Here is a 43,266-nt window from a genome sequence, read left to right as displayed (position 1 = left end):
GGGGGGCGCCGCCCGGCGCCCCACCACGGTGTTTCGCGATACCGCCCGATACGCAAGGAGGCAAGCCATGAAAACCTTCCTTCCCGTCGCGCTGGCGCTGCTGGCAGGCTGCGGCCTCGACAACAGGTCGCCGGCCGCGCCTCGGGAACCGCTGGAGAGCGCGATGATCGTCGGCAGCGCGCAATCCCCGGACCCGGTGCTGGACAGGGTCAGGGAACTGGAAAAAAGCGGCGTGGTGAAGGACGTCGTGGTGCAGGAGTCCTTCCCCGTGCAGATCCGACTGCGCGCGCCCAGGAAAGTGATCGACGAGCTCAACGCCATGCCCCGGACCGGCGGCGTGCGCTAGCTTCCGGACCGGCAAACCGCCGCGCTCTCGTCCCGGTGACGCGCCTCAGGGCTTGGCCCGGGCGAAGCTGCCCTTGAAGTCCGGGGCGGCGATACGGCCGCGGTCCGGCCCGTCGAAGGTCAGCACGAGGTCGTGCGAGGTGATGAAGAACCGCCCCGGCGCTTGCGCGTACATCGGCTCGACGACGCCTTTCCACAGCTCCAGGGCCAGGCCGCCATCGCGCCGGTGGATTTCGAAGCCGCCGACGCCTTCGATCTCGAACGAACCCGCGTAGCGCGCCAGCTGATCCGCAGCGAGGTCGACGGCGGCACGCTTGACCGGATGCAGGTCCGGCCAGCCGTAGACCACCGCGACGGCGCGGGCGATCTTCTGGCCGAGCTCGTAGCCCTGATCGCCGTTGGTCAGCACCACGACGCCGTCCCCGCTCGCCGGATAGCCCAGCAGCGTGGCCTTGTAGCCCGCGTTGGAGCCGTCGTGATAGAAGTACGGCGCCTTCGCCGAGCCGAGAATGCTGACGCCCAGGCCGTAGTCGCCCTTCACCCGCGTCGTCATCAGGCGCCCCATGTCGGCTGTCAGCACGCGCCCTTGCCGCCCGCTCGCCGCGCGCTGCAGCTCGATGGCGAATCGCGCCAGGTCCTCGGCGGTCGTCCACAGCCCCGCCGCAGCCATCTCCGGATAGGTATGCGGGCCTCCGGGGATCGGAGCGCCGGCGCCATCGTGCGGCCAGGCCGCGTGCGCCAGGCGCGAGGCCTGCAACGGCTGCTGCTCGGTACTGCGCGACATGCCCAGCGGCGCCAGCACGGTCTTGCGCACCAGCTCCGCGAACGGCGCACCGGTGGCATCCACCATCAGCTGCTGCGCGATGCTGTATCCGCCGCCCGAATACGCATACTCGTGCCCCACGGGCCGATCCACCACGACGGGCTTGGAGTTGGCGGGAGCGACGCCGCCGAGCACTTGCGGCAGCGTCGGCACCGCCTCGCCGGCCGCGTATCCGGCGAAGCCATGGACCGTCGTTCCCGCCGTATGCGAGAGCAGCGCGCGCAGCGTCACCGGCGTGCGCCCGGTGTAAGGGTTCGACGGAATTTTCCAGGTCTTCAGGATCGCATCGGCGTCGCCGTCCAGCGACAGGCGCCCTTCCTGCACCAGGCGCAAGGCCGTCATCGCCGCGATCGGCTTGCTCACCGAACCGGCCTGGAACAGCGTCCGGGCGGTCACCGGTTCTCCTCCCTCCCGCGTGAGGCCGAATCCCTTCGCCCAATCGACCTTGCCTTGGCGAATCACGGCGATCGCCACGCCGGGCACGTGCAGGGCCTGCATGGTCTCGACCAGGCCGCTGCGCGCGACCGGGCGGCCTTCGATCTCCACCGCCGGCCCCAGACCGTCGATGACCGCCTGCATGCGCGACTGCGGCGTCTGTCCGGAAGCGTCGGCCGATGCCGCCGGTGCGACGGACGCTGCGCTCAGCGCGACCGCGAGCAGGAATACGCGGGGCAGACGGAACATGCGGCACCATCCATTGGGCGTTCGGAAGAACGCCATGATCCGCGCGCAGGTCCGCTCGAGGATGTGCCGAAAGTGCTCCTGGCGACCGGCGCGCGATGCAGGCGTCGCCGTCGCGCGATTCGGGCGGAAATCGAATTCCATAACCCGAATCGCGATCCGGAAACCGACCCCGACCCCGACTCCGCTCCGCATGCGGGTCGTTTCCATTCGGCATGCGAATGCGCACATGCAGCATGCGTTCTGCACATGCACATGCGATTGGACTTCTTCCAGCCACGCGCTCCGGCCAGGTAGGGGGTTTCTTCACCGGACCGTTACAGCAGTGGGTCGCTCGAAAGCGACTCTCCAATGCACACATCCACAAGACAGGGGAATACCCAATGACGAGATTGAACGCCCTCACCAGACAGCTCCTGCTCGCTTCCGCCCTCTGCGCCACCACCTCGCTTGCCGGGGCGGCGACGTCGCAGCCCGGAACCGCCGCGCCGTCTGCGGAGCTCGCCTCGCTGCGGCGTAGCGAAAGCCTTCTGAACGCGCTGCCGACAGACTGGGAAAGCCGCGTGAAAGGCACCTCCGCGCGCCTGGGGATTCCGGAATCGCCATGGTCGAACATCGCCCGCAAGGCGATCGATCCCGACGACTACAGCTGCCAGGACACCGATCTCTCCTTGTGGGTGGACGGCCTGGACATCAGCGACCTGCGCTCGGCTTTGCTCGGCATCGCAGGGGAACTGGGCGGCAACTTTGCCAATGCCGTGCTGGATTTCCCGCAGTACGACGCCCTGCTCTTCGGCGAGGAATCGCGCGACAACCGCTTCGGCCGCAACGGCGAGTACACCCAGGTGCTCAATGCGGAAATGCGCGATCTGAAGCGCTTCTGGAACATCGATTCGGCCGGCATCCAGCTGCTGCCCTTCCACGGCGCCGACGTGTTCGGCAGCGTCGACCGCCTGCAGCGGCTGATCGAGGCGCTGTACGGAGTCGACGCATCGGTGGCGCGGCCGGCCGCGGAGATCGTCTACGAGCAGATCCATGCCTATCCCTCGCTCCAGGGCGGCGACCATCCGCTGTTCACCTTCAACGCTTTCGCCTTCACCCCTCCGACGGGGCTGGAAGCGCTGGGGGACCGCATCATCATGGGCGACGGCATCCTGCAGGGCATGGAGGCGGTCGGACTCGGCGCGGTGGCGCCGCGCGCGATCCTCGGCCACGAGTTCGGCCATCACGTGCAGTACGACAACGACCTGTTCGAGTCGGACCTGGCCGGCGCGGAAGCCACCCGCCGCACCGAACTGATGGCCGACGCCTTCAGCACCTACTTCCTCACCCACAAGCGCGGCGCCACCTTGAACGCCAAGCGCCTGCTGCCCTCGCTGCAGTCCTTCTACCAGATCGGCGACTGCAACTTCAGTTCCTCCGGCCACCACGGCACGCCGAATCAGCGCCTGAATTCCTCGGTGTGGGGATCGGACCTGGCCGCGAGCGCGCAGAAGAAGGGACACATCCTGCCGTCCCTGACCGTCGCCGAACTGTTCGAGCGTGAGCTGCCGATCCTGGTGCGGCCGGACGCCGATTGAACGACGGCCGAAACGTCGCCTCTCTCATTGGGTTCCCGGCATCGGGAACCCTTTTTTACGGCGAAACCGCGCCGCCACAACGGCGGCGCCGGGCCGGCCGCCGGCCGTCGCCGTACTGCAGGCGCGCGGCCAGTCGCTCTTCGCAGATCGCCGGCGCTTCGCGCGAGGGCATCGCGCGCGGCCGGATCAGAATCCGATGCCCGGCGTGAGTTTCAGCAGTCGCGCATTGCCGCCGTCCTCCAGCAGCCAGAGCGCGCCGTCCGGCCCCTGCTCCACTTCGCGGATGCGCTGCCCCATCGGGTAGCGCGTGGCCTCGCGCGCCCACGGCGCGCCGCCGGCGACGCCGAGCTTGACGCGCACCAGCGACTGCGCGGCCAGGCCGCCGATGAAACCGTCGCCGTGGAAGAACGGAAACATCCGCCCGGTGTAGATGACGAAGCCCGCCGGCGCGATCACCGGCGTCCACCAGGCTTCGGGCGCGTTGAATTCCGGACGGGTGGGATGGTCGGGAATCGGAGTGCCGTCGTAATGGTCGCCATTGGAGACGATCGGCCAGCCGTAGTTGGCGCCGCGCTCGATCAGGTTCACCTCGTCCCCGCCCATCGGGCCCATCTCGTGCGCCCACAGGCGTCCCTGCGGATCGAAGGCGAGCCCGAGCACGTTGCGATGGCCGAGCGACCAGACCTGCGCGGCCACCCCGCCCTGGGCGACGAAGGGATTGTCGGCGGGGATCGAGCCGTCGGCGTTCAGGCGCAGGATCTTGCCGAGGTTGGACTGCAGGTCCTGGGCCGGATCGAACTTCTGCCGCTCGCCGGAACTGATCCACAGCTTGCCGTCGCGGCCGAAGGCGATGCGGTGGCTGTAGTGGTTCTCGCCGGTGACCTTCAATTGCCGCCAGACCACCTGCACGCCGGACAGGCTGCCGCCGCCGGCCGGGTTCAGGTGCAGCACCGCGCGCGCCACCGCGGCGCCGCGGGTGCCGTTCTCGCCCTGTTCGGCGTAGCTGAAATACACCAGCCCGTTGCCGGCGAACTGCGGATGCAGCACCACATCGCCGAACCCGCCCTGCCCGCCGTAGGCCACGGCCGGCACGCCGGTGATCTCGCTGGTCTGCTTGCGGGCGACGTCGAACAGCTTCAATCGGCCCTGTTTCTCGGTCACCAGCAGGCGCCCGTCGGGCAGGAAGGTCATGGCCCAGGGTTCGTCGAAGCGCGCGTACTCGGTGCGCACGAACAGCCGCAGCGGCGGCAGGTTGCCGCCGGTGTATCGCTGCGTCGTAGCCAGGGGCCGGGCGGCTGGCGCGCTGGCAGGCGGCTTCGGGGCGCCATCGCCCCACTTCACCACCAGGCCGCTCTTCTCGGTCAGGCTGGCGCTGTCACACGCGGCCAGGCAGGCACAGGCGACGATCGCGATCGACAGGAAGGCGCGCATCACGAAACTCCCGCGGGGGCGAAAGCCCGTTGTACCCCAAGCCGGTGAAGGAAGCTGTGATCGCCTGCCGCGATACGCGCGCGGCTACATCGACTTCGCCGCGCGCATCGCCATCACGCGGTCGGGCGCGGCGAAGCTGTCGCTGCGCGCCACCGACCAGAACTCCTTGAACACGGCATGCTCGGGAATGCCCTTGAGCAGCTCGCCCGGCTCCAGGAACCGGTACAGCGAGCCCAGCGAGCGCACCTCGGTCGGCGAGACCCGGCGCAGGATGTGCTCCGGGCCGAGCTCGCCCGGGTGCGCGAGGCCGGCCGCGCACAGCAGGTCGCGCAGCGCGCGCAGCGTGTTGTCGTGGAACTGGTGCACGCGCGCGGTCTTGTCGCCGGTATCGAGCTTGCGCCAGCGCGTCGGGTTCTGCGTGGCGATGCCGGTGGGACAGCGGTCGGTGTGGCAGCTCAGCGACTGGATGCAGCCGAGCGCGAACATGAAGCCGCGCGCGGCATTGCACCAGTCCGCGCCCATCGCCAGCGTGCGCGCGATGTCGAAGGCGCTGGTGATCTTGCCGGCGGCGCCGATGCGGATCCTGTCGCGCAGGTCGAGCCCCACGAGGGTGTTGTGCACCAGCATCAGCGCCTCGTGCATCGGCACGCCGATGTGGTCGACGAATTCGGCCGGCGCCGCGCCGGTCCCGCCCTCGGCGCCGTCGACGACGATGAAATCGGGCAGCACGCCGGTCTCGCGCATGGCCTTGGCCACGCCGAACCACTCCCAGGGATGGCCGATGGCGAGCTTGAAGCCGGTCGGCTTGCCGCCGGAGAGCTCGCGCAGCCGCGCCACGAACGCCAGCAGCTCGGTCGGCGTGGAGAACGCCGTGTGCCGCGCCGGCGAAACGCAATCCTGGCCGATCGGCACGCCGCGCGTGGCCGCGATCTCCGGGCTGACCTTGGCCGCCGGCAGCACGCCGCCGTGGCCGGGCTTGGCGCCCTGGGACAGCTTGATCTCGACCATCTTTACCTGCGGGTCGCGGGCGTTGGCGACGAAGCGCTCCTCGTCGAAGCGGCCGGCCTCGTCGCGGCAACCGAAGTAGCCCGAGCCGATCTCCCAGACGATGTCGCCGCCGTTCTCGCGGTGGTAGGGCGAAATCGAGCCCTCGCCGGTGTCGTGATAGAAGCCGCCGCGCTTGGCGCCGGCGTTGAGCGCGCGGATGGCGTTGGCCGACAGCGAGCCGAAGCTCATCGCCGAGATATTGAAGACGCTGGCCTCGTAGGCCTGCGCGGCGCTTTCGCCGATGCGCACGCGGAAGTCGTGCGAGGCGATCTCGGTGGGCGCCAGCGAATGGTTGATCCATTCGTAGTCCATGCCGTACACGTCCTGCTCGGTGCCGAAGGGCACCACGTCGGAGACGTGCTTGGCTCGCTGGTACACCAGCGAGCGCTGCTGACGCGAGAACGGCGCCTCCTGGGTGTCGCTCTGCACGAAATACTGGCGCATCTCCGGGCCGATCGATTCCAGGAAATAGCGGAAGTGCGCCAGCAGCGGATAGTTGCGGCGCAGGGTGCTGCGCGTCTGCAGCAGGTCCCAGCTGCCGAGCAGCGACAGCGCCGCGAACGCGCCGGCGCCCCACCACCAGCCCGGGTGCCGCAGGGCCAGCACGGTGCAGAGGGCGGCCAGCAGCAGGCACAGGACATAAGCCAGATAACGCGACATGCTGTCTCCTCAACCGCCCTCGGGCGCACCCGCGCCTTCGCCGGGCGGCGGAAAGCGGAAACCCGGCGGATAGGCATGATACCCGTCGAAATCGGGCTTCCCCACCGGCAGCCCGAGCGCGCGCAGGACGGCGTAGGCCATCGACAGGTGGAAAAAGAAATTGGGCATCGCGTAACGCAGTGCGTACTCCGCCGCCGGCAACGCCAGCGACGCGGTTCCCGCTTCGTCGCGTACCACACCGTCGGCCCCTTCGATCGCCTGTCGCGGCAGCGCCCGCAAGGCCTGCGCCGTCTCCTGCGCCAGCACGCGCAGGCCGGCGAGGGTGGGCGGCGGCTCGCCGAGCGCCGGCAGCTCGCGCCCGGCGAGAGGATGGACGGCACGCAGCGCGAAGCCGCAGGCGCTGCGCACCTGTTCGGCGAAGGAGAACATGTCCTCGGCAAGCCGCGCCCGGAGCAGGCGCTCCTGCGGCACGCGCGCCTGGCCGCCCTGCCCCACATGTCGCTCGGCCAGCGCCAGCAGCCCGTCCAACCGCGACAGGTAATGCAGCAGCACCGGCACGGTGGCCTCGGACAACGACATGCTCATGCGGGACGTGGCGGCGGCTCGGTCGCGTCGTTCAATCGTGGCTGGAGCGGAGAATGCTTGGTGCCCGGAGTCGGGATCGAACCGACATGGCCTTGCGGCCGAGGGATTTTAAGTCCCTTGCGTCTACCAGTTTCGCCATCCGGGCATGGCGATAGTTTGCCGGACCGGGGGAATGAAATCAAAGACTTAGAGCGGACCATGCCTTGCCAAGGCAAATTTCACCGTAGCGCGATCATGCGTCCCCGGCCAACCGTGCCGGTGCCCTGCGGACATCGTCTGCCACGTTACATCTCGCGCATGTCCAAAGGCCTGTGTGCCGGGCAGTAGCGGCATTGCGCGCAGTGGACCGGGCCGCACCACTTAACCCGTCTTTCACACCACGGTGGTTAGCCTCCAGCCAGCCATTCAGGGACGACCCCATGAGGATCAGATCGTGCGCCCCGCTCTTTCTTATGTTGCTCGCATTGACAGCCTGCAACGAAGGCAATGGCGCGCCACAGCCGCCCTCCTCGCCGGAGAAGCCCGCCGACGCGCCGGCCAAGGCGGAGCCTGAGGCCGCCCCGGCGGCGCCCGCGACCGTTTCAGGCGGATTCGAAAGCGCGAAAGCAGACTTCGATGCAAACGGGCAACTGCAGGCCGCCGTCGGCGATGTTGGGATAAGAATCACTGCGAGCGAATGCGAGCCGCTGATGCCGACGCTCGTCACCTGCGAAAACGGAGCGGAAGTCCACATCGACGGGCCGGCGGGAAAACCCGAACAGACGTTTCGCCTCCCCTCGCTCTACCTCAACCCGCAAGCCACCGTCTATCGCGGCAAGGCCGATGGCGGCTACAAAAAGGACGGCTATTCCATCATCGTCTCGGATCTCAACGGCGATGGGCGGGAAGACCTTGCCTTCTGGACTGGACGGCAGGGGGCTTATGGCGGTCCATCGTTCGACATCTACCTCGACGCCCCGGATGGCAAGGCCTTCGCACCCAACCGAGCGCTTTCCGACCTGACGGTCGGGCACAACGGGATGTTCACCGTTGCCGACGGAAAGATCGTCGCCACGACCAAGAGCGGATGCTGCGAGCACACCTCCGAAACCTATGAAATCGATCACGACAAGCCGAAACTCGTCGAGACCGTCACCGAACGCTCGGCCAGCGACGGCGCGCCACCGACCCGTACGATCGAGAGGCTGATCGACGGAAAAATGCAGAAGGTCCAGCAATAAGGCCTCGCCGCCGGCAAGGCGCGAACAGACATCCACTACACCAAGGAAAGGCACATGAGCGCATATGGACTGACCAGGGAGCAAAGCACGGAACTCATCGTCAAGACCGCGCTTGAATACGGGATCACGGACAAACGGCAGATTGCCTACATGCTCGCGTCCGCCCAGCACGAAACCGACAACTTCAACACATCCCGCGAATACGGAACCACCAAGACGGCCATCAACAACGGCTATAGCGGTGGCGCCGAGTACTACGGGCGCGGATATGTCCAGACCACGCATGATTACAACTACGCGAAGATGGATCGCGAGCTTGGCCTGAACGGAAAGCTGGTCGCCAATCCCGACCTCGCCGCAACGGATCCGCAACTCGGCGCGCAACTGCTGGTCGTCGGAATGGCGCGCGGACTCTATACTGGCGTCGGCATCGAAAAGTACGTCGGTGGCGACAAGGCCGATTACACCAATGCCCGCAGGACGGTGAATGGCGTCGACAAGGCCGACCTGATCGCCGGATATGCCGCCGATTGGGAAACCAAGGTCCCAGGGATCATGGAAAAGGTGAATGCCGCCGGCATCACTTCCCGCCCGTTGCCCGGGGGACCGTTGGAAGACGGCGACCTCAAGCCGAAGGAAAAGGGAATCGAGGTCCAGAACCTCCAGGTGGCGCTGGACAAGCTCGGCTACAAGGGGCCCGACAACAATCCGATCGGAACCGACGGAAAATACGGGACGCGTACCGAACATGCCGTCTCCAGTTTCCAATCCGACCATGGCATTGTCCCGACCGGCATAGCGGACGCGGCCACGCTGAAAGCGATCGATACGGCTGCGAACCCGCGCATAGACCCCTCGCTGTCCAATTCCTTCGGCGCCCCGTTCCAGACGAATCCCGTTACGCCCTCGACCAATGGCGCGGGAGGCTCTCCGGAGCCTCCGCGGACCGGCGCGACCTCGACACCTGGAGCGAACGCCACCGCTCCCGACAATCCCGCGGCTTCCCAGAATGGCGGAAGCGGACCACCCGCTGCATCGCAAGGCAGTCCGGCGAGCGCGCAGCCAAGCCCCGCCGCAACGCCCCCCGGGACGCCCGCGGCTACGCGCTCCGTCACTCCCATGGACGCCGGCGATCCACGCAATCCCGCCAGTCCGGACCATGAAATGTACAAACAGGTCCGTTCGGGAGTGGAAAAGCTGGACACGCAGAACGGCAAACCCTTCGATGCGGCCAGCGAACGCACCACGATGAGCCTGCTGGCGCTGGCAAAGGAAAAAGGATTCACCCAGGTGGACGAGGTCGTCCCCAGCGCCAGGAACGGGAACACGGAAGCCGGCGAACGACTGTTTATCGTGCAAGGCAACCGGTCTGACCCTGCGATGGTCCGGGCGGACATCACGGCTGCGGAGGCGACGAAGACGCCGGTGGAACAGTCGCAGCAGAAACTCGAGACCCTCAATCAGCAGACGGCGCAGCAACAGGCGCCCGCACAGCAGGAAGCGGTCGCGCGCGGCTCCGAGGATCCATCCAGGAGCATGCCGATGCGGTAAGCATCCAAGGCCGGGAGTCCGGCGCGGCATCATTGACGGCCAAACCGGCATCTTCCGGCTAGCTAGATGGAGACATGCCCATGAATATCCGGCTGCGCGGTCTCTGCGCCGCGCTTCTCGCACTCGCCTGCCCACCGCTCGCAGCGGCCGCGCCGGCGGCGAAGCCGGAGCTGCGCCTGTGGCGCCTGGACTGCGGCGAGCTGTGGACCTACAACCTGGACGAGATGTCCGATACGCGCGCCTATGTCGGCCGCAGCAAGTACTTCGTCGGCAGCTGCTACCTGATCCGGCACGGCGAGCAGTACCTGCTCTGGGACACCGGCCTGTCGCGCGAGTACCTGCACAAGCCGTTCGCGCGCGGCAAGGAGGATGCGAACACGCTGGCGACCACCGTGGTCGATCAGCTGGCGAAGATCGGCGTCGCGCCGGCGCAGGTCTCGCTGGTCGGCATCAGCCATTACCATTTCGACCATATCGGCCAGGCGGCGGACTTTCCGCAGGCCAGACTGCTGATCGGCCGCAAGGATGTCGAGACGCTGGGCCGGCCGGGCCAGGAATGGCGCGCGAAGCTGCTCGCCCCGTGGCTGGGCAAGCAGGCGAAGATCGAGAAGATCGACGGCGACCACGACGTGTTCGGCGACGGCAGCGTGGTCATGCTCGACCTGCCCGGGCACACGCCCGGCCACCACGGCCTGCTGGTGCAGTTGCCCGGGCGCGGCCCGGTGCTGCTGTCGGGCGACGTGGTGCATTTCCGCGAGAACATGGAATCGCAGGGCGTGCCCTCGTTCAACACCGACCGCGCGCAGTCGCTGGCCTCGATGGACCGCTTCGCCAGGCTCGCGCGCAATCTGAACGCGACATTGATCATCCAGCACGAGGAACTGGACGTGCCCAAGCTGCCGGCGTTTCCGCAAGCGGCCGAATGAGCCGCTGCACGGCGGGAGCCGTGCCGCTGCGACGAGCAGGGAGGGAGTCCGAATTGCGCGCGGCGCACGACGCGGCGCCGGAATTCGCTGTTTATATGGAGGCCTGGGTCGGAATCGAACCGGCGTACGCGGATTTGCAGTCCGCTGCATGACCACTCTGCCACCAGGCCGGTGACGACGCGCCGAGGCTGGCGCATCCGGGCGGCGTTTTCAAGCGCCCGACAAAGCAAAACCCCGGATGCCGGGGCTTTCCAGACGAGGCGCGTACGCGTGGTACGTCCTCGTGCTTCTTGATTCTGGAGCGGGAAACGAGACTCGAACTCGCGACCCCGACCTTGGCAAGGTCGTGCTCTACCAACTGAGCTATTCCCGCGGAGGAGGCGAGATTTTACCGTCAGATGTCGGCGTGTCAACAGCAACCCCCTCTCCCGCGCGCAGGACCGGCCACGCCGCCTGCAAATAGGCGTACCCGGAGACCAGCGTCAGGATCGCGGCGATGGCCAGCAGCCAGTCGCCGATATGGAAGATCAGGGTGCCCAGGAACAGGTCGGGCTCCGGCTGCCGCGCCGGCGAAACGGCATAGAGCAGGCACAGCAGGGCCAGCATCTGCGCCACGGTCTTGACCTTGCCGATGAAGGCCACCTTGACCCGGGCGCGCTGGCCGAGCTCGGCCATCCACTCGCGCAGCGCCGAGACCGCGATCTCGCGCCCGACGATCACCGCCGCCCACAGCGCCATCCACGCGGTCGGGTGGCCCTGCACGATCAGGAACAGGGCGGTGGCGACCATCAGCTTGTCGGCCACCGGGTCCAGGAAGGCGCCGAAGGCCGAGTACTGGTGGTAGCGGCGGGCGATCCAGCCGTCGAGCCAGTCGGTGAGCGAGGCCACCGCGAAGATCGCCGCGGCGGCGAAGTTGGTCCACTTGTAGGGCAGGTAGAACACCAGCATCAGCACCGGGATCATCACGATGCGCAGCAGCGTCAGCCAGGTGGGAACGGTCAGCTTCATCCGGGATCTGTTCTGGGGCGGTGCCGGGGCATCTTAGTGCAGGGATGGGGACGAGGAGTGATGAATGGAAGGGGCCGTCACCCGATTGTCCGGCATGGAGGGTCCCGGCCCGGACGCTACGGGCGCAAGCCCGCCCCCGTGAAGTGTCGTCCTGCCGGCCATCCATGGCCGGGCGTTCGGGTCCGCAGTCGATGCCGATAGGGCATTAGATCCGCTTCGAGCGAGATTCCGCCGCCATCCCTGGCGCAACGATCGAGGCTTTCGGATCGTCCTGNGGCATCTTAGTGCAGGGATGGGGACGAGGAGTGATGAATGGAAGGGGCCGTCACCCGATTGTCCGGCATGGAGGGTCCCGGCCCGGACGCTACGGGCGCAAGCCCGCCCCCGTGAAGTGTCGTCCTGCCGGCCATCCATGGCCGGGCGTTCGGGTCCGCAGTCGATGCCGATAGGGCATCGACTGCGGACCCTCACCCATGCAGCGTCTGGTAAATCCGCTCCGCCAGCGCGGCGTTGATGCCCTCGACCTGGGCGATCTCGTCCACCGCCGCCTTCTTCAGGCCGCCCAGGCCGCCGAAATGCTTGAGCAGGCTGGCGCGGCGGCGCGGGCCGATGCCGGGGATGTCCTCCAGGCGGCTGACGTTGCGCGCCTTCTGCCGCCGCCCGCGATGGCCGGTGATGGCGAAGCGGTGCGCCTCGTCGCGCACCTGCTGGATCAGCTGCAGGCCCGGCGAGGCCGCGCCCGGGTGCAGCTCGCGGCCGTCGGGCAACAGCAGGGTCTCGTGGCCCGCCCGGCGCGCCTCGCCCTTGGCCACGCCCACCAGCAGGACGCCGGCGATGCCGAAATCGGTCAGCACCTCCCGGGCCTGCGCCACCTGCCCCGCGCCGCCGTCGATCAGCAGCACGTCGGGCAGGACGCCCGCGCTTTCGCGGGCGCCCTCCTCGCCTTCCGCCCCGGGGGCCTCCTGCTGCTCCACCGCGCGCCGGAAACGCCGTTCCAGCGCCTGCTTCATGGCGGCATAGTCGTCGCCCGGCTCGATCCCGGCGATGTTGTAGCGCCGGTACTGGCTGCGCACCGGGCCCTGCGCGTCGAACACCACGCACGAGGCCACCGTGGCCTCGCCCATGGTGTGGCTGATGTCGAAGCACTCGATGCGCTGCGGCAGCTCCTCCAGGCCGAGCAGGTCGCGCAGCGACTCGGCGCGGGCGCGCTGCGCGGCCTGGCTGCCGAGCTCGGTGGCCAGCGTCATCTCGGCGTTGCGCCGGGCCAGGTCCAGGTACCCCGCCCGCTCGCCGCGCACGCTGGTCTTGATCGCCACGCGGCGGCCGGCGACGGTGCTGAAGACGTCCTGCAGCAGTTCGACATCGTCGATCTCGCGATCCAGCACGATCTCGCGCGGCGGCGTCTGCTCGGCGTAGTACTGCGAGACGAACGCGGCCAGCACCTCGGCCGGGTTGTCGCTGCCGTTGGTCTTGGGGAAGAAGGCGCGCGTGCCGAGGTTGCGGCCGTCGCGGAAGGCCAGCAGCAGCACGCAGGCGTGCGTGCCCTGCATGGCGCAGGCCAGCACGTCGAGGTCGGCGGCGTTGCCGTCGACGTACTGGCGCGCCTGCAGCCGGCGGATGGCCGCGATCAGGTCGCGCAGGCGGCCGGCCTCCTCGAAGTCCAGGCGCTCGCTGGCCGCCTCCATCGTCCGCAGCAGCTCCTCGCCCAGCTCGTCGCTGCGCCCGTCCAGGAACAGGCCCACCCGGCGCACCGCCTCGGCGTAGTCGCGCGCCTGCACCAGGCCGACGCAGGGCGCGCTGCAGCGCCCGATCTGGTACTGCAGGCAGGGCCGCGAACGGTTGCGGAACACGCTGTCCTCGCAGCTGCGCAGCCGGAACAGCTTGTGCATCAGGTTGAGCGTCTCGCGCACCGCGCCGACGCTGGGATACGGGCCGAAGTAGCGCCCGGGGATGGCGCGCGCGCCGCGGTGCAGGGCCAGGCGCGGCCAGGCCTCCTGGGTGAGCAGCACGTAGGGATAGCTCTTGTCGTCGCGCAGCATCACGTTGTAGCGCGGCTTGAGCGACTTGATGAGCTGGTTTTCCAGCAGCAGCGCCTCGCTCTCGCTGCGCGTGACGGTGATGTCCATGCGCGCGACCTGCGCCAGCATGGCCATGGTGCGGGTGGCCTTGGGCGTGGCGTTGAAATAGCTGCCCACGCGCTTGCGCAGCTCGCGCGCCTTGCCCACGTACAGCACGCTGTCGTCGGCGGCGAACATGCGGTACACGCCCGGCGCGGTGCTCAGCCCGCGCGCGAACGCCTTGCCGTCGAAGGGGTGCAGCTTTTCGGTCATTCGCCGATCGGGACGTGGCGCGCGGTGGCGTCCTGCAAATCCAGCCGCAACACGGCATGGGCGTCGGTGTCGGAGATCCAGACCGCGCCGTCGGCCACCGCCAGCCCGGCCGGCGCATGCAGGCGGTGCGGCAGCGAGGTCGTGGCCAGCTGGCCGCCGCCCAGGCGCAGCGAACGCAGGGCGTCGTTGCCGCTGTCGGCGATCCACAGCACCGGCGCGTCGGGCGCCAGCGCGATGGCCTGCGGATGCTGCAGCCGCCCCTCGCCGCGCGCGCCGTCGACGTGGCCGTGTTCCCAGGGCCCCTGCCCCAGCAGGGTGCTGACCTGGCCGCTGCGGGTATTGACGCTGCGGATCGCCGAGCCGGCGCCGTCGCACACGTACAGCAGCTGCTGCACCGCGGCCAGCGCGACCGGTTCGGCGAACGCGGCCGCGCTGCCGACGCCGTCGATCACGTCCAGCCGGCCCGAACCCGCCAGCAGGCGGATCTCGCGTCGCCCGAGGTCCAGCGACCAGATGCGGTTGTCGCCGGCGGTGGCGATGTGCATGGTGCCCGTGGCGTCGATGGCGATGGCGCGCGGCTGGTCGAGCGCGACGCGGCGCGGATCGGCGATCACGCCCGGCTGCGGCTGCCCGGGCCGGCCGGCGCCGCAGACGGTATCGACGTCGCCGGTCTGCAGGTCGATGCGGCGCACGGCGTGGTTGCCGCTGTCGGCGACGTACAGGTTGTTGTGGTGCACGCACAGCGCACGCGGCCGGTTGAACGCCGACAGCTCCATGGGGCCGTCGATGAAGCCGGGGCCGCCGCTGCCGAACTGGCGCAGCACCCGCCCGCCCGGATCGCAGGCCAGCACGCGGTGGTGGCCGCTGTCGGCGATGTACAGCGTGCCGCGATCCAGCGCCAGCCCGGCCGGATGGTTCAGCGGCAGCAGCGGTTCGCGCAATTGCCGCAGCTCGAAGGGATCGACTTCGCGCGCGCGCGGCACGACCTCGTTCTGCAGTTCGGTCAGCGCCGCCTCCAGCTCGCGCAGCTGGCCCTCGCCCACCCAGCGCTGGCGCAGCCTGCCGTCGGCGTCGATCAGCACCACCGTCGGCCAGGCTTCGATGCCGTATTGCTGCCACAGCGTCCAGTCGGCGTCGTGGGCGATCGGGAATTCGAGTTTCTGCCGCCGCAGCACCGGCGCGATGCGGGCCGGATCGCGCTCGTTCTCGAAGCGCGGCACGTGCACCGCCACCACGTTGAGGCGGTCGCCGTGGCGCAGGCGCAGGTTGGCCAGGTCGCCCAGGCGCTGCTGGCACCAGGCCGAGCCCGCATTCACGAACGCCAGCGCGCACACCTTGCCGCGCAGCTGCGCCATGCGCAGCGGCTGGGCCAGGTTCAACCATTCGAGGTGGCCCGGGAATTCCGGGGCGATGGCGGCGCTCATAGTCGTGTCCAGCTTCCGGCCTGCGCGCGAACCCGTCAACCGGTCCGGGCGCGCACGGACGCCGTCCCGGCGCGCAGCCGTGCCGCGATCGCCTGCGCGGCCCCGTCCACCTGGCGCCAGACGCGCTCGAAATCGGCCTCCCCGCCGCCATAGGGGTCGGGCACGACACCGGCCTGCCCGGCCCACTCCATGAGCAGCGCGACCTCCGCCCGTCCGCCCGCAGGGCCCATCGCCCTGACATCGCGCAGGTTGGCGTGGTCGGCGCACAGCAGGGCGTCGAAGCGCTCGAAATCGCGGGCCTGCAGCTTGCGCGCGCGCAGGCCGGAAAGGTCGACGCCATGGCGGCGCGCGGCGGCGATGGCGCGCGGGTCCGGCGGTTCGCCGGCGTGCCAGCCGCCGGTACCGGCCGAGTCGATCCGGACCGAGGCCGACAACCCGGCCTCCTCGATGCGCGCGCGCAAGGCCCCCTCGGCCATCGGCGAGCGGCAGATGTTGCCCAGGCACACGACCAGCAGGCGCAGCGGCTCAGTCATCGCCCGCCTCCAGCCTGCGCTGCGCGCGCGCCAGGTCCTCCGGCGTATCCACGCCGCCGGGGAACGGTTCCGGCGTCAGCCCCACGGCGATGCGGAAGCCGGCCTCGAGCACGCGCAGCTGCTCCAGCGATTCGAGCTGCTCGAGCCGGCCCGGCGGCAGGCGGGTGAACCGGCGCAGGAAACCGGCGCGGTAGCCGTAGATGCCGATGTGGCGCAGGCACTCGCCGGGCACCAGCACGCGGCGGTCACGGGCGAAGGCGTCGCGATGCCAGGGGATCGGCGCACGGCTGAAGTACAGGGCATGGCCGGCGTCGTTGCGCACCAGCTTCACCGCGTTGGGATCGAACAGCACGTCCGGGTCGTCGATGGCCTCGGCCAGCGTCGCCATCTCGGCCTCGCCCCGCGCCAGCAGCGCGGCCACGGCGCGGATGCCCGCCGCCGGCGCGAACGGCTCGTCGCCCTGCAGGTTCACCACCAGGGCGTCGTCGTCCCAGCCGGCGATGTCGGCGCATTCGGCCAGGCGGTCGCTGCCGGAGGCATGCGTCCTCGCCGTCATCGCCACGCGCACCCCGGCGCCTTCCAGCGCCTGCGCGATGCGTTCGTCGTCCGCGGCCACCCAGACCTCGCGCGCGCCCGCCGCCAGCGCGCGCCGCGCCACGTGCAGCACGAGCGGCTCGCCGGCCAGCAGGCGCAGCGGCTTGCCCGGCAGGCGCGTGGCGTCGAAACGGGCCGGGATGGCGACGACGAAGTCGGGATCTGAAGTCATGGGGCGTCCTGGAATCGGCGACAAGCCTACCCGGTTTTGCCTGCAGGAAAGATCACGCCCGGCCGCCGGCGGTCTGCGCCCGATCCAACGGCGCCTGGCGCCGCCGCGCATGCCGTCGGGCTTGAAGACAAGGCGGGTTCCATCGGGTTCCGGCCCGCACCGGCACGATGGCGTCGCGCGGCCAGGCTCAGTGCCCCTGCGTCTCCCGCAGCGCCGCCACCCGGTCCAGCAGCGCCACCCAGAACGCCTCCGGCAATTCCGCCGCCACCGGCACGCTGAAGTAGCGGTCGTTGGCCAGCGCCGCGCACTTCACCGCGTCCTTCTCCGTCACCAGCACCGGCAGGTCGCTGCCGAAGCGCAGATCCTCGGCCGAATAGCGGTGGTGGTCGGGGAAGGCGTGCGGCACCACGGCGATGCCGAAGCCGCGCAGCATGGCGAAGAAGCGTTCCGGATCGCCGATCCCCGCCACCGCGTGCACCCGCTGCCCGGCGAAGCCGTCCAGCGCGCGCGGGCGGCCGCCGCGCAGCGGCCAGGCCTGGTCGGCTGCCAGCCGCATCGGCCACTCGCCGAAACCGGGCTCGGCGCCGTCGCCGGCGCCGATGTTGAGCACGTGGAAATCGCAGCCGCGCGCGCGCTCCAGCGGCTCGCGCAGCGGCCCGGCCGGCAGCAGGCGCCCGTTGCCGTAGCGGCGGCGGCCGTCGATCACCTCGATCTCCAGGTCGCGCCGCAGGCGGTAGTGCTGCAGGCCGTCGTCGCAGACCACGATGTCGCAGCCGGCCTGGATCAGCGCGCGGGCGGCGGCGACGCGATCGGCGTCGGCACGCACCCTGGCGCGGGTGCGGCGCGCGATCAGCACCGGTTCGTCGCCGCCGAGCAGCGGGTCGGTGTCGGCGTCCACCCACAGCGGCGTGGACGCGTCGGCACGGCCGTAGCCGCGCGTGGCCACGCCCGGGTTCCAGCCCATGGCACGCAGGCGCTCGACCACGGCGACGGTCAACGGCGTCTTGCCGCTGCCGCCTGCGATCAGGTTGCCGATCACCAGCACCGGCCTGTCCACGCGCACGCGCCGCAGCAGGCCGGCGCGGAACAGCCGCATGCGCAGCGCGATCGCCATGCCGTACGCGCGCGAGAGCAGCCTCGCGTGCCAGGGCACGGAACCCGCGAACCAGTACGGCGGCGCCTTGCGCGCGCCCTCGCTCATGCCGGGCCGGTCTCGCGGAACTGCATCCTGTGCAAGTGGGAATACAGGCCATCCCTGGCCAGCAGTTCGGCGTGCGTGCCCTGCTCCACCAGCCGGCCGTGATCGAGCACCAGCACCTGGTCCGCATGCTCGATGGTGGACAGGCGGTGCGCGATGACCAGCGTGGTGCGGTCGGGCATCAGGCGCTCGAGCGCGTCCTGCACCAGGCGCTCGGACTCGGTGTCGAGCGCCGCGGTGGCCTCGTCGAGGATCAGGATCGGCGCATCCTTGAGCATGGCGCGCGCGATCGCCACGCGCTGGCGCTGGCCGCCGGACAGGCGCGTGCCGTTGCTGCCGATCCGCGTGTCCATCCCTTCGGGCAGGCGCTCGACGAACTCGGCGGCGTTGGCGCCGCGCACGGCCTGGTCGACGGCGTCCTTCGGGGCATTGGCCATCTCGCCGTAGGCGACGTTGGCCGCGACGGTATCGTCGAACAGCATCACCTGCTGCCCGACCAGGGCGATCTGGCGGCGCAGGTCGGCGAGCCTGTAGTCCTGCACCGGCACGCCGTCGAGCAGGATCTCGCCGCTCTCCTGGGTGTAGAAGCGCGGGATCAGCTTGATCAGCGTGGACTTGCCGCTGCCCGAGCGCCCGACGATCGCGGTGACGGTGCCGGGCCGGGCGACGAAGCTCACCCCGCTGAGCGCCGGCTGGTGCTGTCCCGGGTAGCGCGCGCCGACGTCGCGGAACTCCAGCAGGCCGCGCGCGCGCTGCAGCGGCACGCTGCCGGTATCCGGCTCGTTGCCGGCGTCGAGCACGTCGAACAGCCGCTCGGCCGAGGCGATGCCCCGCTGCAGCATGTTCTGCACGTTGGTGAGCTGCTTTAGCGAAGGCAGGATCGCCACCATCGAGGTCATCAGCGCGACGAAGCCGCCGGCGGTCAGGCGCCCGGCGAAGGCCTCCTGCCCGGCCACCACCAGCAGCAGCGCCAGCCCCACCGCGCCCATCAGCTGCACCAGCGCCGAGGAGGCGCCGCGCGTGGCCTCCACCTTCATCGACAGGCGCATGTTCTTGTCGGCCAGCGCCTGGTAGCGCTCGTGCTCGGCCTGCTGCGCGCCGTAGATCTTCACTTCCTGGTGGCCGTGCAGCGACTGGTCCGCCGACTGCATCAGCGAGGCCCCGCTCTCCTGGATGCGGTAGCTCACCCGGCGGTAGCGCTTGGAGACGCGGCTCATCACGAAGGCCAGCGGCGGCGCCAGCACCAGGATGGCGATGGTCACCTGCCAGCTCACCCACAGCATCACCGTCAGCGCGGCGACGATCTGGAAGCTCTGCTGCAGCATCACCTTGGCCGCGTCGATGGTGGCCTGGGCCACCTGGTCGCAGTCCGAGCCCAGGCGCACCAGCATCGACGGCACCGGCTCGGTGTCGAAGCGCAGGCCCGGCATGCGCAGGTACTTGCCCAGCACCATCACCCGCAGGTCGCGGGCGATGCCGCGGCCCGAGCGCGCCATGTAGTAGTCGGCGGCGAAGCCGGCGATGCCGCGCACCACGAACAGGCCGACGATCGCCAGCGGCAGCATCAGGCCGATCCGCTCGTTCTTGATGACGAAGGTCTGGTCGACGATCGGCTGCATCAGCTTGGTGAAGGCGCCGCCGGCGGCGGCCTCGATCAGCATGCCGCCCAGCGCCAGCGCCAGCAGCCAGCGGTACTTGCCGGCGTAGCTGCGCAACCGCTTGTAGATCGGCCAAGTGGCGGCCAGCTTGGAACCGCCGCTCATCTGCCCTGTCCCTGGGCGCGCTGGTCGGGCGCGGTCGCGTTGGCGATGCGGCGGAAACCGAGCTGGCCGAGCGCGTCGTAGGCGGTGATCACCGCCTGCCACGGCGTGCGCGCGTCGGCGCGGATCAGCACGGTGCGCTCGCGGTCGCTGCCGGCGACCTCGGCGATGGTGCGCTTGAGCGATTCGACGTCGGTGCGCAGCGCCTCGCGGTCGTCGACGAAGTAGCGGCCGTCAGCGTTGATCAGCAGGTTGAGCGTCTTGGCCTGCTCGGCGGCGCGCTCGCCGTCGGCGCGCGGCAGCTCGAGCTTGAGCACCGAGCGCATGTCGAAGGTGGTGGTGACCACGAAGAAGATGATCAGCACCAGGATCACGTCGATCAGCGGGACGAGATTGATGTCCGGATTGTCTTCGGCGCGGCGGTCGCGGATGCGCATGCGGGAAACCTGTACGGAACGGGCCGGCGCGGGCCGGTCAGGCCTGTTCGGCCAGCGCCTCGGCGGGCGCGGCGGCGGACCCGCCGGCAAAGGGCGAAGCCGCGGCGCGGCGCGCGTTGCGCGGGTCGATCGCGTCCATCAGCTGGATCGCCTCGTGCTCCATGTCGACCAGGTAGGCGTCGACGCGGGCGCGGAAGTAGCGATGGAAGACCAGCGCGGGCACCGCCACGACCATGCCGGCCGCGGTGCACACCAGCGCCTTGCCGATGCCGCCGGCGAGCTGGCTGACGTCGCCCACGCCGTGGTCCATGATGCCTAGGAACATCTGGATCATGCCCACCACGGTGCCGAACAGGCCGAGCAGCGGCCCGGCCGCGGCGATGGTGCCGAGCGCGTTGAGGTAGCGCTCCATGCGGTGCGCCTGGTGGCGGCCGACGTCCTCCACGCGCTCGCGGATCTCCTCGCGCGGGCGGTTGCGCACGTCCAGCGCCGCCGCCAGCAGGGCGCCGAGCGGCGAGTTGGCGCGCAGGGAATCGATGTGCGTGGGGTCGAGCCGGCCGCGGGCCGCCCAGGCGCGCACTTCGCCGCCCAGGCCCTTCGGCAGCACGGCCTTGCGCCGCAGCGCCCAGAAGCGCTCGACCACGATCGCCACCGCCAACGCCGACAACACCAAAAGGGGCAGCATCGGCCAGCCGCCCGCCTTCACCAGTTCCAGCACCCTGACCTCCGACCCGCGATCGCGTTCATCTGGGAGATAAGCATACGGAGGAAAGCCCGGGCTGGCGAATCGCGGCGCGTCTTCATGGGCTCTTGTCACGTTCCGGTAAAATATGCCGCCTCTGCAAGGCCAAGGAGTCGGTAGCCATGACCGACGGAAGATCGCCGCAGGCGGACGAAGGCACCGGGGGCGTTTCCGGCGCCGGCCCGCGCAGGGGCGATGCCGACCAGGAGACGGCCGCCGGGGCCGCTCCCCCCGCCGTCGACCGCAACACCCGCGCGCATACGCTCGGCTTGCCGCGCAGCCGCCTCGGACGGCTGGCGCTGGCCGCGCAGGCGCGGCTGGAGGCCGCGGTGGCGGCGGTCTCGGTGCTGCCCGATTCGGCCATCTACGACACCCGCGACTTCCCCTGGACCGCCGAGCTGGAAGGCGGCTGGGAGAAGATCCGCGCCGAACTCGACCGGGTGCTGGTGCATCGCGAACAGATGCCGAGCTTCCACGAGATCCTCAAGGAAGTGGAGACGATCAGTGCCGACGACACCTGGAAGACCTTCTTCCTGGCCAGTCCCGGCATGGACTGCCGCGGCAACGCGCAGCGCTGCCCGGAAACGATGCGCCTGCTGGCGCGCGTCCCCGGCCTGACCACCGCCTTTTTCAGCATTCTCACCCCCGGCAAGCACATCCCCGCCCATCGCGGCGCCTACAACGGCCTGCTGCGCTGCCATCTCGGCCTGCTGGTGCCCGAGCCGCGCGAGCGCTGCCGGATCCGCATCGGCAACGCCTTCCGCAGCTGGCGCGAGGGCCGCTGCCTGATCTTCGACGACAGCTTCAACCACGAGGTCTGGAACGACACCGACGGCTGGCGCGTGGTGCTGTTCATCGATTTCGCGCGTCCGCTGCGCCAGCCCTGGCACTGGCTCAACCGCCGCCTGCTCAATCTCGCGCCGCTGGCGCCGTTCCTGCGTGAGGCCGGGCAGAAGCACAAGCGCTGGGAAGAGAAGATGTACGCCAGGCGCGACCGCTAGCCGGCGCGGTCCCGGCTGCGCGCCGCGCTTGGGCTGTCGTCATCGCTCCTCCTCCTGGTCGCGCGCTATGCGCATGCGCCGCACCGCGTCCCACGACCTGGGCCGCGCGCGCCGCCAGGTCTCGAGCACGCGCCCGCCGCCGCGCAGGCGTACCCGCAGGGCGCCGCCGTCGAACGTGGCGGCGGCCGCCGCGCCGGCCTCGCGCCAGCGGCGCATCGCCGAGGGGTGCGGGTGCCGGTAGCGATTGCCGTAACCGGCCGAGACCAGTGCCAGGCGCGCGCCCGTGGCGGCGACGAAGGCCGGATCGGAAGACTCCCGGCTGCCGTGATGCGCGATCACGACCACCTCGGCGCGCAGCGAGGCGGCATCGCGGCGGACCAGATCGCGTTCGACCACCTCCCCGATATCGCCGGTGAGCAGGAACGCGCCATGCGCGGTCTCCACCCGCAGCACGCAGCTGGATTCGTTGGCCAGATAGGGAAAGTCCGGCGGCGGATGCAGGAAGCGGAAGCGCACGCCGTCCCACTCCCAGGCGAGTCCGGCGCGGCAGTCGCGCTGCGGATGCGCATCGAAGGCGGCAATGCCTTCCGGCGCAAACACCCGCGCCATCGGCATGCCGGCGCGCACCGCCGCGAAGCCGCCGATGTGGTCGCCGTCGCCATGGCTCACTACTGCCGCGTCCAGGCGCCGCACGCCGAGCGCGTGCAGCGCCGGCAGCACCACGCGCTCGCCGGCGCTGGCGGGCGGCGCGGCGGGCGGCCGCGCGCGGGCCGGCATGGCTTGCCGCGCATCCCGCGCCGGGGTTTCGCCCGGCCCCATGTCGTAGAGCAGGCTATGCCCGGCGGTGCGCACCAGCACCGACAGGCCCTGCCCCACGTCGAGCACCACCAGTTCGGCTTCTCCCGCCTCGGGCAGGCGGCGATCCGGCCACAGCAGCGGCAGCCACAGCAGCAGCGCCAGCGTCTTGCCGGGCACGCCGCGCGGCAGCAGGCACCAGAACGCACCCAGCAACGCCAGCGGCAGGGCGAACCAGTCCGGCTCGGGCAGCCACCACAGGGCGAAGCGGCTGTCGGCCAGCGCCACGAACGCGGGCCAGACGAGATCGAAGCACCAGGCCGCCGCCCGCCAGGCACCACCGCCCCAGCCGGCATGGAACGCCTCCAGCGCCGTGCCCAGCAACGACAGTGGCACCACCACCAGGCTCCACCACGGAATCGCGACCAGATTGGCCAGCGGCCCGGCCAGCGAGGCCTGTCCGAACAGCAGCGCCGACAGCGGCAGCAGGCCGAGCGTGGCCACCGCCTGCGCGGACAGGAAATCGCCGACCACGCGTGCGCCGCCGCCCGCCGCATCGCCTCGCGGCAGGCACCAGGCCAGCCAGGCCACGCCGGCGAAGCTGAGCCAGAAGCCGGCGCCGAGCACCGCCATCGGATCGGACAGCAGCAACGCCAGCGCCGCCAGGGCCAGCGCGTCCGCCACCCGCACCGGCCGGCGCAGCGCGCGCGCCGAGACCGCCACCGCGATCATCAGCACCGTGCGCATCGTCGGCAGCGCGCAACCGGAGGCCAGCGCATAGCCGGCCGCGCCGAGCAGCGATGCCGCCGCCATCGCCTGCGGACGCGGCAGCCGCAACGCCAGCGCCGGCAGCCAGCGCCACAGCAGCATCGCGGCGAAGGCGAACAGCGAGGCGACCATGCCGACGTGGAAGCCGGAGATCGCGATCAGGTGGGTCGTGCCGGTCGCGCGCAGCACCCGCCAGTCCGCGTCCTCCAGCGCGCGCGTGTCGCCCAGCGACAGCGCCTGGATGTAGCGCGCCGAAGGCGAGGCCACCGCGGCGGCGATGCGCGCCGACATCCGCTCGCGCCAGGCATCGATGCCGGAAGCGGGCGCCAGGCGTTGCGCACGCCAGGGATCGCGCACCGAGCCGGTGGCCGCGATCCCCTGCACCAGCGCCGATTTTTCGCTGTCGAAACCGCCCGGATTGCGCAGCCCGCGCGGCGCCTGCAGGCGCAACGCGAACCGCCACCGGCTGCCGGCCGCCAGCGCCTGGCGCCGGTCCGGCCGCGCATCCCCGCGCTCGGCGTACCACGACAGTTGCAGCAGGCGGCCGCGCAGCGCCGGCGGCTGCGCGGCATCGTCGTCGACGCGGAACAGGAAGCGCGTGCGCCGCGCCTGCCATTCCGGCAGGCCCGACACCCGGCCGCTCACCGTCGCCTCGCGCCGTTCCAGCGACGGGGGCAGCTGCTGCGCCAGTCCATGCATCGCGTGCAGGCCGAAGAGCGCGAAACCGGCGAGCGCAGCACCGGGGACGCGCCCGGCACCGGCACGCAGCCACAGCATCGCCCCAAGCGCCAGCGCGCACGCCAGCAGCCCCCCGGGCGGCAGGGCCGGCAGGCACGCGCACGCCAGCAGGCCGGCGGTGAACGCAGCCGCGACGGCGGCGCCGAATGCGGACGCCCGCGACCGCCGCTCCCCGCCCGCGCCTGCCGCCGCCATCGATGAGGTTGGAAAAGCCATGCGCTCGCGCCGGCGAAGGATGCCCGCAGCATCCGGCAACGCGAAGGCGAGGCATATCGGCGCAGCCCGGGATCCGGCGTAGGATTTCCTTGACGCCAGCGCACGCCGCGGAGCGCGAACGCCCCGCAGGATCGACATCGATGAACGCCCCGCCCGACGACAGCCCTGACGCCTATGCGTTCGACCGCGACGCGCTCGCCGAGGTCTTCGTCGACCGCGACGCCCTGTATGCCGTACTGCGCGACGAGCAGGCCGGCGTGGCGGTGCTCGAGATCACGGTGCCGTGGGTCGCCTGGTACGGCGTCTATTTCTGGCTGACGGCCGAGGAACTGGCGCTGCTGCGCGAGGACAAGCCCGCCTTCGACCGCCTGGTGCGCAGCTATGCGCAGGACAAGGGCGAACGGCTGCACACCGACCGCCTGCTTCTCCATCAAGGGCCGGGCGGCGAGCGGCATCCCGCGTCCAGGCCGCGCCGGGCGTACCCGGTCGGCGAGGACTGAGTCGCGGACGCCCCTTCCTCACCTTCGGCACTGGCACCGGCCTGCGTGCGCGGCGAAGGTCGCGGCATCGGGCGCCACCCCGCCCGCCCCTGCCCGATCCGGCAACGCAACGTCGCCATGACCGCCCGATCCCCGCTCGCCGCCTGCCTGGCCCTGCTGTCGCTGTTCGCCGTCGTCCCGGCATCGGCGAGCGATGCCGACGGCGCGTGGCGCGCACTCGCCGCGCTGTCCGGCGACTGGCGCCTGGCCGAGGCCAGGACGCCGGCGCAACAGGCCTTCCGCATCCGCTACCGGCTGATCTCGCGCGATACCGCCCTGGTGGAGACCTTCGGCGATCCGGCCAGGCAGGTCACCGAAACCCTCTACCACCGCGACGGCGAGCGCCTGCTCGCCACCCACTACTGCGCCCAGGGCAACCAGCCGCGGCTGCGCCTGCGCGCGGACGCCGAACGGCGCGTGCTGCTGTTCGAATTCCTCGACGCCACCAACCTGCAGCGCACGCGGGACGCGCATCTGGTGCGCCTGCGCTTCGACTTCTCCGACCCGCGCCGCCTGGTACGCGAGGAGGTCTATGCCGAGGACGGCAGGGAGGACGCGAGCACGCTGACGCTGGTGCGCGCCGACTGACTCGGCGCGGACGCCCGCGCATCACGGCTCGTTCGGATGCGCGGGCTGCCGATAGACTATGCGCATGACCGAATTCATCCCGCCCGGCACGCGCTACGTCGATCTGCCCTCGCCCTTCCCGATGAAGCGCGGCGGCGCCCTGACCGGCGCGCGCATCGCCTACGAGACCTGGGGCACGCCGAACGCGGCGCGCGACAACGCCATCCTGATCCTCACCGGCCTGTCGCCGGACGCGCACGCGGCCGCCGGCGCCGACGACCCGGCGCCGGGCTGGTGGGAAGCCATGCTGGGCCCGGGCAAGCCGATCGACACCGCGCGCTGGCATGTGATCTGCGTGAACTCGCTCGGCAGCTGCAAGGGCTCGACGGGCCCGGCCTCGGCGGCGCCGGGCCAGGCCGGCGCCGCGCCGTACCGGCTCGGCTTCCCGGACCTGTCGATCGAGGACATCGCCGATGCCGCCGCGCACGTGGTGCGCGCGCTCGGCTTCGAGCGGCTGGCCTGCGTGATCGGCAACTCGATGGGCGGCATGACCGCGCTCGCCTTCCTGGCGCGGCATCCCGGCGTGGCCCGCCATCACATCAACATCTCCGGTGCGGCGCGCGCGCTGCCGTTCTCCATCGCCATCCGCTCCCTGCAGCGCGAGGCGATCCGGCTCGATCCGCGCTGGAACGAGGGCAACTACGACGAGGCGCACTATCCCGAGAGCGGCATGCGCATGGCGCGCAAGCTCGGCGTGATCACCTACCGTTCCGCGCTGGAATGGGACGGGCGCTTCGGCCGGGTGCGGCTGGACTCCGACCGCCGCGACGGCGAGGACCCGTTCGGTCTGGAATTCGAGGTGGAAAGCTACCTGGAGGGCCATGCCCGCCGCTTCGTGCGCAATTTCGACCCCAACTGCTATCTCTATCTCAGCCGCTCGATGGACTGGTTCGACCTGGGCGACGCCTGCGGCGGCACCACCGAGCAGGGCCTGGCGACGCTGCGGCTGGAGAAGGCGCTGGCCATCGGCGTACACACCGACATCCTCTTTCCGCTGCAGCAGCAGCAGCAGATCGCCGACGGGCTGCGCGCCGGCGGCGTGGACGCCACGTTCCTGCCGCTGCCCTCGCCGCAGGGCCACGACGCCTTCCTGGTGGACATCGGCCGCTTCGGGCCGGCGGTGGGCGACTTCCTGAAGGCGCTGTAGACGCGATCCGGCCGGGCCATGAGTTTCACCTGCAACCATCTGCCCCGAGGGGTACACTAGGCCCATGGCTTCCGTCGCCCCCCTGCCCGATCTCGATTTCCCCGGCCACGACAAGTTCGTCGCCGCCATCGACCAAGCGGTCTCGCTCGGCGACGAGCACGCGATCACCGCCAGCCTGCGCAACGCCATGTGCGCGCTGATCCGCGACCCGGATGTGCGCCTGCCCGACTGCGTCTTCGAGGCCATCGACGACCACTACGCGCGCCGCGAGCTGTACCGCAGCGCCCGGCACGGCTACAGCGTGGTGGCGATGACCTGGGGCCCGGGCCAGGGCACGCCGATCCATGACCATTCCGGCCTGTGGTGCGTGGAAGGCGTCTGGGACGGCGAGCTGGAAATCACCCAGTACGAACTGATCGAGCGCGACGGCGACCGCTTCCGCTTCCGCGCCGCCGGCGGCATGCACGCCGGTCCCGGCAGCGCCGGCAGCCTGATCCCGCCGCACGAGTACCACACCATCGCCAACGCCAGCGCCCGCGCGGTCGCGGTGTCGCTGCACATCTACCAGGCGCAGATGGAGTGCTGCTCCAAGTTCTTCCCGCAGTCGGGCGAGTGGTTCCTGCGCGCCGACAGCACCCTGAGCACCGACCAGGCCGCCTGAGCCTCCGGCAACGGCCGCGCCATGGGCGCGGCGGCAGTGACGGCATGCCCATCCGGCCCGGCGGCCCCGGCCTATACTCGGGCGCAGATCGGACATCGCCCAGCAGCCTTCCGGATTCGTCCGCCCGACCGCCCGACTGCTCCATGCCCAAATCCACCGCCACCGCCCGCCTCCCCGCCGACACGCCGTTCCGGCCTCGCCCGGAGGTGGAGCTGTGCAAGCGCGGCGAACGGCGCTGCGAGCGCTTCCTCGACGCGGCCACCGACGTGTTCATCGAGAAGGGCTACCGGCAGGCGCGGCTGAGCGACATCGTCGCCCGCGCCGGCGGCTCGATGGCGACCCTGTACCGCGTGTTCGGCGACAAGGAAGGCCTGGCCCACGCCATCATGGAGCGGCACATGGCGACCGTGGCCGAACAGCTGCAGGCGCTCAATCTGTCCGGGCTGCCGCCGCAGATCGCGCTGCGCCAGGCCGGCGAGAACATGATCGACAGCGTGCTCACCCGCGAGTCGGTGCTGATCCACCGCATCGTCATCGGCGAGGGCCGCGATTTCCCCGGCCTGCGCGACTGGTTCTTCGAGAACGCGGTGGCGCCGGCGCAGGCCATGCTCACCGACTACCTGAAGCACGAGATCGAATCGGGCCGGCTCTCGCTGCATTCGCCGCAGCTGGCCTCGGCGCAGTTCTTCATGATGATCTTCGGCGAGCTGATCATCCGCGTGGCCAGCGGCAACCTGACCGCGCCCGACCTGTCCAAGGCGCAGGACGAAGCGCGCGCCGCCCTCGACCTGTTCCTGCACGGCGCACTGCCCCGCTAGACCCGCGCAACCCAGCGTTCCGCATCCAAGGCCGGCTTCCCGGGCCGAAGGCTTGACGGCCGCTGAATCCCGTCGCACTCTAAACGTAATAAAGATTACGCCCTGCGGCGAGCCAGCGTTGCGGCCAGCCAGGCGCATGGGAAGGGGTCGATGCGGATTTTCTTGGCGATCGGGTTGGCGACGGCATGCGTGTTCGCGGCGGCGGCCTGGTTCGCGCCCGTCGCCGCCCAGGAAGGCGCGGCCGCTCCGGCCAATCCGCACAACCTGCCGGCCACCAATTTCAGCAGCGAGACCCCCGGCAACGGCCACGGCTTCGATCCCGCACCGGGCTTCGACCATCCCTCGATCCCGGAGAACCCGGGCGCCCCGGGCGCCAAGCCGGTCGGCCAGCAGGTGTGCACCGCCTGCCACGCCAAGGAATCGCAGAACTTCGCCCACACCATCCACGCGCTGGGCATGAACGCGGCCTTCGCGGCCGATCCGGGCACCGCCACCTGCGAGGCCTGCCACGGTCCCGGCTCAGCGCACGCGCAGAACCCGGCGCAGCCCGGCGCCATCATCGCCTTCACCAGGAACGGCGGCACGCCGGTCAAGACCCAGACCGCGAGCTGCCTGGGCTGCCACGCCGGTGGCCCGCGCGACCACTGGCTGGGCTCGGTGCACCAACGCAACGACCTGTCCTGCAGCGACTGCCACAACCCGATGGCGCAACTGTCCGCCGAGGGCCTGCAGAGCAAGCAGTCGATCAACGAGACCTGCGCCACCTGCCACAAGGACATCCGCCAGCAGTTCAACCGCCGCTCGCACATGCCGCTGCCGGAAGGCCAGATGGCCTGCGCCGATTGCCACAATCCGCACGGCACCATCAACACCGCGCTGCTGAAGACCGATACGGTCAACGAGACCTGCTACCAGTGCCACGCCGAGAAGCGCGGGCCGTTCCTGTTCGAGCACGCGCCCGCGCGCGAGAACTGCCTCAACTGCCACACCCCGCACGGCTCCAACCAGCACGCGCTGCTGGTGGCCCCGGTGCCGATGCTGTGCCAGCAGTGCCACTCGCACACGCGCCATCCCAACGACCTGTTCGTCGAGCAGCAGCTGGCCGGCGGCATGGCGCCGGACGAGCGGCTGATGGGACGCGGCTGCCTGACCTGCCACGCGCAGATCCACGGCTCCAACAACCCCGCCGGTCCGCGGCTGCACAAATAGGGAGGACACGGCATGCGCAGGCGCCAGGGAACGTGCTGCAGTCCCCTCCTCCGCCGGCGGCTGCCGGCGCTGCTGATGCTCGCGCTCGGCGCGCCCTGCGCCCATGCGCAGGACAGCGGCATCGGCACCGACCTGCAGTTCGGCGACGCGCTCGATCCGCGCGGCCTGGGCACGCGGCACTGCGATTCCGACGGCGCCAGCTGGCTGACCGCGCAGGGCAAGCGCACGCCCACCGGCTTCCTCTACGCCTGCCCGCCGGCCGAGGCCTACGGCGGCGACGCCTCCGGCGTCTACAGCGGCCGCCTGAGCTTCGGCTATCTCGGCCTGCACGGCGACGAGAACAACATGCTCTGGCGCCGCTACTCCAACTGGGACGACGGCCTCTACCTGGGCGCCGCGCTGCGCCTGGAGCATCCGGGCGACGGCAGCTACGTCGACCTGCGCGCCAGCCGCCTCAACGGCGACAGCCAGTACGTGCGCGCCGTGTTCGGGCGCGCCGGCAAGTTCCGCGTGCAGGCCTTCGCGCGCAGCCAGGCCAACGTGGTCAGCGGCAACGCGCGCTCGATCTGGGACGGCGTCGGCGGCAACCACCTCACCCTCAAGGACGGCCTCGTCCCGGGCGGCAGCACGCCGGCGCAGGCGGCGGCGGTCTCGGCGGCGCAGCCCGAGCGCATCCTCAAGGTGGTGCGCGACAAGCAGGGCGTGGGCCTGAACTACTTCATCAACAAGCGCTGGGCCGCCTTCGTCAACGCCAGCCACGAGTCGCGCAAGGGCGCGCGCCCGTTCGGCGGGCCGTTCTTCTTCAACTATCCCTTCGCCGACAACGGCGGCGTCTACGAGATCCCGCGACCGATCGACGACAGCACCGTCAACCTCAACGGCGGCGCGCGCTTCGTCGGCAACCTGTGGCGCATGGAGTTCGCCTACTCCGGCTCGTTCTTCCGCCACGGCAACCGCAGCTTCGACTACGAGGTGCCGTTCGCCCTGTCGCCGGTGGTGCCGGGCCTGACTGCGCCCAGGCTCACGCAGGGCTCGTTCTCCTACGAGCCCGACAACGACTACCACCACCTGCGCACCAGCCTCAGCCGCAAGCTGGCCTGGGGCGGCACCACCGGCGAGTTCTCGCTCACAGCCTCCGGCGGCACCATGCGCCAGAACGACAAGCTGGTGGCGCCGATGAACTGCCAGGGCCAGTTCGGCATCAACGGCATCCCGGGCGCGCTGCTCAACTGCGCCGACTGGAATACCCCGGCCGCGCTCTCGCGCCGCCGCGCCGACCTGAGCATCGACTCGCAGCTGCTCGACGCGCGCCTGGTGCTGCAGCCCTCCGACCGCCTGACCTGGCGCGGCAACGTCAAGTACCAGCGTAACGACTACGCCGGCACCTACTGGGCCTACAACCCGCTCACCGGGCAATGGGGCTATCCGAGCGAGAACGGCTCGCAAGGCAGCGTGGTGCCCGGCGAGTCGGGCGTCTGGGATCCGCTGACCAATCCCGGCGCCTTCACCACCATCCGCAACATGCCGCTGGACAACGAACTCAACGAAGTCTCCTTCGGCGGCGACTGGCGCTGGAACGCCAAGAACACCTTCGGCGCCACCTACACCTTCGACCGCACCGAGCGCACGCACCGCGAGGTCGCCACCACCCGCGACCATGCGCTCAAGCTGACCTGGAACAACCGCGCCCTCGACTGGCTGACCTTCCGCGCCAACTACACCTACCTGCGCCGCACCGGCAGCGAGTACGACTACGATCCCTACGAGTTCACCTTCTCCAGCCAGCTGCCCGGCTACAACGGCGAGGAGACCGCGCACACCGTCGCGCAGTTGCGCAAGTACGACGTCGCCGGACGCGTGCAGAACAAGATCGACCTGATGGCCACCCTCACCCTGCCGCGCGAGATGACCCTGTACGCCTCGCTGCGCGGCGACTGGAACGACTACGACGCCCTGCTCGGCCGCCAGGGCTACGACACCCTCGGCGGCAGCCTGCAGTGGGAATGGCAGCCGAGCCCGGCCACCGTGGCCAGCGCCTGGTACGGCTACGACCGCTCCACGCTGGACTTCGCCAACGTCAACGACGCAGCGCCAGGACCCGACCCCAACCTCGGCGGCAGCACCTACCCCGAGGCCAACCGCTGGTGGATGCGCGACAGGCAGCGCAACCACTACGCCGGCGCCAGCCTCAGCCGGCGCATCGGACGCGTGGTGCTGGACGCCGACTGGAACTGGACCTATTCGCGCGGCCTCACCGGCTATCGCTACAACTCCGCGGGCGCGCTGGTCTCGCCGGCCGTGGGCGCCGTGCCCCTGGACGGCGAATTCCCGGCGATGGTCTACCGCACCAACACGCTCACCCTCGCCCTCACCTTCCCGATCCACCGCAGCCTCAGCATGCGCCTGTTCGACACCTACCAGCGCGGCAGCGTCTTCGACTGGCACTACACCAGCTTCGAGGACGGCCAGGTCATCGACCACCGCGTCTACACCGACGGCGGGCCGACCGGCTACAGCGTCAACATGGTCGGCGTGCTGCTGGAGATGCAGCTGTGAGGCGCGCCTGGACCTGGTCGCTGCTCGCCGCGGTTTGTGCCGCCAGCGCGCTCGCCTTCGCCCGGCCGCAGGACGCGCCGCCTGCCGACGCGCCGGCCGCGGCGCCGCCGGCGCAGGAAACCGCCGCCGCGCCGCCTGCTCCGCCGACACCGCCCACCCCCTACAGCGACCTGCGTCGCGCCCGCCCGATCGCCGGCGACGCCGCCGCCGGCCAGGCCAAGTCCGAACTCTGCGCCGCCTGCCACGGCCCGCAGGGCACGGCGATCGCGCCCAACTTCCCCAACCTCGCCGGCCAGCGCATCGACTTCCTCTACTGGCAGTTGGTCGAATTCAAGCGCGGCACGCTCACCGAATCGCCGATGACGCCGCTGGTGGCCGAGCTGAGCGACACGGACCTGCGCAACCTCGCCGCCTACTACGCGGGACTGAAACCGCAGGCCCCGGTCGCAGAAGCAACTCCGCCCGCCGACGCCGCGCAACTGCAGCGCGGCGAGCGGCTCTACCTCGAAGGCGATCCCGCCAAGGGCATCCCGCCCTGCCAGGGCTGCCACGGCGCCGACGCGCGCGGCCATGCCGACGCGCTGCGCCCCGACCGCGACGGCCACGTTCCGTTCGCCGCCTATCCCGCCCTGCGCGGGCAGCAGTCGCTGTACCTGCAGACCAAGCTCGGCGAGTACCGCGACGGCAAGCTGCACGACGCCACCACCGACCTGGTCATGCGCGGCGTCGCCGAACGCCTGGACGAGGACAGCATCCAGGCGCTCTCGGCCTGGCTGTCGTCGCTGCCGCCCGACCGCTGAGCGCCGCCACGGCGCCATCGCCGCCCGCGGAACTGCCGACCCGTGCCGCCACCCGCGCGCGGCGCGGCTTGCTATCCTCGCCGCTCCGGCGCGCCAGGCAGCTTCCATGCTCACCGACCTCATCCTCGCCAGCCTCCACCATCTGCTGCTGTTCGGCTTCATCGCCATGCTGGTGACCGAATCGGTGCTGCTGCGCGGCACGCTCGACGCCGCCGTGCTGCGCCGCCTGGCAGGCGTGGACGCCGGCTACGGCGCCACCGCCACCCTGCTGCTCGCGGTCGGCATCCTGCGCCTGCTCTACGGCGCCAAGGGCTGGAACTATTACCTGCACAACCCCTGGTTCCACGCCAAGATCGGCCTGTTCGTCCTGGCCGCCCTGCTCTCGGCCTGGCCGACCGTCCGCTTCCTGCGCTGGCGCAAGGCGCTCAAGGCCGACCCGTCCTTCCTGCCCGCGCCGGCCGAAGCCGCCACCCTCGCCCGCATCGTCCGCTTCGAACTGCTGATGGTCGCCGCGATCTTCGTCTGCGCCGCGGCCATGGCCCGCTACGGCATGTTCTGAGCGGCCTTTCCGAGCCCTGTTCCGAGCGGTACATTCAGAACGAGGCGTCCCCGGCCGGGCCACCGGAGCGTCCCGCTCGGCTATACTCCCGGGCCGCGCCGAAGTGGCGGAATCGGTAGACGCAGCGGACTCAAAATCCGCCGCCCTTAAAAGCGTGTGGGTTCGAGTCCCACCTTCGGCACCAGAAAAAACAAAAGGGTTAGGCTTCGCGGCCTAACCCTTCTGTTTTTCAGCATGCATCCTCTGGCCCGTAGCGGGCCCGGTATACGTTGGCGTCGCAGGCACAGCGGCGCCAGAGGCAGGCCGAAGCGCTCGCGCCAGCGGACCGTCACACACGGGAAATCGAACCCCGACCACGCTGCCACGGGCTAACCCCTCCACGCCCCTGCTTGAGCCGTTTCCGTTCTGCCTTACGAGTTGTGGGCGGGCCGTATGCAGCAAGCCCGAAACCCATCGACTCAGGAGAATGCAGAATGAATTCATCAGCGGTTTTTGCCGTAGTGATGCTCGCGGGATTTTTTGCGTCCACGAGCGCGCAGGCCGGACAGGTCGGGTACTCGCCGGCCACCGTATCTTTGCCGAATAAAACGGCCTACGGATCGGTCAGAGATGCGCGCAACAGCGCCGACACGAAACAGCATGTCGGATGCGGTACCTCGGCGACGCCTGGCGACGAATGGGCATGGTGCGAAATCAACGATGCCGCCGGTGTTCAAGCATACTGCACGTCCAACGACCCAAAGATCGTGGCGACCGCCCGCGCCGCCGACGAGACGTCGTACATCCAGTTCAACTGGGACAACAACCACATATGCACATGGCTGGCCGTGCGCAACTACTCGGACTACGCGCCCTAAGTCTTCGGCGCACCCCGCACGAGCGTACGGGGTGCGCATGACTCTTGTGCCTGGTGAACCGCGACTGCGTCCGGCTCACCAGGAGGCCGCAATACTTCCTCGCCCATTGGCCAGGAAACGCAGTCAGTTCACCCAGACCCCATTCTCCGGCGTCCAGTAGAAGGTGCCCCGCTCGAACGTTTGCTTGCGGCCGCTGCCGTTGTAGGGCTGTTCGTCGCTGGTGGGATAGCCGAACTTCGCCTCGCGGCCGTTGTTCTCGAAGTGGACGAGGATGGCGCCGTGGATGACGTGGGCGTTGGTTGCGGCCGTCCACAGGAACAGGCCCTTCTGGAAGTACTGGTAGCGCCCGATCTGGCCGGTCGCCGGCGATTTGGCCGCGGCCATTTCGTCCATCTTGGCGAAGCCCCATTCCGTCTCGCCGCCGGTCGCCCAGAACTGGTCGAGGATCTTTCCGTGCACGGCGAAGGCGCCCGTCGCCGTGTGCCAGAGGATGATGCCCTTGTCGAACTGCTGGAAGCGCCCGCCCTGCTGGGCGGCCATCTCGGCCAGCTTCGGCGAGCCCAGCACGCTGCGCACGCCGCCCAGGGCGTAGTACTTCTTGGCGATCTCGCCATAGGGCAGCACTTCGCAGCGCGGGATGTCGAAGCCGTCGTTGTCGCGCGCCTCGTCGCTGCCCCAGCGGCTCAGGTAGTACGCCGATATCCACTGGTTCGCCGGCCCGACGTCGAGGTCGGTCTTCAGCCACCAGTGGTTGAACGAGGTGCCGTTGCGGATCTCGCGCCCCCAGGTCTTGCAGCGCACGTAGTTGGTGCCCGCATACAGCGTGCCGGTCTGCGCGGTGCTCGTCGCGCTGCCGTAGCCCGGCGCGTTGGCATAGGTATCCACCCAGTACAGCGGCGGCGTGGTGCTGGGCGGGGCGCCGTCGTTGATCAGGCTGTAGTAGCGCCCCCAGGGGAAATACTTGCCGGGGTCGTAGCGGTTCTCGTTGTTGGTCAGCATGCCGTGTCCCTTCACGCGCACGCTGTCCGGCACCACGTGCCAGTAGTCGTAGCCCGGCCCCTGCCAGGCGGAGGCGCAGTTGACGCCGCGGCGGGCGCAGATGCTGCGCGTCAGCCGGGCCGAGGCGTTGACCAGGGCGTCGGTCCAGGTGCCCGCATCGTTGGAATAGCCCTCGTGCTCGATGCCGACGGTGTAGCCGTTGTGGTACGCCGCATGCCAGGCCTGGTGGTACTCGCGCACCATCTGCGTGATCTGGCCGTCGGATTTACGGATCACGTAGTGCGCCGAGACCTGTGCGGAGGGGTTCTGGAACCAGGCGATCGCCCCGGCGTAGGAGCCTTCCGTGGTGTGCAGGATCACCGCCGATGCGGCGTTGCTCGCGGTGCTGTAGTTGCTGGAACTGGCCGGGTTCCAGATCGCTTCGCCGAAATCCCCGGCCAAGGTCGCGGATGCCGTCGCCTGCGGCGCGGCGGCGGCCGGCGCCGTGGTGGCCGATTCGGGAGTGATCCGGTCCGCGTCGACATCCACGTTCAGCACGGGCGCGCGCAGCACCCGCAGCTGATTGCCGGGAAAGGCCTTGTTCCATTCCACCTTCCGCCGGGGAATCTCGACGCCGCGCTCCGTGATCCCGCGTTCCGCCCCCAGCAGCACGTTGTAGGCAAAGCTGGTCCTGGCGTAGGAGCGGATGTTCCCGCCGCCGCTCCCGTAGCCGGCGTACGCAGCCAGCGCTCGCGCCAGCACCGCGTCGTCGCCGGACAGCCCCGCCGCATTCGCCCGCTCCCGCGTGGCCCGCAACGCCTGATCGAGCAGCGCGGCGCCGGCGAGGATGTTGAGCTCGGGGTCGGACATCACCATGGCCTCGCTGACGCCGAGCAGCCTCGCGCCCTCGCGCACCTGGTTGGCGAATCCCTCTCCCCGATAGAGTCCCATCACCCCGTAGGCCGGCGGCATGTGCCTGTGCGCCTGCGGGCTCGGGTCCGGCCGGACGTGCGTCCACCCGGTTTCCGACCAGGCGATCGCCTCGAGCAGTCCGACGGGCAGATCGGGATAGCGTGCGTAGGCGGCGGAAAAATACGTCCGGTATTTCGCGCGCTCGGCCAGCAGCGGCTGCAAGCTCGCCGGTGCGCCCTTGGCCGACGCCGGAATCTGCTCCTTGTCCGGCGTCGCCGCCATCGAGCGTCCCGCGGGGAAGACAAGACCCAGGCTGCAGGCCAGCGACAGTACTGCGGCATTCCGGAACGCATTGGACAGGCAACGGTCGTCAGACATGGAGACACTCCCGATATGGTCGATACGGAGGTTGAAAACCCTGGCTTCATCGACAATATCGCCATTTCCTCCGCCGCCAGGACTTGTGTCCTCCGGCCGGTTCGTTTCGCGAATTAGCGCCTCGGACCGACCGTCAGCGGGGCGTCGATCTCTCCTCACGCACGGCATCAAAGCGCGGAACAAAACAAAAGGACCAGGCTTCGCAGCCTGGTCCTTCCTGGTCTATTCCATCAACGCACAGCGCGATCGCGCTGGCATGGATGCCTCAGCGCGGGATCGCCTGCAGGATGTTGCACTGGTACGGCGCCCTGGTGAAATAAGGCGACTTTTCGCCCCAATCGACCGGCGTCGCCACGGTCGGGGGGCAATCGTACATCTTGTAGTAATCCTGCCCGACCACCACGCGGAAATCGGGCCCCTTGTAGAAGGTGATGAGCATGCCGCCCTGCAGCGAGGTGCCGGCGGAACTGCTGGTCGTCCACAACCCGACGGATGCGACGGCAGCCAGCAAGAGCATCTGCCTGAAGCCCGAAACCTTCCCCGTGTGTTTCATGCGTTCGCCTCGCGTAATGAGATGGTGTGCGGCATTGTCCTTTGCGGCGCGCCCCGAACGATACGCCAGATACGGGCGCCCCGGCCAAGCACGGAGTCTAGAATAGCGGGGGCCCGGCGATGTGAAGACCGGCTGGAAGCGATTCCAGGCAGGGCCGCCGGCGTGCTTCAGCCGCCTTGCGCCGGCGCACCCGCCGGCCCGGGCCACCCCGGCCACTTCCCCGCCATGCGATGCAGCGACGGATCCAGCGCCGGATCGCCGGCCAGACCGGTGATCTCGCGCCAGGCCAGGGCCTGGGATTCCTCGCTGACCACGAAGTCCTCCGTGGCGCCGGCGCGCACCACGTAGCGCACGTCGTAATGCCAATGCCCCGGGACGCCCTTGTGCTCGGGAATCCAGTGCCGGTCGAGGTCGAAGATGGCCTCGTCCACCGACAGGCCGGACAGGCCCGACTCCTCCTCGGCCTCCTTCAGCGCCACGCGGCGCAGATCGCTGTCGCCGTCGGCGTGGCCGCCCAGTTGCAGCCAGCGGTCCAGCTTGCGGTGGTGGGTCAGCAGCAGGCGCCGGCCGTCGGCGCTGACCAGCCAGGCCGAGCCGGTGAAATGGCCGGCCAGCCGGGCGCGTTCGAAGGGATTCTCCGCATCGTCCAGCAAGGCCAGGAACAGCGCCGTCTCCTCGGCCTGCGCGGGCCAGCGGCGTTGATAGTCGATGAAATTGGAACGGAGCCGCTCGATCGGGTCGGAGTGTTTCGCCTGCATGCCGGCAACGGGTCTGGTCTGGCGTGGAAACGGGGGAGTATGCCGGCAAAGCCATGACCATGGCCTGTTGCCCCTCGTTTCTCCCGTGGGGTATGGTGGCCCGCCGCCCGGACCCGGATGCGGTCATCGCCATCCGAGAATGGCGAGTTCAGTCACGTTCTTGTTCCTGGAGAGGGGAATTCGATGTCGAGAGGCCTGTTCATCACCAAGCCGGTGCAACCCGCGGCGCATGTCGACGCCGGCGAGCCCGCCCATGCCGACCATCTGCAGGGTGAGGCGACGCTCAAGCGGGCTCTGACCGCCAAGCACTTGGTGATGCTCGGCATCGGCGGCGTGATCGGCGCCGGCATCTTCGTCCTCACCGGCCAGGCGGCCGCGGCCCATGCCGGCCCGGCGGTCGTGCTCAGCTTCGTGATCGCCGGCTTCGCCTGCGCGCTGGCCGGCCTGTGCTATGCCGAGTTCGCGGCGATGCTGCCGGTCTCGGGCAGCGCCTACTCCTATTCCTATGCCACCCTCGGCGAGTTCGTGGCCTGGTTCATCGGCTGGTGCCTGGTCCTGGAATACCTGTTCGCGGTGGCCACGGTCTCGGTGGGATGGTCGGGCTACTTCAACGAGCTGCTGTCGTTGCTCAGCGAGGTGACGGGAAGTTCGATCGCCTTGCCCAAGGAACTGGCCTCGGCGCCCTTCACCTTCGTCAACGGCGTGCCCACCCCGACCGGCACCCTGATCAACCTGCCGGCGATCGGCATCGTCGCGGCGATCAGCTGGCTGTGCTACGTCGGCATCACCCAGTCGGCCTTCGTCAACGCGATCATCGTGACGATCAAGCTGATCGTGATCCTGCTGTTCCTGGTGTTCGCCTTCCGCTACATCCAGCCCGACAACTGGCAGCCCTTCATCCCCGAGAGCGAAGGCCCGGGCAAGTTCGGCTGGGGCGGCATCGCCCGCGCGGCGGCCATCGTGTTCTTCTCCTACATCGGCTTCGACGCGGTCTCCACCGCCGCCGGCGAGGCCAAGAACCCGCAGCGCGACATGCCGATCGGCATCCTCGGCTCGCTGTTCGTCTGCACCCTGCTCTATATCCTGGTCTCCGCGACGCTGACCGGCATCGCCGATTTCCGCATCCTCAACACGCCCGAGCCGGTGGCCACCGCGCTGGCGCAGTACACCTCGCTGAACTGGCTGCGCGGCCTGGTGGTGATCGGTGCGCTGGCCGGCCTGAGCTCGGTGATTCTGGTGATGGCGATCGCGCAGCCGCGCATCTTCTACACCATGTCGCAGGACGGCTTGATGCCGCGCTTCCTGAGCAAGATCCATCCCAAGTACCAGACGCCCTACGTCGGCACGATCATCGTCGGCATCCTGGCCGCCTCGCTGGCCGCCAGCTTCGAGATCGGCGTGCTCGGCGAGCTGGTCTCGATGGGCACCCTGCTCGCCTTCGCCACCGTCTGCATCGGCGTGCTGGTGCTGCGCTATACCCGCCCCGACCTGCCGCGCCCGTTCAAGGTGCCGCTGGCCATCGTGGTCTGCCCGCTGGGCGCGCTGGCCTGCCTGTTCCTGTTCTGGCAGGCCTTCTCCGAGCACTGGCGCCTGATGACGGCCTGGATCGCCATCGGCATGGTGATCTACTTCATCTACGGCTACCGCAACAGCAAGATCCGCAGGGCGGCCATCGCAGCGGCCGGCTGACCGGGGAAACGGTCTGCGGGCCGGCGGCATTGCGCCGGCCCGATTGCATACGGCACACCAAGAATTCAGAACGCCGGAACGGACGATGCTGCGACAACTCCTGGCCACCAAACACCCGCATGCGGCGCATAGCGATGCCGAAGGCCTGAGCCTGCGCCGCGTGCTCGGCCCCTGGGGCCTGACCGCGCTGGGCATCGGCGCGGTGATCGGCGGCGGCATCTTCGTGATCACCGGCAAGGCCGCGGCGATGCACGCCGGCCCGGCGATCATGCTCTCCTTCGTGCTGGCGGCGATCTGCTGCGCCTTCTGCGCGCTGGCCTACGCCGAGTTCGCGGCGATGGTGCCGGTCTCCGGCAGCGCCTACACCTATACCTACGCCACCCTCGGCGAGGGCGCGGCCTGGTTCATCGGCTGGATGATGGTGCTCGAGTACGGCCTGTCCGCCTCGGCGGTGGCGGCGAGCTGGACCGGCTACTTCCTCAGCATGCTGCAGCATTTCGACATCGTGCTGCCCAAGGCGCTGGTGCAGGCGCCGCTGGACGCGCAGCTGCGCCCCACCGGCGCCCTGCTCAACCTGCCGGCCGCGGCGATCGTGCTGCTGCTGACCTGGCTTTGCTACGTGGGCATCAGCAAGTCCTCGGCGATGAACATGGTCATGGTCGTGCTCAAGACCGGCCTGATCGTGCTGGTGATCGCGGTCGGCTGGAAGTACGTCGACCCGCAGAACTGGACGCCGTTCATTCCCGCCAACGAGGGCCCGGGCAAGTACGGCTGGGAAGGCGTGCTGCGCGGCGCCTCGATGGTGTTCTTCGCCTACATCGGCTTCGAAGCGGTGTCGGTGGCGGCGCAGGAGTCGCACAGCCCGCAGCGCGACCTGCCGGTGGGCATGATGCTGTCGCTGCTGATCTGCACGGTGCTCTACATCGCCATGGCGGCGGTGATGACCGGCCTGGTGCCCTACCCGCTGCTGGGCACCGACGAGCCGGTGGTCACCGCGGTCGCGGCCCATCCGCAGCTGGGCTGGCTGCGCGTGATCGTGGAGATCGGCGCGCTGATCGGCCTGTCCTCGGTGATCCTGGTGATGATCATCGGCCAGCCGCGCATCTTCATGATCATGGCGCGCGACGGCCTGCTCTCGCCGCTGTTCACCCGCATCCACCCCGAATACCGCACGCCGCACATCAACACCGTGATCACCGGCATCGGCATCGCGGTGCTGGCCGCGGTCTTTCCGCTGGACATCCTCGGCGACCTGACCTCGATGGGCACGCTGATCGCCTTCGCCGCGGTCTGCGCCGGCGTGCTGATCCTGCGCCGCACCCAACCCGACCTGCCGCGCCCGTTCCGCGTGCCGTTCGCGCCGCTGGTCTGCACCGCCGGCGTGCTCAGCTGCCTGGTGCTGCTCTCCACCATGAGCATGCACAACTGGATGCTGATGGTGCTGTGGACGGTGCTGGGCTTCGTGATCTATTTCGGCTACGGCTACCGCCACAGCCGCCTGCGCCAGCAGTAGCCGCCGCCGAACGCGCCTGCCGGGGATTCCGGCGCGGCCGTCACCGCCGGCTAGCCGTTTGTTCGGTACACTCGCGGCATGAGCGCCCTGCCCTACGACCACCACCGCCTCTGCGATCTCGCCGGCGAGATCATCGTCAACGTCCGCGAGCTGGCCGGCCGCGGCTGGACGCCGGCCACCAGCAGCAACTTCTCGCGCCGGCTCGACGACCGCCACGCCGCGATCACGGTATCCGGGCGCGACAAGGGCAAGCTGAAGGAATCGGACATCATGGTCGTCGACTTCGACGGCCAGCCCGTGGCCACCGAGCACAAGCCCTCGGCCGAGACGCTGCTGCACACCCAGTTGTACCGGCGCTTCCCGGAGATCGGCTGCGTGCTGCACACCCACTCGCTGGTGCAGACGGTGGCCTCGCGGCTGTTCGCCGGCGCCGGCCACCTGCGCCTGGAGGGCTACGAACTGCTCAAGGCCTTCCACGGCAACACCACGCACGAGTCGATGATCGACGTGCCGGTCTTCGCCAACACCCAGCACATGCCGACGCTGGCGGCCCAGGTCGACGCCCTGCTCGACAAGGGTCCGCTCTGGGGCTACCTGATCGACGGCCACGGCCTGTACGCCTGGGGCCGCGACATGGCCGAGGCGCGCCGCCACCTGGAAGCCTTCGAGTTCCTGTTCAACTGCGAGCTGGAGCTGCGCAAGCTGCACACCGCCTGAGCGCGGGCGCAGGCCGGCCCGTCATCGGCGACGAGCGGCGCGGCCCGGCGCGCCGTTCCAGGCCTTGAACGCGGGCGTTCCAGCACGCACATCGGAGCGGCGGCCTGCAACTGCTACTCTTCGAACCCTGGAGCCACGCCGGCTCGCCCACCCGGCCCGCCCCCCAACGAGGTCCCCATGAGCCGACTGCGCATCTTCGCCGACGACGCCCCCGACCGCCCCGAATTCGTCAGCCACGACGGCGAGGCCATCGCGCGCGAGCTGGCCAGGATCGGCGTCACCTTCGAGCGCTGGCAGGCCGACCGGCCGATCCAGGCCGGCGCGTCGCAGGAAGCCGTGATCGCGGCCTACAAGTCCGACATCGACCGCATCACCGCCGAGCGCGGCTTCACCACGATCGACGTGATCAGCATCGCCCCGGACAATCCCGACCGCGAAACGCTGCGCGGCAAGTTCCTCGACGAGCACTTCCACAAGGAAGACGAGGTGCGCTTCTTCGTCGAGGGCTCGGGCCTGTTCACGCTGCACGTGGACGGCAAGGTCTACGAGATCGAATGCGTGAAGAACGACCTGATCGCGGTGCCCGACGGCACCACGCACTGGTTCGACATGGGCGCCGAGCCGAGCTTCGTGGCGATCCGCTTCTTCCAGCAGCCCGACGGCTGGATCGGCCATTTCACCGGCACCGACATCGCGCAGCGTTTCCCGCGCTACGAGAAAAGCTGAAAACCGGCGCAGGGGGAACGCGGAGCGGGCAAGGCGCTTCAGCCTCCGCGCATTCCTCACCGCCTCCATTCGCTCCCCATCCCATGCGCACGATCCTCACCGACATCGAAGGCACCACCAGCAGCATCTCGTTCGTGAAGGACGTGCTGTTCCCCTACGCGCGCCGCGAGCTGCCGCGCTTCGTGCGCGAGCACGGCCGCGAGCCGGAGGTGCGGCGCTGGCTCGACGCGGTGGCGACCGAGGCGGCCGGCGGCATCTGCGAGGACGCGATCATCGTCGAGACCCTGCAGGGCTGGATCGACCAGGATCGCAAGCACACCGCGCTCAAGGCGCTGCAGGGCATGCTCTGGGCCGACGGCTACCGCAACGGCGACTACGCCTCGCACATCTACCCCGACGCGGCCGAGGCGCTGCGCCGCTGGCACGACGAAGGCCGCCCGCTGGCGGTCTATTCCTCCGGCTCGGTGCCGGCGCAGAAGCTGCTCTACGGCCATACCGAGGCCGGCGACCTGTTGCCGGTGTTCGGCGCCTTCTTCGACACCGAGGTCGGCGGCAAGCGCGAGGCCGGCAGCTACCGGCGCATCGCCGAGGCCCTGGGGCGCGAAGCCTCGGAGGTCGTGTTCCTGTCCGACGTGGTCGAGGAGCTCGACGCCGCGCGCGAGGCCGGCCTGCGCACCGTGCTGGTGGACCGCCGCGAGGACTAT

General features: G+C 69.8%; 38 protein-coding genes and 4 tRNA genes (1 of these 42 running past the window's edge). 22 read left to right on the top strand and 20 right to left on the bottom strand.

Translation table 11 applies throughout. From position 1 onward, the window contains the following. Positions 1 to 67: 67 nt before the first annotated feature. Positions 68 to 346: a hypothetical protein gene (locus tag MD221_RS01815; RefSeq protein WP_242107385.1), complete on the top strand. Its 279-nt coding sequence runs from the start codon at positions 68 to 70 to the stop codon at positions 344 to 346. Between the two features lie 45 nt (positions 347 to 391). Here MD221_RS01815 and MD221_RS01810 read toward each other — a convergent pair whose 3' ends face one another. Further along, on the bottom strand, positions 392 to 1,993 hold the full coding sequence (locus MD221_RS01810; RefSeq protein ID WP_242107384.1) for a serine hydrolase: 1,602 nt from the start codon (positions 1,991 to 1,993) through the stop codon (positions 392 to 394). A gap of 419 nt (positions 1,994 to 2,412) precedes the next feature. On the opposite strand from MD221_RS01810, the gene MD221_RS01805 reads away from it, so the two are divergent. Continuing rightward, the gene (locus MD221_RS01805; protein ID WP_242107383.1) at positions 2,413 to 3,429 is read left to right on the top strand and encodes a hypothetical protein; all 1,017 of its coding nucleotides are present in this window, start codon (positions 2,413 to 2,415) and stop codon (positions 3,427 to 3,429) included. 186 nt (positions 3,430 to 3,615) lie between these two features. Here MD221_RS01805 and MD221_RS01800 read toward each other — a convergent pair whose 3' ends face one another. The 4 genes from MD221_RS01800 to MD221_RS01785 form a co-directional block, all read right to left on the bottom strand. Further along, the gene (locus MD221_RS01800) at positions 3,616 to 4,860 is read right to left on the bottom strand and encodes a PQQ-dependent sugar dehydrogenase (protein ID WP_242107382.1); all 1,245 of its coding nucleotides are present in this window, start codon (positions 4,858 to 4,860) and stop codon (positions 3,616 to 3,618) included. A gap of 84 nt (positions 4,861 to 4,944) precedes the next feature. Beyond that, a complete protein-coding gene (locus MD221_RS01795; RefSeq protein WP_242107381.1) occupies positions 4,945 to 6,567 on the bottom strand; it encodes an FMN-binding glutamate synthase family protein in 1,623 nt (540 codons plus the stop codon). A 9-nt stretch (positions 6,568 to 6,576) separates the two neighbouring features. Further along, entirely contained in the window at positions 6,577 to 7,146 is a 570-nt protein-coding gene (locus MD221_RS01790; RefSeq protein WP_242107379.1) for a DUF1993 family protein, read from the bottom strand. A 64-nt stretch (positions 7,147 to 7,210) separates the two neighbouring features. Beyond that, positions 7,211 to 7,297 (bottom strand) — tRNA-Leu (locus MD221_RS01785). 274 nt (positions 7,298 to 7,571) lie between these two features. Here MD221_RS01785 and MD221_RS01780 point away from each other — a divergent pair. The 3 genes from MD221_RS01780 to MD221_RS01770 all read left to right on the top strand — a co-directional run bounded on the left by MD221_RS01780 (position 7,572) and on the right by MD221_RS01770 (position 10,849). Next, complete coding sequence (locus MD221_RS01780; protein ID WP_242107376.1) at positions 7,572 to 8,372, top strand: XAC2610-related protein; 801 nt, start codon at positions 7,572 to 7,574, stop codon at positions 8,370 to 8,372. A gap of 54 nt (positions 8,373 to 8,426) precedes the next feature. Further along, positions 8,427 to 9,923: a peptidoglycan-binding domain-containing protein gene (locus tag MD221_RS01775; protein WP_242107374.1), complete on the top strand. Its 1,497-nt coding sequence runs from the start codon at positions 8,427 to 8,429 to the stop codon at positions 9,921 to 9,923. Positions 9,924 to 10,003: 80 nt separating this feature from the next. Beyond that, positions 10,004 to 10,849 (top strand): N-acyl homoserine lactonase family protein, encoded by an 846-nt coding sequence (locus MD221_RS01770; protein WP_242107372.1) that lies wholly within the window; start codon positions 10,004 to 10,006, stop codon positions 10,847 to 10,849. 96 nt (positions 10,850 to 10,945) lie between these two features. On the opposite strand, the gene MD221_RS01765 is transcribed toward MD221_RS01770, so the two are convergent. The 11 genes from MD221_RS01765 to MD221_RS01715 all read right to left on the bottom strand — a co-directional run bounded on the left by MD221_RS01765 (position 10,946) and on the right by MD221_RS01715 (position 21,023). Then, positions 10,946 to 11,019 (bottom strand) — tRNA-Cys (locus MD221_RS01765). A gap of 127 nt (positions 11,020 to 11,146) precedes the next feature. Further along, positions 11,147 to 11,222, bottom strand: a tRNA-Gly gene (locus tag MD221_RS01760). Further along, positions 11,213 to 11,857 carry a CDP-diacylglycerol--glycerol-3-phosphate 3-phosphatidyltransferase gene (gene pgsA, locus MD221_RS01755; protein WP_242107370.1) on the bottom strand — a complete coding sequence of 215 codons (645 nt, stop codon included), beginning with the start codon at positions 11,855 to 11,857 and terminating at the stop codon, positions 11,213 to 11,215. The genes MD221_RS01760 and pgsA overlap by 10 nt, the downstream gene beginning before the upstream one ends. A gap of 467 nt (positions 11,858 to 12,324) precedes the next feature. Further along, on the bottom strand, positions 12,325 to 14,187 hold the full coding sequence (uvrC, locus tag MD221_RS01750; protein ID WP_242107368.1) for an excinuclease ABC subunit UvrC: 1,863 nt from the start codon (positions 14,185 to 14,187) through the stop codon (positions 12,325 to 12,327). Further along, positions 14,184 to 15,611: a redoxin domain-containing protein gene (locus tag MD221_RS01745; RefSeq protein WP_242107366.1), complete on the bottom strand. Its 1,428-nt coding sequence runs from the start codon at positions 15,609 to 15,611 to the stop codon at positions 14,184 to 14,186. Before MD221_RS01745 ends, uvrC begins: the two co-directional genes overlap by 4 nt. Before the next feature lie 35 nt (positions 15,612 to 15,646). Next, complete coding sequence (locus tag MD221_RS01740; RefSeq protein ID WP_242108559.1) at positions 15,647 to 16,132, bottom strand: low molecular weight protein-tyrosine-phosphatase; 486 nt, start codon at positions 16,130 to 16,132, stop codon at positions 15,647 to 15,649. Positions 16,133 to 16,136: 4 nt separating this feature from the next. Further along, complete coding sequence (kdsB, locus tag MD221_RS01735) at positions 16,137 to 16,910, bottom strand: 3-deoxy-manno-octulosonate cytidylyltransferase (RefSeq protein WP_242107363.1); 774 nt, start codon at positions 16,908 to 16,910, stop codon at positions 16,137 to 16,139. Positions 16,911 to 17,097: 187 nt separating this feature from the next. Further along, on the bottom strand, positions 17,098 to 18,111 hold the full coding sequence (gene lpxK / locus MD221_RS01730) for a tetraacyldisaccharide 4'-kinase (RefSeq protein ID WP_242107361.1): 1,014 nt from the start codon (positions 18,109 to 18,111) through the stop codon (positions 17,098 to 17,100). Further along, positions 18,108 to 19,871 (bottom strand): lipid A export permease/ATP-binding protein MsbA, encoded by a 1,764-nt coding sequence (gene msbA, locus MD221_RS01725; RefSeq protein WP_242107359.1) that lies wholly within the window; start codon positions 19,869 to 19,871, stop codon positions 18,108 to 18,110. Before msbA ends, lpxK begins: the two co-directional genes overlap by 4 nt. Next, positions 19,868 to 20,305: an ExbD/TolR family protein gene (locus MD221_RS01720; RefSeq protein WP_242107356.1), complete on the bottom strand. Its 438-nt coding sequence runs from the start codon at positions 20,303 to 20,305 to the stop codon at positions 19,868 to 19,870. The genes msbA and MD221_RS01720 overlap by 4 nt, the downstream gene beginning before the upstream one ends. A gap of 37 nt (positions 20,306 to 20,342) precedes the next feature. After that, entirely contained in the window at positions 20,343 to 21,023 is a 681-nt protein-coding gene (locus MD221_RS01715; RefSeq protein WP_242107354.1) for a MotA/TolQ/ExbB proton channel family protein, read from the bottom strand. Positions 21,024 to 21,169: 146 nt separating this feature from the next. Between MD221_RS01715 and MD221_RS01710 the strand changes: the two genes are divergently transcribed. After that, positions 21,170 to 22,048 carry an aspartyl/asparaginyl beta-hydroxylase domain-containing protein gene (locus MD221_RS01710; RefSeq protein WP_242107352.1) on the top strand — a complete coding sequence of 293 codons (879 nt, stop codon included), beginning with the start codon at positions 21,170 to 21,172 and terminating at the stop codon, positions 22,046 to 22,048. A gap of 39 nt (positions 22,049 to 22,087) precedes the next feature. Here the strand turns inward: MD221_RS01710 and MD221_RS01705 are convergent, their stop codons facing one another. Beyond that, a complete protein-coding gene (locus tag MD221_RS01705; RefSeq protein ID WP_242108558.1) occupies positions 22,088 to 24,544 on the bottom strand; it encodes a DNA internalization-related competence protein ComEC/Rec2 in 2,457 nt (818 codons plus the stop codon). A 161-nt stretch (positions 24,545 to 24,705) separates the two neighbouring features. On the opposite strand from MD221_RS01705, the gene MD221_RS01700 reads away from it, so the two are divergent. The 11 genes from MD221_RS01700 (at position 24,706) to MD221_RS01650 (ending at position 34,338) form a co-directional block, all read left to right on the top strand. Then, on the top strand, positions 24,706 to 25,065 hold the full coding sequence (locus MD221_RS01700; RefSeq protein ID WP_242107349.1) for a hypothetical protein: 360 nt from the start codon (positions 24,706 to 24,708) through the stop codon (positions 25,063 to 25,065). A gap of 117 nt (positions 25,066 to 25,182) precedes the next feature. Continuing rightward, a complete protein-coding gene (locus tag MD221_RS01695; RefSeq protein WP_242107347.1) occupies positions 25,183 to 25,692 on the top strand; it encodes a hypothetical protein in 510 nt (169 codons plus the stop codon). A 64-nt stretch (positions 25,693 to 25,756) separates the two neighbouring features. Further along, positions 25,757 to 26,878, top strand: coding sequence for a homoserine O-acetyltransferase MetX (gene metX / locus MD221_RS01690; RefSeq protein ID WP_242107345.1), 1,122 nt, complete (start codon positions 25,757 to 25,759; stop codon positions 26,876 to 26,878). A 64-nt stretch (positions 26,879 to 26,942) separates the two neighbouring features. Further along, positions 26,943 to 27,539, top strand: a complete 597-nt coding sequence (locus MD221_RS01685; protein WP_425602184.1) for a cysteine dioxygenase family protein — start codon at positions 26,943 to 26,945, stop codon at positions 27,537 to 27,539. A gap of 143 nt (positions 27,540 to 27,682) precedes the next feature. Then, positions 27,683 to 28,357 (top strand): TetR/AcrR family transcriptional regulator, encoded by a 675-nt coding sequence (locus MD221_RS01680; RefSeq protein WP_242107344.1) that lies wholly within the window; start codon positions 27,683 to 27,685, stop codon positions 28,355 to 28,357. A gap of 150 nt (positions 28,358 to 28,507) precedes the next feature. Next, positions 28,508 to 29,566 carry a DmsE family decaheme c-type cytochrome gene (locus MD221_RS01675; RefSeq protein WP_242107342.1) on the top strand — a complete coding sequence of 353 codons (1,059 nt, stop codon included), beginning with the start codon at positions 28,508 to 28,510 and terminating at the stop codon, positions 29,564 to 29,566. 12 nt (positions 29,567 to 29,578) lie between these two features. Continuing rightward, the gene (locus MD221_RS01670) at positions 29,579 to 32,122 is read left to right on the top strand and encodes an MtrB/PioB family outer membrane beta-barrel protein (RefSeq protein ID WP_242107341.1); all 2,544 of its coding nucleotides are present in this window, start codon (positions 29,579 to 29,581) and stop codon (positions 32,120 to 32,122) included. Then, complete coding sequence (locus MD221_RS01665) at positions 32,119 to 32,922, top strand: c-type cytochrome (protein ID WP_242107340.1); 804 nt, start codon at positions 32,119 to 32,121, stop codon at positions 32,920 to 32,922. Before MD221_RS01670 ends, MD221_RS01665 begins: the two co-directional genes overlap by 4 nt. A gap of 106 nt (positions 32,923 to 33,028) precedes the next feature. After that, on the top strand, positions 33,029 to 33,481 hold the full coding sequence (locus MD221_RS01660; protein WP_242107339.1) for a DUF2214 family protein: 453 nt from the start codon (positions 33,029 to 33,031) through the stop codon (positions 33,479 to 33,481). Between the two features lie 97 nt (positions 33,482 to 33,578). Beyond that, positions 33,579 to 33,665 (top strand) — tRNA-Leu (locus MD221_RS01655). A 289-nt stretch (positions 33,666 to 33,954) separates the two neighbouring features. Further along, entirely contained in the window at positions 33,955 to 34,338 is a 384-nt protein-coding gene (locus tag MD221_RS01650) for a hypothetical protein (protein WP_242107338.1), read from the top strand. Positions 34,339 to 34,461: 123 nt separating this feature from the next. Here MD221_RS01650 and MD221_RS01645 read toward each other — a convergent pair whose 3' ends face one another. The 3 genes from MD221_RS01645 to MD221_RS01635 all read right to left on the bottom strand — a co-directional run bounded on the left by MD221_RS01645 (position 34,462) and on the right by MD221_RS01635 (position 37,917). Continuing rightward, complete coding sequence (locus tag MD221_RS01645; protein WP_242107337.1) at positions 34,462 to 36,606, bottom strand: N-acetylmuramoyl-L-alanine amidase; 2,145 nt, start codon at positions 36,604 to 36,606, stop codon at positions 34,462 to 34,464. Positions 36,607 to 36,871: 265 nt separating this feature from the next. After that, positions 36,872 to 37,159: a hypothetical protein gene (locus MD221_RS01640; protein ID WP_242107336.1), complete on the bottom strand. Its 288-nt coding sequence runs from the start codon at positions 37,157 to 37,159 to the stop codon at positions 36,872 to 36,874. Between the two features lie 167 nt (positions 37,160 to 37,326). Next, positions 37,327 to 37,917: an NUDIX hydrolase gene (locus MD221_RS01635; RefSeq protein WP_242107335.1), complete on the bottom strand. Its 591-nt coding sequence runs from the start codon at positions 37,915 to 37,917 to the stop codon at positions 37,327 to 37,329. Between the two features lie 183 nt (positions 37,918 to 38,100). Between MD221_RS01635 and MD221_RS01630 the strand changes: the two genes are divergently transcribed. From MD221_RS01630 to mtnC, 5 genes are all read left to right on the top strand, one after another. Next, a complete protein-coding gene (locus MD221_RS01630) occupies positions 38,101 to 39,606 on the top strand; it encodes an amino acid permease (RefSeq protein ID WP_242107333.1) in 1,506 nt (501 codons plus the stop codon). An 85-nt stretch (positions 39,607 to 39,691) separates the two neighbouring features. After that, the gene (locus MD221_RS01625) at positions 39,692 to 41,119 is read left to right on the top strand and encodes an amino acid permease (protein ID WP_242107331.1); all 1,428 of its coding nucleotides are present in this window, start codon (positions 39,692 to 39,694) and stop codon (positions 41,117 to 41,119) included. Between the two features lie 78 nt (positions 41,120 to 41,197). Continuing rightward, positions 41,198 to 41,836, top strand: coding sequence for a methylthioribulose 1-phosphate dehydratase (locus MD221_RS01620; protein WP_242107330.1), 639 nt, complete (start codon positions 41,198 to 41,200; stop codon positions 41,834 to 41,836). Positions 41,837 to 42,013: 177 nt separating this feature from the next. Beyond that, complete coding sequence (locus MD221_RS01615) at positions 42,014 to 42,562, top strand: 1,2-dihydroxy-3-keto-5-methylthiopentene dioxygenase (RefSeq protein ID WP_242107328.1); 549 nt, start codon at positions 42,014 to 42,016, stop codon at positions 42,560 to 42,562. Positions 42,563 to 42,645: 83 nt separating this feature from the next. Further along, positions 42,646 to 43,266 carry the 5' portion of an acireductone synthase gene (gene mtnC / locus MD221_RS01610; RefSeq protein ID WP_242107326.1) on the top strand. Its footprint extends 81 nt past the window's final position, so only the first 621 of its 702 coding nucleotides appear in the window; the start codon lies at positions 42,646 to 42,648; the stop codon falls past the right edge of the window.

Origin of the sequence: Luteimonas aquatica, assembly GCF_022662575.1 — a bacterium.
Classification (GTDB): Bacteria; Pseudomonadota; Gammaproteobacteria; order Xanthomonadales; family Xanthomonadaceae; genus Luteimonas; species Luteimonas aquatica.
Note: the sequence above shows the minus strand (reverse complement) of the source record. Positions and strands in the feature narration are given on the sequence as shown.

Bases quoted from the DNA above. Each gene is read 5' to 3' on its own strand.
- uvrC (WP_242107368.1), bottom strand. From the start codon at position 14,187: ATGACCGAAAAGCTGCACCCCTTCGACGGCAAGGCGTTCGCGCGCGGG.
- MD221_RS01720 (WP_242107356.1), bottom strand. From the start codon at position 20,305: ATGCGCATCCGCGACCGCCGCGCCGAAGACAATCCGGACATCAATCTC.
- MD221_RS01800 (WP_242107382.1), bottom strand. From the start codon at position 4,860: ATGCGCGCCTTCCTGTCGATCGCGATCGTCGCCTGTGCCTGCCTGGCC.
- MD221_RS01670 (WP_242107341.1), top strand. From the start codon at position 29,579: ATGCGCAGGCGCCAGGGAACGTGCTGCAGTCCCCTCCTCCGCCGGCGG.
- metX (WP_242107345.1), top strand. From the start codon at position 25,757: ATGACCGAATTCATCCCGCCCGGCACGCGCTACGTCGATCTGCCCTCG.
- MD221_RS01780 (WP_242107376.1), top strand. From the start codon at position 7,572: ATGAGGATCAGATCGTGCGCCCCGCTCTTTCTTATGTTGCTCGCATTG.
- MD221_RS01695 (WP_242107347.1), top strand. From the start codon at position 25,183: ATGACCGCCCGATCCCCGCTCGCCGCCTGCCTGGCCCTGCTGTCGCTG.
- MD221_RS01645 (WP_242107337.1), bottom strand. From the start codon at position 36,606: ATGTCTGACGACCGTTGCCTGTCCAATGCGTTCCGGAATGCCGCAGTA.
- MD221_RS01790 (WP_242107379.1), bottom strand. From the start codon at position 7,146: ATGTCGTTGTCCGAGGCCACCGTGCCGGTGCTGCTGCATTACCTGTCG.
- pgsA (WP_242107370.1), bottom strand. From the start codon at position 11,857: ATGAAGCTGACCGTTCCCACCTGGCTGACGCTGCTGCGCATCGTGATG.
- MD221_RS01675 (WP_242107342.1), top strand. From the start codon at position 28,508: ATGCGGATTTTCTTGGCGATCGGGTTGGCGACGGCATGCGTGTTCGCG.
- MD221_RS01630 (WP_242107333.1), top strand. From the start codon at position 38,101: ATGTCGAGAGGCCTGTTCATCACCAAGCCGGTGCAACCCGCGGCGCAT.
- MD221_RS01815 (WP_242107385.1), top strand. From the start codon at position 68: ATGAAAACCTTCCTTCCCGTCGCGCTGGCGCTGCTGGCAGGCTGCGGC.
- MD221_RS01810 (WP_242107384.1), bottom strand. From the start codon at position 1,993: ATGGAATTCGATTTCCGCCCGAATCGCGCGACGGCGACGCCTGCATCG.
- MD221_RS01795 (WP_242107381.1), bottom strand. From the start codon at position 6,567: ATGTCGCGTTATCTGGCTTATGTCCTGTGCCTGCTGCTGGCCGCCCTC.
- MD221_RS01625 (WP_242107331.1), top strand. From the start codon at position 39,692: ATGCTGCGACAACTCCTGGCCACCAAACACCCGCATGCGGCGCATAGC.
- kdsB (WP_242107363.1), bottom strand. From the start codon at position 16,910: ATGACTTCAGATCCCGACTTCGTCGTCGCCATCCCGGCCCGTTTCGAC.
- MD221_RS01635 (WP_242107335.1), bottom strand. From the start codon at position 37,917: ATGCAGGCGAAACACTCCGACCCGATCGAGCGGCTCCGTTCCAATTTC.
- MD221_RS01640 (WP_242107336.1), bottom strand. From the start codon at position 37,159: ATGAAACACACGGGGAAGGTTTCGGGCTTCAGGCAGATGCTCTTGCTG.
- MD221_RS01700 (WP_242107349.1), top strand. From the start codon at position 24,706: ATGAACGCCCCGCCCGACGACAGCCCTGACGCCTATGCGTTCGACCGC.
- MD221_RS01705 (WP_242108558.1), bottom strand. From the start codon at position 24,544: ATGGCGGCGGCAGGCGCGGGCGGGGAGCGGCGGTCGCGGGCGTCCGCA.
- MD221_RS01685 (WP_425602184.1), top strand. From the start codon at position 26,943: ATGGCTTCCGTCGCCCCCCTGCCCGATCTCGATTTCCCCGGCCACGAC.
- lpxK (WP_242107361.1), bottom strand. From the start codon at position 18,111: ATGAGCGAGGGCGCGCGCAAGGCGCCGCCGTACTGGTTCGCGGGTTCC.
- MD221_RS01745 (WP_242107366.1), bottom strand. From the start codon at position 15,611: ATGAGCGCCGCCATCGCCCCGGAATTCCCGGGCCACCTCGAATGGTTG.
- msbA (WP_242107359.1), bottom strand. From the start codon at position 19,871: ATGAGCGGCGGTTCCAAGCTGGCCGCCACTTGGCCGATCTACAAGCGG.
- MD221_RS01660 (WP_242107339.1), top strand. From the start codon at position 33,029: ATGCTCACCGACCTCATCCTCGCCAGCCTCCACCATCTGCTGCTGTTC.
- MD221_RS01615 (WP_242107328.1), top strand. From the start codon at position 42,014: ATGAGCCGACTGCGCATCTTCGCCGACGACGCCCCCGACCGCCCCGAA.
- MD221_RS01650 (WP_242107338.1), top strand. From the start codon at position 33,955: ATGAATTCATCAGCGGTTTTTGCCGTAGTGATGCTCGCGGGATTTTTT.
- MD221_RS01770 (WP_242107372.1), top strand. From the start codon at position 10,004: ATGAATATCCGGCTGCGCGGTCTCTGCGCCGCGCTTCTCGCACTCGCC.
- MD221_RS01710 (WP_242107352.1), top strand. From the start codon at position 21,170: ATGACCGACGGAAGATCGCCGCAGGCGGACGAAGGCACCGGGGGCGTT.
- MD221_RS01680 (WP_242107344.1), top strand. From the start codon at position 27,683: ATGCCCAAATCCACCGCCACCGCCCGCCTCCCCGCCGACACGCCGTTC.
- MD221_RS01620 (WP_242107330.1), top strand. From the start codon at position 41,198: ATGAGCGCCCTGCCCTACGACCACCACCGCCTCTGCGATCTCGCCGGC.
- MD221_RS01775 (WP_242107374.1), top strand. From the start codon at position 8,427: ATGAGCGCATATGGACTGACCAGGGAGCAAAGCACGGAACTCATCGTC.